The sequence below is a fragment of the Actibacterium atlanticum genome (genome assembly GCF_000671395.1).
Classification (GTDB): domain Bacteria; phylum Pseudomonadota; class Alphaproteobacteria; order Rhodobacterales; family Rhodobacteraceae; genus Actibacterium_D; species Actibacterium_D atlanticum.
The window spans coordinates 54,130-110,427 of sequence record NZ_AQQY01000010.1 but is presented as its reverse complement, the minus strand read 5'-3'; the positions used below and the strand labels follow the sequence as shown (position 1 = coordinate 110,427).

The 56,298-nt window shown below is 59.4% G+C and carries 55 protein-coding genes and 1 other RNA gene (2 of these 56 cut by a window edge); 22 read left to right on the top strand and 34 right to left on the bottom strand.

Translation table 11 applies throughout. The features are described 5' to 3' along the window. The 4 genes from ATO10_RS13770 to ATO10_RS13755 form a co-directional block, all read right to left on the bottom strand. Positions 1–1,382, bottom strand: the 5' portion of a protein-coding gene (locus tag ATO10_RS13770) for a Glu/Leu/Phe/Val family dehydrogenase (protein ID WP_035252551.1). It extends 70 nt beyond the left edge of the window; the window shows 1,382 of its 1,452 coding nt (coding positions 1–1,382); it begins with the start codon at positions 1,380–1,382; the stop codon falls past the left edge of the window. A 103-nt stretch (positions 1,383–1,485) separates the two neighbouring features. Beyond that, on the bottom strand, positions 1,486–2,700 hold the full coding sequence (locus ATO10_RS13765) for an acyl-CoA dehydrogenase (protein ID WP_035252550.1): 1,215 nt from the start codon (positions 2,698–2,700) through the stop codon (positions 1,486–1,488). 114 nt (positions 2,701–2,814) lie between these two features. Next, positions 2,815–3,969, bottom strand: coding sequence for an acetate/propionate family kinase (locus ATO10_RS13760; protein ID WP_035252568.1), 1,155 nt, complete (start codon positions 3,967–3,969; stop codon positions 2,815–2,817). Next, a complete protein-coding gene (locus ATO10_RS13755; protein WP_035252549.1) occupies positions 3,966–5,351 on the bottom strand; it encodes a bifunctional enoyl-CoA hydratase/phosphate acetyltransferase in 1,386 nt (461 codons plus the stop codon). Before ATO10_RS13755 ends, ATO10_RS13760 begins: the two co-directional genes overlap by 4 nt. A 143-nt stretch (positions 5,352–5,494) precedes the next feature. On the opposite strand from ATO10_RS13755, the gene mnmH reads away from it, so the two are divergent. Beyond that, entirely contained in the window at positions 5,495–6,556 is a 1,062-nt protein-coding gene (mnmH, locus tag ATO10_RS13750) for a tRNA 2-selenouridine(34) synthase MnmH (protein ID WP_051598154.1), read from the top strand. Here mnmH and selD read toward each other — a convergent pair. From selD to ATO10_RS13730, 4 genes are all read right to left on the bottom strand, one after another. Next, positions 6,543–8,714 carry a selenide, water dikinase SelD gene (gene selD, locus ATO10_RS13745; RefSeq protein ID WP_035252548.1) on the bottom strand — a complete coding sequence of 724 codons (2,172 nt, stop codon included), beginning with the start codon at positions 8,712–8,714 and terminating at the stop codon, positions 6,543–6,545. The two genes, mnmH and selD, sit on opposite strands and share 14 nt — an antisense overlap. Before the next feature lie 79 nt (positions 8,715–8,793). Further along, the gene (locus ATO10_RS13740) at positions 8,794–9,816 is read right to left on the bottom strand and encodes a lipocalin-like domain-containing protein (RefSeq protein ID WP_035252547.1); all 1,023 of its coding nucleotides are present in this window, start codon (positions 9,814–9,816) and stop codon (positions 8,794–8,796) included. After that, positions 9,806–12,196 (bottom strand): ABC transporter permease, encoded by a 2,391-nt coding sequence (locus ATO10_RS13735; RefSeq protein WP_035252546.1) that lies wholly within the window; start codon positions 12,194–12,196, stop codon positions 9,806–9,808. The genes ATO10_RS13740 and ATO10_RS13735 overlap by 11 nt, the downstream gene beginning before the upstream one ends. Beyond that, complete coding sequence (locus ATO10_RS13730) at positions 12,196–12,852, bottom strand: ABC transporter ATP-binding protein (protein ID WP_035252545.1); 657 nt, start codon at positions 12,850–12,852, stop codon at positions 12,196–12,198. Before ATO10_RS13730 ends, ATO10_RS13735 begins: the two co-directional genes overlap by 1 nt. Positions 12,853–12,988: 136 nt before the next feature. On the opposite strand from ATO10_RS13730, the gene ATO10_RS13725 reads away from it, so the two are divergent. Beyond that, a complete protein-coding gene (locus ATO10_RS13725) occupies positions 12,989–13,450 on the top strand; it encodes a thiol-disulfide oxidoreductase DCC family protein (RefSeq protein WP_035252544.1) in 462 nt (153 codons plus the stop codon). Beyond that, positions 13,447–13,968 (top strand): DUF4166 domain-containing protein, encoded by a 522-nt coding sequence (locus ATO10_RS13720; RefSeq protein ID WP_035252543.1) that lies wholly within the window; start codon positions 13,447–13,449, stop codon positions 13,966–13,968. The genes ATO10_RS13725 and ATO10_RS13720 overlap by 4 nt, the downstream gene beginning before the upstream one ends. Here the strand turns inward: ATO10_RS13720 and ATO10_RS13715 are convergent, their stop codons facing one another. Then, positions 13,969–16,482: an ABC transporter permease gene (locus tag ATO10_RS13715; protein WP_035252542.1), complete on the bottom strand. Its 2,514-nt coding sequence runs from the start codon at positions 16,480–16,482 to the stop codon at positions 13,969–13,971. After that, the gene (locus tag ATO10_RS13710; protein ID WP_035252541.1) at positions 16,479–17,168 is read right to left on the bottom strand and encodes an ABC transporter ATP-binding protein; all 690 of its coding nucleotides are present in this window, start codon (positions 17,166–17,168) and stop codon (positions 16,479–16,481) included. Before ATO10_RS13710 ends, ATO10_RS13715 begins: the two co-directional genes overlap by 4 nt. A gap of 64 nt (positions 17,169–17,232) precedes the next feature. On the opposite strand from ATO10_RS13710, the gene ATO10_RS13705 reads away from it, so the two are divergent. Then, positions 17,233–17,847 carry an arylesterase gene (locus ATO10_RS13705; protein ID WP_081806529.1) on the top strand — a complete coding sequence of 205 codons (615 nt, stop codon included), beginning with the start codon at positions 17,233–17,235 and terminating at the stop codon, positions 17,845–17,847. Here the strand turns inward: ATO10_RS13705 and hemC are convergent. After that, a complete protein-coding gene (hemC, locus tag ATO10_RS13700) occupies positions 17,844–18,797 on the bottom strand; it encodes a hydroxymethylbilane synthase (protein ID WP_035252540.1) in 954 nt (317 codons plus the stop codon). The genes ATO10_RS13705 and hemC overlap by 4 nt on opposite strands. 106 nt (positions 18,798–18,903) lie before the next feature. Between hemC and hemE the strand changes: the two genes are divergently transcribed. From hemE to ATO10_RS13680, 4 genes are all read left to right on the top strand, one after another. Continuing rightward, positions 18,904–19,935 (top strand): uroporphyrinogen decarboxylase, encoded by a 1,032-nt coding sequence (hemE, locus tag ATO10_RS13695; protein WP_035252538.1) that lies wholly within the window; start codon positions 18,904–18,906, stop codon positions 19,933–19,935. 21 nt (positions 19,936–19,956) lie between these two features. Continuing rightward, positions 19,957–20,304 (top strand): hypothetical protein, encoded by a 348-nt coding sequence (locus ATO10_RS13690; RefSeq protein WP_035252537.1) that lies wholly within the window; start codon positions 19,957–19,959, stop codon positions 20,302–20,304. Positions 20,305–20,417: 113 nt separating this feature from the next. Next, positions 20,418–20,744, top strand: a complete 327-nt coding sequence (locus ATO10_RS13685) for a hypothetical protein (RefSeq protein WP_035252536.1) — start codon at positions 20,418–20,420, stop codon at positions 20,742–20,744. Between the two features lie 74 nt (positions 20,745–20,818). Beyond that, positions 20,819–21,004, top strand: a complete 186-nt coding sequence (locus ATO10_RS13680; protein ID WP_035252534.1) for a hypothetical protein — start codon at positions 20,819–20,821, stop codon at positions 21,002–21,004. 36 nt (positions 21,005–21,040) lie between these two features. On the opposite strand, the gene ATO10_RS13675 is transcribed toward ATO10_RS13680, so the two are convergent. The 3 genes from ATO10_RS13675 to hemF form a co-directional block, all read right to left on the bottom strand. Beyond that, a complete protein-coding gene (locus ATO10_RS13675) occupies positions 21,041–22,120 on the bottom strand; it encodes a PLP-dependent cysteine synthase family protein (RefSeq protein ID WP_035252532.1) in 1,080 nt (359 codons plus the stop codon). Positions 22,121–22,197: 77 nt separating this feature from the next. Beyond that, entirely contained in the window at positions 22,198–22,740 is a 543-nt protein-coding gene (locus tag ATO10_RS13670) for an rRNA large subunit pseudouridine synthase E (RefSeq protein ID WP_035252529.1), read from the bottom strand. Positions 22,741–22,754: 14 nt separating this feature from the next. Next, positions 22,755–23,645, bottom strand: a complete 891-nt coding sequence (gene hemF / locus ATO10_RS13665) for an oxygen-dependent coproporphyrinogen oxidase (RefSeq protein ID WP_035252526.1) — start codon at positions 23,643–23,645, stop codon at positions 22,755–22,757. A gap of 129 nt (positions 23,646–23,774) precedes the next feature. Between hemF and ATO10_RS13660 the strand changes: the two genes are divergently transcribed. After that, positions 23,775–24,167 (top strand): hypothetical protein, encoded by a 393-nt coding sequence (locus ATO10_RS13660; RefSeq protein ID WP_035252524.1) that lies wholly within the window; start codon positions 23,775–23,777, stop codon positions 24,165–24,167. On the opposite strand, the gene ATO10_RS13655 is transcribed toward ATO10_RS13660, so the two are convergent. Genes ATO10_RS13655 through clpS form a run of 3 tightly spaced genes read right to left on the bottom strand, consistent with a single transcriptional unit; the run spans position 24,168 to position 26,353 of the window. Then, a complete protein-coding gene (locus ATO10_RS13655) occupies positions 24,168–24,983 on the bottom strand; it encodes an SDR family NAD(P)-dependent oxidoreductase (protein WP_035252522.1) in 816 nt (271 codons plus the stop codon). A 41-nt stretch (positions 24,984–25,024) separates the two neighbouring features. Beyond that, complete coding sequence (locus ATO10_RS13650; protein WP_035252519.1) at positions 25,025–26,023, bottom strand: class I SAM-dependent methyltransferase; 999 nt, start codon at positions 26,021–26,023, stop codon at positions 25,025–25,027. Positions 26,024–26,032: 9 nt separating this feature from the next. After that, positions 26,033–26,353 (bottom strand): ATP-dependent Clp protease adapter ClpS, encoded by a 321-nt coding sequence (gene clpS / locus ATO10_RS13645; RefSeq protein ID WP_035252516.1) that lies wholly within the window; start codon positions 26,351–26,353, stop codon positions 26,033–26,035. A gap of 391 nt (positions 26,354–26,744) precedes the next feature. On the opposite strand from clpS, the gene ATO10_RS13640 reads away from it, so the two are divergent. Together ATO10_RS13640 and ATO10_RS13635 are read left to right on the top strand one after the other, a co-directional pair. Then, positions 26,745–28,214: a D-alanyl-D-alanine carboxypeptidase family protein gene (locus ATO10_RS13640; protein ID WP_051598153.1), complete on the top strand. Its 1,470-nt coding sequence runs from the start codon at positions 26,745–26,747 to the stop codon at positions 28,212–28,214. After that, on the top strand, positions 28,211–28,903 hold the full coding sequence (locus ATO10_RS13635) for a fumarylacetoacetate hydrolase family protein (RefSeq protein ID WP_035252510.1): 693 nt from the start codon (positions 28,211–28,213) through the stop codon (positions 28,901–28,903). Before ATO10_RS13640 ends, ATO10_RS13635 begins: the two co-directional genes overlap by 4 nt. Position 28,904: 1 nt before the next feature. On the opposite strand, the gene ccoS is transcribed toward ATO10_RS13635, so the two are convergent. Genes ccoS through ccoG form a run of 4 tightly spaced genes read right to left on the bottom strand, consistent with a single transcriptional unit; the run spans position 28,905 to position 33,143 of the window. Then, on the bottom strand, positions 28,905–29,063 hold the full coding sequence (gene ccoS, locus ATO10_RS13630; RefSeq protein ID WP_035252509.1) for a cbb3-type cytochrome oxidase assembly protein CcoS: 159 nt from the start codon (positions 29,061–29,063) through the stop codon (positions 28,905–28,907). A gap of 4 nt (positions 29,064–29,067) precedes the next feature. Beyond that, positions 29,068–31,254, bottom strand: coding sequence for a heavy metal translocating P-type ATPase (locus ATO10_RS13625; RefSeq protein WP_155886772.1), 2,187 nt, complete (start codon positions 31,252–31,254; stop codon positions 29,068–29,070). A 3-nt stretch (positions 31,255–31,257) separates the two neighbouring features. Further along, on the bottom strand, positions 31,258–31,716 hold the full coding sequence (locus ATO10_RS13620) for a FixH family protein (RefSeq protein WP_035252507.1): 459 nt from the start codon (positions 31,714–31,716) through the stop codon (positions 31,258–31,260). After that, entirely contained in the window at positions 31,713–33,143 is a 1,431-nt protein-coding gene (gene ccoG / locus ATO10_RS13615; protein WP_035252506.1) for a cytochrome c oxidase accessory protein CcoG, read from the bottom strand. Before ccoG ends, ATO10_RS13620 begins: the two co-directional genes overlap by 4 nt. A gap of 201 nt (positions 33,144–33,344) precedes the next feature. Between ccoG and ATO10_RS13610 the strand changes: the two genes are divergently transcribed. Beyond that, complete coding sequence (locus tag ATO10_RS13610) at positions 33,345–34,040, top strand: DUF2270 domain-containing protein (protein WP_035252504.1); 696 nt, start codon at positions 33,345–33,347, stop codon at positions 34,038–34,040. Between the two features lie 137 nt (positions 34,041–34,177). On the opposite strand, the gene ccoP is transcribed toward ATO10_RS13610, so the two are convergent. From ccoP to ccoN, 4 genes are read right to left on the bottom strand one after another with little or no spacing between them, the layout of a single operon-like run. Further along, complete coding sequence (gene ccoP, locus ATO10_RS13605) at positions 34,178–35,053, bottom strand: cytochrome-c oxidase, cbb3-type subunit III (protein WP_035252502.1); 876 nt, start codon at positions 35,051–35,053, stop codon at positions 34,178–34,180. Next, positions 35,050–35,256 carry a CcoQ/FixQ family Cbb3-type cytochrome c oxidase assembly chaperone gene (locus ATO10_RS13600; RefSeq protein WP_035252500.1) on the bottom strand — a complete coding sequence of 69 codons (207 nt, stop codon included), beginning with the start codon at positions 35,254–35,256 and terminating at the stop codon, positions 35,050–35,052. The genes ccoP and ATO10_RS13600 overlap by 4 nt, the downstream gene beginning before the upstream one ends. An 11-nt stretch (positions 35,257–35,267) precedes the next feature. Next, positions 35,268–35,993: a cytochrome-c oxidase, cbb3-type subunit II gene (gene ccoO / locus ATO10_RS13595; RefSeq protein ID WP_035252497.1), complete on the bottom strand. Its 726-nt coding sequence runs from the start codon at positions 35,991–35,993 to the stop codon at positions 35,268–35,270. A gap of 14 nt (positions 35,994–36,007) precedes the next feature. After that, a complete protein-coding gene (ccoN, locus tag ATO10_RS13590; RefSeq protein WP_035252494.1) occupies positions 36,008–37,606 on the bottom strand; it encodes a cytochrome-c oxidase, cbb3-type subunit I in 1,599 nt (532 codons plus the stop codon). A gap of 205 nt (positions 37,607–37,811) precedes the next feature. Between ccoN and ATO10_RS13585 the strand changes: the two genes are divergently transcribed. Beyond that, positions 37,812–38,651 carry a universal stress protein gene (locus ATO10_RS13585; RefSeq protein ID WP_035252492.1) on the top strand — a complete coding sequence of 280 codons (840 nt, stop codon included), beginning with the start codon at positions 37,812–37,814 and terminating at the stop codon, positions 38,649–38,651. Between the two features lies 1 nt (position 38,652). Here ATO10_RS13585 and fnrL read toward each other — a convergent pair whose 3' ends face one another. Next, a complete protein-coding gene (fnrL, locus tag ATO10_RS13580; RefSeq protein ID WP_035252489.1) occupies positions 38,653–39,396 on the bottom strand; it encodes a transcriptional regulator FnrL in 744 nt (247 codons plus the stop codon). 66 nt (positions 39,397–39,462) lie between these two features. On the opposite strand from fnrL, the gene hemN reads away from it, so the two are divergent. Both hemN and ATO10_RS13570 read left to right on the top strand, forming a co-directional pair. Then, on the top strand, positions 39,463–40,818 hold the full coding sequence (gene hemN / locus ATO10_RS13575; RefSeq protein WP_035252487.1) for an oxygen-independent coproporphyrinogen III oxidase: 1,356 nt from the start codon (positions 39,463–39,465) through the stop codon (positions 40,816–40,818). 168 nt (positions 40,819–40,986) lie between these two features. After that, positions 40,987–41,484 carry a DUF995 domain-containing protein gene (locus ATO10_RS13570; RefSeq protein WP_035252483.1) on the top strand — a complete coding sequence of 166 codons (498 nt, stop codon included), beginning with the start codon at positions 40,987–40,989 and terminating at the stop codon, positions 41,482–41,484. Here ATO10_RS13570 and ATO10_RS13565 read toward each other — a convergent pair. The 5 genes from ATO10_RS13565 to ATO10_RS13545 all read right to left on the bottom strand — a co-directional run bounded on the left by ATO10_RS13565 (position 41,481) and on the right by ATO10_RS13545 (position 47,970). After that, the gene (locus ATO10_RS13565; protein ID WP_035252482.1) at positions 41,481–43,094 is read right to left on the bottom strand and encodes an ABC transporter ATP-binding protein; all 1,614 of its coding nucleotides are present in this window, start codon (positions 43,092–43,094) and stop codon (positions 41,481–41,483) included. The genes ATO10_RS13570 and ATO10_RS13565 overlap by 4 nt on opposite strands. Further along, a complete protein-coding gene (locus ATO10_RS13560; RefSeq protein ID WP_035252480.1) occupies positions 43,091–44,197 on the bottom strand; it encodes an ABC transporter permease in 1,107 nt (368 codons plus the stop codon). The genes ATO10_RS13565 and ATO10_RS13560 overlap by 4 nt, the downstream gene beginning before the upstream one ends. Before the next feature lie 2 nt (positions 44,198–44,199). Further along, on the bottom strand, positions 44,200–45,354 hold the full coding sequence (locus tag ATO10_RS13555) for a microcin C ABC transporter permease YejB (protein WP_035252479.1): 1,155 nt from the start codon (positions 45,352–45,354) through the stop codon (positions 44,200–44,202). A gap of 16 nt (positions 45,355–45,370) precedes the next feature. After that, positions 45,371–47,278, bottom strand: coding sequence for an extracellular solute-binding protein (locus ATO10_RS13550; RefSeq protein ID WP_051598152.1), 1,908 nt, complete (start codon positions 47,276–47,278; stop codon positions 45,371–45,373). A gap of 164 nt (positions 47,279–47,442) precedes the next feature. Further along, entirely contained in the window at positions 47,443–47,970 is a 528-nt protein-coding gene (locus tag ATO10_RS13545; RefSeq protein WP_035252476.1) for a c-type cytochrome, read from the bottom strand. 105 nt (positions 47,971–48,075) lie between these two features. On the opposite strand from ATO10_RS13545, the gene ATO10_RS13540 reads away from it, so the two are divergent. Further along, positions 48,076–48,921, top strand: coding sequence for a prephenate dehydratase (locus ATO10_RS13540; protein ID WP_035252474.1), 846 nt, complete (start codon positions 48,076–48,078; stop codon positions 48,919–48,921). A gap of 12 nt (positions 48,922–48,933) precedes the next feature. Here ATO10_RS13540 and ATO10_RS13535 read toward each other — a convergent pair whose 3' ends face one another. Together ATO10_RS13535 and nudC are read right to left on the bottom strand one after the other, a co-directional pair. Further along, positions 48,934–49,413, bottom strand: a complete 480-nt coding sequence (locus ATO10_RS13535; protein WP_035252473.1) for an SRPBCC family protein — start codon at positions 49,411–49,413, stop codon at positions 48,934–48,936. A 39-nt stretch (positions 49,414–49,452) separates the two neighbouring features. Further along, positions 49,453–50,421 carry an NAD(+) diphosphatase gene (gene nudC / locus ATO10_RS13530; RefSeq protein ID WP_035252470.1) on the bottom strand — a complete coding sequence of 323 codons (969 nt, stop codon included), beginning with the start codon at positions 50,419–50,421 and terminating at the stop codon, positions 49,453–49,455. Between the two features lie 178 nt (positions 50,422–50,599). On the opposite strand from nudC, the gene ATO10_RS13525 reads away from it, so the two are divergent. The 6 genes from ATO10_RS13525 (at position 50,600) to ffs (ending at position 56,243) form a co-directional block, all read left to right on the top strand. After that, positions 50,600–52,582: a bifunctional 2',3'-cyclic-nucleotide 2'-phosphodiesterase/3'-nucleotidase gene (locus tag ATO10_RS13525; protein WP_238323504.1), complete on the top strand. Its 1,983-nt coding sequence runs from the start codon at positions 50,600–50,602 to the stop codon at positions 52,580–52,582. Positions 52,583–52,666: 84 nt separating this feature from the next. After that, complete coding sequence (locus tag ATO10_RS13520; protein ID WP_035252468.1) at positions 52,667–53,314, top strand: HAD family hydrolase; 648 nt, start codon at positions 52,667–52,669, stop codon at positions 53,312–53,314. A 145-nt stretch (positions 53,315–53,459) separates the two neighbouring features. Beyond that, the gene (locus tag ATO10_RS13515; RefSeq protein ID WP_035252465.1) at positions 53,460–54,464 is read left to right on the top strand and encodes an ABC transporter substrate-binding protein; all 1,005 of its coding nucleotides are present in this window, start codon (positions 53,460–53,462) and stop codon (positions 54,462–54,464) included. A gap of 60 nt (positions 54,465–54,524) precedes the next feature. Further along, positions 54,525–55,328, top strand: coding sequence for an ABC transporter ATP-binding protein (locus ATO10_RS13510; protein WP_035252461.1), 804 nt, complete (start codon positions 54,525–54,527; stop codon positions 55,326–55,328). Continuing rightward, the gene (locus ATO10_RS13505; RefSeq protein WP_035252459.1) at positions 55,325–56,092 is read left to right on the top strand and encodes an ABC transporter permease; all 768 of its coding nucleotides are present in this window, start codon (positions 55,325–55,327) and stop codon (positions 56,090–56,092) included. The genes ATO10_RS13510 and ATO10_RS13505 overlap by 4 nt, the downstream gene beginning before the upstream one ends. A gap of 54 nt (positions 56,093–56,146) precedes the next feature. Further along, an RNA gene (ffs, locus tag ATO10_RS16265) (signal recognition particle sRNA small type) lies at positions 56,147–56,243 on the top strand. On the opposite strand, the gene ATO10_RS13500 is transcribed toward ffs, so the two are convergent. Further along, positions 56,244–56,298 carry the 3' end of an ankyrin repeat domain-containing protein gene (locus ATO10_RS13500; protein ID WP_035252457.1) on the bottom strand. The gene runs 1,457 nt beyond the window's last position, so the window shows 55 of its 1,512 coding nt (coding positions 1,458–1,512); its start codon lies beyond the right edge, outside the window; the stop codon is at positions 56,244–56,246.

Genomic DNA, 56,298 nt, shown 5'->3' with positions numbered 1-56,298 from the left:
TCGGTTATCGCCTCATTTTCGTGCCAAAGCGCGCGCATGGATTGATAGGCGCCACGCATCGTGTCATCGAGGCCCGAGCGCACCAGCTCAAGTTCATCCGCGCCGCGCAGGTACTTTTCCTTGAAGTCCGGTGACATGGACCACGCATCCCCCAGCAGTTCTGACAAACGCTCCAGCTCGTCCACGACCAGCTGGTGGCGCGCCTCTTCCTGACGGCGCTGAATGCGGCCAAAGCGGATATGCGACAGGTTTTTCACCCACTCGAAATAGGAAACCGTCACACCGCCGGCGTTGGCATAGAGGTCAGGAATGATCACCGTGCCCCTGTCACGCAAGACCTCGTCGGCGGCGACGGTAACCGGGCCATTCGCAGCTTCGATGATCAGCGGGGCTTTGATGCGATCTGCGTTGGTGCGATTGATCACTCCTTCCACCGCAGCGGGGATCAGAATATCGCAATCGACCTCAAGCAGGTGGTGAGCATCAGCCACGTGTTCAGCATCCGGATAGCCGGTGACCCCGCCATGGTTGCGGATCCAGCTTGAGACCGCTTCGATATCCAGCCCGTCGGCGCTGAACAGCCCACCGTCAAGCTCAATCACCCCGATTACCCGCGCGCCATCTTCGTTGCTCAGGAAACTGGCCGCGTGATAGCCCACGTTGCCCAGCCCCTGAACGACGACGCGCTTGCCATCCAGAGTGCCGCTCATCCCTGCCTTGGCGACGTCTTCCGGATACCGGAAAAACTCCCGCAGGGCATATTGCACGCCGCGCCCGGTGGCCTCGACCCGCCCAGAAATACCGCCCGCATGCACCGGTTTGCCGGTCACACAGGCTTGCGCGTTGATGTCGGTGGTGTTCATCCGCGCATATTGATCGGCAATCCATGCCATTTCGCGTTCGCCGGTGCCCATATCCGGGGCAGGGACGTTTTGGGACGGGTGGATCAAATCGCGTTTGGCCAGCTCATAGGCGAAACGGCGGGTGATCTGTTCAAGTTCGCCTTCGTCCCAGTCTCTTGGGTCGATACACAGCCCACCTTTTGAACCGCCAAACGGCGCCTCGACCAGTGCGCATTTATAGGTCATCAGCGCGGCCAGCGCCTCGACCTCATCCTGGTTCACAGTGGGGGCGTATCGAATACCGCCTTTGACCGGCTCCATATGTTCAGAGTGCACCGACCGATAGCCGGTAAAGGTGTGAATTTGCCCGCGTAGCCGCACGCCAAACCGCACCGTATAGGTCGCATTACAAACCCTGATTTTCTCCTCAAGCCCCGGCGGCAGGTCCATATTGGACACAGCCCGGTTGAACATCATGTCGACAGACTGACGAAAGCTGAGTTCGGGGGTGGTACTGGCCTTGGGAGGGGGATGAAGCATCGCGCGCCCTTTCACATACAGATTTTCCCATGCTCAACATTTGAGCAGAAAATAAACTTTAGCAAGAGGGTTTTAGCGATCTGTTACCGGTTTTTGCCCAAGGTCAGAAAAACGCCTGCAACCCGGTCTGTGCCCGCCCCAGAATCAATGCATGCACATCATGGGTGCCCTCATAGGTATTCACCGTTTCAAGGTTCACCATGTGCCGCATCACGCCGAATTCTTGGCTGATGCCATTGCCGCCATGCATGTCGCGGGCGGCGCGGGCCACCTCTAGCGCTTTGCCGCAGTTGTTGCGCTTAATCATACTGATCATTTCCGGCGCGGCGCGGCCTTCATCCATCAGCCGCCCGACTCGCAAAGCAGCTTGCAGGCCAAGGCTGATTTCCGTCTGCATATTGGCCAGTTTCAACTGGTACAGCTGCGTTTGCGCCAATGGCCGGTTGAACTGTTTACGATCCAACCCGTATTGACGTGCGCCATGCCAGCAAAACTCGGCGGCGCCCATCACGCCCCAGGCAATGCCATACCGCGCGCGATTCAGACAACCGAACGGGCCTTTCAGCCCTTCGACATGGGGCAACAGCGCCTCATCACCCAGTTCGACATTGTCCAACACAATCTCACCGGTGATCGAGGCGCGCAGGCTAAGCTTGCCCTCAATCTTGGGCGCGCTTAGCCCCTTGGTGCCCTTGTCCAACACAAAGCCGCGGATTTTACCGCCATGGGCGTCAGACTTGGCCCACACCACAAACACATCGGCGATGGGGCTGTTTGATATCCACATCTTCGTGCCGTTCAGCACATAGCCCCCATCGACCTTGCGCGCCGTGGTCCGCATCGCAGCGGGGTCCGATCCCGCGTCAGGCTCGGTCAGACCAAAACAGCCGATCCACGTGCCCGAGGCCAGCTTGGGAAGGTACTTGTCCCGCTGTTCATCGCTGCCATAGGCATAGATCGGATACATCACCAAAGAAGACTGAACCGACATCATCGACCGATAGCCGCTGTCCACGCGTTCGACCTCGCGCGCGATCAGGCCATAGCTGACATACCCCGCCCCCAACCCACCGTAGTTTTCCGGGATGGTCACCCCCAGCAGGCCCATTTCCCCCATTTCAGCGAAAATCTCGGGGTCGGTCTGCTCGTTGGCGTAGGCCTGCATGACACGTGGCTGCAGCTTTTCCTGCGCATAGGCGAAAGCGCTGTCGCGGATCATACGCTCGTCTTCGTGCAGCTGGTCGTCCAAAAGAAACGGGTCTTCCCAGTTAAACGCACCCAGATCCGGGCGGCTTTGCGGAGCAAGATCGCGTGTCATGCTTTCTCCTTTGCAGAACGAGTTCCCCGACCCTGCGCCGAACACCTCGGATTGTCCAGCGTGATATAACACGCCAAATGGTTGGGAACAGCGCGGATCCAGATCCCGCGCTATCTAGCCCAAACAGCGATCGACGGCGCGGGCGATCACCTTTTCTTCGTCTGTTGGTATCGCGAAAATGCGGACCTTGCCTGTGCCGATCTCGGGTTGATGCGCCGCATTTGCCGCCTGATCAAGGCCCAGCCCAAGCCAGCCCATCCCTTCACAAATACGCGCTCGGATGACGTCAGAATTTTCACCGACCCCGCCGGTAAACACCAACGCATCCAGCCCGCCTAAATCAGCAGCCATCCCGCCGATTTCATGGCGAATGCGGGTGATGTAATAGGTGATCGCCTGCGCGGCTTCGGGTTTGTCCGAAGCCAAGAGCGTCCGCATATCATGGCTTTCGTCCGATAAGCCCTTCAGTCCCGACTGGCGATAAATCAGCTGCGTGACCTCTTGGGTGCTTAACCCTTCGTGGTCTTGAAGGTACAAGATCACCCCCGGGTCGATCTGTCCGGTGCGCGTGCCCATGGCCAACCCTTCAACAGCGGAAAAACCCATGGTCGAACAATGGCTACGCCCGCCCTTAAGGCCACACATCGACGCGCCGTTGCCCAGATGCGCGATGATCACCCGGCCCTGCGCAAGATCCGGCGCGATCCGGGCCAACTGCCCTGAGACATATTCATAGCTAAGCCCGTGAAACCCATAACGGCGCACCCCCTGATCATAGAACCGGCGCGGCAGGGCATAGGTATCATGTTCCCAAGGGTGGCCCCGGTGAAATGCCGTGTCGAAACACCCCACCTGAACCGCTAGGGGGAAGGCCGACATCGCGGCGCGCACCGCCGACAGGTTATAGGGCTGATGCAACGGCGCCAGAGGCTCATAGCTGGCCAGATGATCCAGAACGGCGTCGTTCAATTGCACCGGCTTGGTGAACTCTGGCCCGCCATGCACGATCCGATGCCCTACGCCGGTCACCTCTCGCCCGTCAAGGAAAGGCGGCAGGTGCTTTAGGATGGCCTGCAGACCGCTGGCATGATCGGTGGCGCCAAGATCTTCGGTCACTTGCTGTGGCGCTTCCAATACGAACCGGGAATTGGGGCCAAGCTTTTCAACCTGCCCCACGGCCAGTTCGTGCAGTTGCTCCCCGTTCTCATAGACCGAAAATTTGATCGAGGACGATCCGGCATTGATCGTCAGAATGGCCTGATCGCTCATGGTTGGGTCTTCTTCCATTCGCGCATCATTACCGCCAACACGCAGGACGCCAACCGCGATTGTTCATCGTCGGCGCGGCTGGTCAGAATGATCGGGCAGCGCGCGCCCAACACGATTCCGCCTGCCATGGCATGGGCCAGAAAGGTCAGCTCTTTGGCCAGCATGTTCGCGGCTTCAAGGTTAGGGGGCACCAGAATTTGCGCATGACCGGCCACGGCTGATCGTATGCCCTTTGTCCGGGCGGCCTCTAGATCAACAGCGTTGTCCATCGCCAAGGGGCCATCCACCAGACCGCCCTTGATCTGCCCACGATCCGACATTTTCGACAACACCGCCGCATCAATCGTTGAGGGCATGCGTGGGTTGACCACCTCTACGGCGCACAGGATGCCGACCTTGGGCTGATCAATCCCCAAAGCTTCAGCCAGATAAATCGCGTTTTGGACGATATCGACCTTGGTTTTCAGATCAGGCGTGATGTTGATGGCCGCATCGGTGACCATTAGCAAATGGTCCAACCCCGGTACATCCATCGCAAAGATATGGGTCAGGCGGCGATTGGTGCGCAGGCCCTTTTCCTTGTCGACCACATGGCGCAGCAGATCATCGGTGTGCAGATGCCCCTTCATCAACGCCTGCGCCCGGCCCTCGTGCACCAGCTGCACGGCCCGCGCTGCCGCCGCGGAATGATCCGGGATGTCGATCAGTTCCAGATGGCTTATGTCCTCGCCCATCTCATCAGCGACAGCTTTGATCTTGGCGGCATTGCCCACCAAAATGGGCGTCAGCAGCGTATGCTGATAGCCCAGTAGCGCCCCGCCCAGCGACGCGTCATCTTCGGGGGCAACCACGGCGGTGATCAATGGGTCCAATGGTTCTGCCAGATGCAACAGGTGATCAAAATGGCGATGGGTCTGAACCGTCAGGCCCGGAACATCATCCAAATCAACCTCGACCGCTTTGTCAGGCGCGATCACCGTAGCGCGACCCTCGGCAATACGGCTGCCGTCTTCGGCTTCGACCCAAGTGTCGAAATGCGCCAGACGCCCCTCTTCCTTTGAGGCCAACCGCACCTTGGCTGTGATCGTATCCCCAGCATGGGCGCGGCTTAGAAACGTCAGCGTCTGATCTTTATACAGCGTCCCCGGCCCGGGCAGATAGGTGCCCAACACCCCTGAAATCAACGCCCCCATCCACATGGACGGCGCGACTGCTTCGGGTTGACCATCTGCATCTCCGTCTTCCTTGGGCAAATGCAACGGGTTCAGATTTCCCGAGGCGTTGGCGAAGACGTAGAAGTCCTCGGCGTTGCACAGATGGGTGACCTCGGCTTCCATGCCGATCTCAAGCGCATCCCACGGAACGTTCTTATGCGTGCTCATACTCGCATCCCTCAAAAAACCTGGACCAATAGTTTCGCCAGCGTATCCCTCCCACATGACAGGTCAAAGACCACTGTCGCGCTCAAGGCCATGACGCAGATCAAAACTTTCGCTTTGTGCCCGCAAAGCCTACAAACACGGATATGCCGGTGACACTTGCCTCTTTAAACGATCTGAACAGCCTGCCGTTTGATGACATCATCGACGTGCGTTCCCCGGCTGAATACGCCGAGGATCATATTCCCGGCGCGATCAGCCTACCGGTGCTCAGCAATGAAGAACGCGCCAAGGTCGGCACGATCTACTCACAGGTAAATCCCTTTGAGGCCCGCAAAGTTGGCGCCGCACTGGTGGCCAAGAACGCTGCGCGCCACATTCAGGAGTCTCTGGCCGACCGCCCACACGGCTATCGCCCGCTGGTCTATTGCTGGCGCGGCGGGCAGCGGTCAGGATCATTCTCTCTGATCCTGCGCCAAATTGGCTGGCGGGCTGATACGGTGGAGGGAGGTTACCGCGCCTATCGCCGTTTGGTCAGTCATGCAATGCAAAGCACACCATGGCCCTGCCCCGTCGTGATGCTGGATGGCAATACAGGCACCGCCAAGACCGCGCTCTTGCACCTCGCCAAATTGAACGGTGTTCAAGTTTTAGACCTGGAAGGGCTCGCCAATCATCGCGGCTCGTTGTTTGGCGCCTGCGCGGGCGGGCAGCCCAGCCAAAAAGCGTTTGAATCAGCGTTGGCACAGCTACAGTCCAACCTTGACCCGGCACGCCCGATGCTGGTCGAGGCTGAGTCCAGCAAAGTCGGTAAAATCAATCTGCCGCCGACAATCTGGGGGGCGATGAAAACAGCGCCCCGGATCGAGGTGTCGGCCAGTCTGGACGCACGCGCCGCCTATCTGACCCGGGCTTATGGCGATGTGGCACAAGACCAAGCGCGGCTGGAAGAAATTATCGACGCTTTGTCGGATCGTCACGCTGCCGACCAAATCGCCGCGTGGAAGCAAATGGCACGCGCTGGCCAGATGCAGATTCTGGCGCAGGAATTGATGCAGAGCCATTACGACCCACGCTATACCCGGCAGCGCGCACGCTATGAGGACCGCACCATTGCGCGGCTATCGCTGCCGGGGCTGGCCCCAGACCACCTGACAGATGCGGCCCAACAGATCACCCGGCTTGTCGAGGGCTTTACGTCAACGTGATCCCCGACTGTGCGGTCACCCAACCTATCCGCGCCGCCTCATCGCCAAGCGCATCCAATACCTGCTCTATGCGGTCTGCGGGCACCGCAGCCAGCAAGCCGCCGCTGGTCTGTGGATCAACCAACAAAGCGTGTTCCGCGCGGGTTGGCGCACCGATCCCCTGCAACAGCTTTTGGTTCTGATCAAACAAAGACGAACGCACGCCTTGTTGCGCCAGCTCGACGGCGCCGGGCGCAAACGGAACGAGGGCCAGCTCTATTTCTGCGCCAACATTGGACGCTGTCAGAATCGTATCAAGATGCCCGATCACCCCATAGCCGGTGACATCCGTCATCGCGTGGGCGATGGGCGCCAGCAAACCCGAGGCCTTGGCCACCGGTTGCCGCATCTGGGCCAAAGCTGCGGCAACATGGCGGCCATTCGCCTTGCCTTGCATCTCGGCTGCAAAGATCGTGCCAACCCCAAGTGGCTTGGTCAAAACCAAAGCGTCACCCGGCTGCGCGCCATTCAATCCCACGGGCGTTTTCACCAATCCCGTCACCGTAAAACCCACTGACAGCTCTGGACCGACAGAACTGTGTCCGCCCACCAAGTCCGCTCCGGCGGCGCGCACGACATGGTGGGCGGCGGTCATGATCTCGCGCAGCATGTGTTCATGCATACGCGGGCGCATGCGCGGTAGGGTTACATGGGCCAGCACTGCCTGAGGCGCCGCGCCCTTGGCCCAGACGTCGCTTAAAGCATGCAAAGCCGCGACTTCGGCCAGGACATAGGGGTCTTCGGTGAAGGGGCGCAGATGGTCGGTTGAAATCACCTGAACCTGATCGCCAAACCGCAGTTGCGCCGCGTCATCCCCTACGCCCAAAATTACATCCGGGCGCGTGGGTGCGGGGATGTGCGCCAGCCCATCGCGCAGCACTTGCGCCCCGGGTTTTGCAGCGCACCCACCGCACAAAGGCGCACCATCCAGAATTTCCTGAACCCCTTCGGCGGCCTCAGAAGGAATGGCCTGAGCAACGTTCATATCTGGCAGATCTCGAAACTGCGCCATGAATTTCTGGTCGATCTGGTTTTTCCAGCGCCAAAGCCAGTCGCCCTCAAGCCGCAGGCCAAGCTTATCAGCGACAGCGCGCTTATGCCCTGTGGTGATCAGCTTTAGGTAATCTTTCTGCGGATGATAGGCCTTGCGTTCCCCCCCCGTCAGATCGGCACGCAGATTGGCCGCCAGAAAAGGTGCTTCGCGCACCGCAAAGACACCGGCCTTGGGGCGCGGCGCGTGGGTCAGATGGGCAATATCCCCCACTGCATAAATGCGCGGATCGCTTAGCGCACACAGGTCCGGTCCGACATCAATAAACCCATCCGTCAGGGTCAGTCCGGTTTCTTGCAACCATGCCTGCGGGAGCGCCCCGGCGACGCCCAAGACCATGCCCCCGTCGATCACCGAGCCATCGGCCAGTTCCACGCCGCGCGCGGTGACCCGCCGGACCCGCACACCCGTTTGCAGATCAACCCCCTGCATCTGCAACTGCGTCAAAAGCGCGGCGCGCGCGCCTTTGCCGATGTCCCGCAGCGGCGCATCGCCAGCCTCAAGCAGCGTAATTTGCCCTTTCAGACCGGCTTGGCGTAATCTGTGCGCGCCTGCCAATGCCAGCTCTACGCCGGCGACACCTGCGCCAATCACCACAACGCGTTCAGCGACAGCCCCAGAACGCGCCTGTTCAATATGCGTTTTCCAGCGTTCAACATAGTCCGCCAGAGGTTTGGCCGGGGTTGCATGTTCGGCAAACCCCTCCAGATCTGGCATGTCAGTGGTAATGCCAATGTCGACCGAGGCGATGTCATAAAACACCGGCGCACGGCCCTCGACATGGATCAGCCGGGCTTCGCGGTCGATCCCGGTTGCCCGCCCCAGAATCAGCCGTGCCCCGGCAAACCGGGCCAGCCGAACCAGATCAATCTCTAGGTCGGATTGTTGGTAATGCCCCGCAATCAATCCGGGCAGCATCCCCGAATAGGGCGCGGTGGGATCGGGGTTGATCAGGGTCAGACGCACCCCGGGCAAAGGCTTCATGCCCCACTGTCGTAACACCAACGCATGGGCGTGCCCTCCCCCAATGAAAACCAGTTCTCGGGTCAGGGGAAGCGGGGCGTGCATTGGCGGCCTTTCATTGCGGGTTCGGCGAACTGTAACCCCGCGCAACAATCAGAGAAAGAGCGGCCCGCCCCACTGCTGATCAATAGCCTGTCATCTCAAGGTAGCCACGCGCATCATGCGTGCCCTCTGCCCGCACCGGCCCCTCCCAATAGCGTACGAAAGTGTCCATCCAACTGTCAGGGTTCAGCGCAGTGACCTTAAGATCGATCCCATGATCCGGCAGACGCAAAGACCAGCGCGAGGGGGCCGGAGTATTTTGCAGCGGCGTCATTACAATTGTTTCGTGGTTCAGCGTGGTGACCTGCCCGTCTTGCGAGATCAAGCTCCCTGAAAGATAGTGCCCCCCACCGTCATGGCGCAGGCGGAACACCATCAGCTTTCGCCCGTCCTCAAGATGCAGCGAAAACCAATCCCATCCAAGCTGATCCGGCGCCAACGGCTGCGAGGACCACTCGCGGTCCAGCCATGCCTGACCATGCACATCGGTTTCCTCTCCGTCGATTATCAGAACCCCATCCACACAGTATCCGGGCTGCGCATAGTAATAGCTCGCCTGACCGCGATCAGATTTCTGCGAATACCCCTGATCGCCGTGGAAAACCAAAGGGCCCTCGGACTTGAGCTTCAAATCATAGGAAAAGTCAGGCGCGTTGGCGCGTACGGACAGATCAGACAGATCCGGGCCAGCCATCTGCCAATCGTCGATGAACGCCTCAAACGGCGCGCCAGAAACCCCGGCCTGCCCGATCCCGCCACGCGCAAGGCGTTCAGCAGACCGATGTGTCTGCGAGGTGGTGACTGCGGCATGGCCCATCCATAGCTGCGGGTCAGACCAACCCGCACCCGTTGTCGGGGCCAGAGCAGTGCGAAAGAGGGTCCATTGCACCCCATAATCCCTGCCCTGCGCGTCTTGCAGATTGGCGGTCAGGTACCACCATTCGATCCGAAATTCGGGATGGGCTGCGTGATCTTTGGGAAAGGTGAACAGGGTGCCGCGCTGGGGCTGTGCAAAGCCTTCGCCACTGGCGCCAAGCCCGGCAAACCCCTGTCCAAAGGCGGGCAGCGACCAGAGCAGAAATATAACCAACAGCTTAGCGTTCATGGGCAAACACCCCCACAAGGCGCGCAGGAGACATCGACGCAAGGCGCCATGCAGGCCACGCGGCGGCGACGGCGGCGGCAAGCAAGGCCAAGCCGCCAAGCCGGACCCAATCTGTGGGAAACACAGTCATCGGCAATTGCCATCCAAACGCCGCAACATTCACAACTGCCAGCAAGACCCAGCCCAGCAACAGCCCAACGGGCAACGCCAAAACGGTCGAAAACCCAGCAAGCGCCAGCGCTCTTAGCAGCTCTAAAACGGCCAGCTGCTGACGCGTCAGACCCACGGCCCAAACCGGTGCCAGTTGGGGCAATCGAATAATCGACAGAGTCAGCAAGCTCAGTAAGATTGCCATCGCTGCAACGCCCAATGTCAGAACGTTCAGCGCCGCCGTGACGCTGAAGGTGCGTTCAAAGACTTCGGTTGAATAGGCTTTGATCTGGTCTTGTTGGCTGACATGGGCCGGGGGCAGACCAAATTCGTTGATCAGGGCGTCCGCGAGGGCCGCCACCCGGTCGGGCGGTACACGCAAAGCGTATCTAAGCCGCGACACCTGTGGATATAGATCGGTCAGCAGATCATTCGCGATGATCATCTGTTGTTGCGGATTGCCATAGTCGGAATAGACCGCAACGATCCGCAGTTGATGCCCTTTGGGCAAAGTCACAGTCTGACCCGGCTCCAACCCGGTGCGGCGCGCGAATTGCTCGTTGATCAGCGTGCTGTCGCCTTTGGCCAGACGGTCCCACAGATCAGCGTCCCCCTTCAGGATCGGCCAATGGTCGCGATAGGTTGCGTGATCCTGCATCCCATAAATCTGGGTCTGTACCCCGTCTAAAGGAACCTCAACGCCCCAGATCGGCAGGGTGGCGTCAACTTTGCCCTGCAACCATGACCGCAGATGCGCGGCCTCTTCTTTGGTTCGGGCACTTATGTACAGCTCGGAGGCAAGGCGCTGGTCCAGCCAGCCGGTAAACACCAGACGGAAACTGCCCACCATCGTGCCCACGCCGATATTGGCCGCCAAGGCCAGTGTTAAAGCCATCAGAGCCAAGGACATACCCGGCAACTGTTGCCGTGTGTCCGCCCAAAACCATTGGGCGCCCACCCCGCGCGACAGGCGTTGTGCGGCCCCTGTGACCGCGTATAAAAATCCCGGCAACACCAGAGCCGCGCCCAACAACAAAGCCGCCAAGGTCATGAACCCGGCGCTCAGCCCCTGCCCCCAAACAGCCAGTCCCAGCGCGGCAACCATCAGCACGCAGGCTGCGCCAAACTGCCACCACAGGGACCGCGCCGATGCCCGTGCCCATGCGCGCGGCTGCGCAGGCGCGAGAACCGGCAGGCGCACCAACCGCCACAGGCTTTGCCCTGCGGCGGCCAAGGCCCCCAGCAACGCCACTGCTATGCCGCCCAGCCACCAGACCGGCGACAGGCTAAGCCCACCCGAGACCGGCGCGCCGTAAAGGCCGCTCAGCGTTGCAGCGACATCCGGCAACAAAACCGCCGCAAGCCCATAGCCCAGAACCACTCCAAATACGCCTGCACACAGGGCGATGACGGCGACTTCGCTAAGCAAGAGAACGACCAAAGCCCGCAGCGGCAGGCCCAGCGCGCGCAAGGTGCGAAACAGCACCCGGCGCTGCTCAAACCCCAGCCCGACGGCGGAGTGCACGATCAAAAGCCCGACAGCAAATGACAGAAATCCGAAAGCCGTCAGGTTCAGGTGAAAACTGTCCGTCAGTCGGGTCAGTTCCGAGTCCTGTGCGGCAGGGCGCATCCGCAACCCTTCTGGCAAGGGCGTCGTGCCCGGGGTGACTACTATCAACCGCGTGATTTGATGCTCGGCCCCAAGCAGGTCCTGGGCGATCCCAATATCGGTCAGAACCAGCCCGCCAACAACATCGGGTGACACCTGCAAAGCAGGCAATCCCGGCACCCCTGCCAACCGCGCAACGGTTTGTGACGCTGCCATGCCCACCCCCGGCGGGGTGATGAATGAGACAAGCTCGGACATCTGGCCCAGCCCGGTCGGCCCCACTGGCGGCGCGGTTACCGGGTCTATTCCCATGACATTTACATAGCTGTCCTGATGGCGCCATCGCCCCTGAAGGATCGGAGACACCTGCCATCCGGCACGTCGCAGCGCGATATATTCCTCCTGCGGAAAATTCTGACCGTCAATTGCGACAATCTGGGCCAGCTGATCCTGCCCCATTAACGATGCCGCCTGCGCATAGCTTTGTCGTGCCTGAGCGTTGATCGCCTGCACGCCGGTCCAGAACGCGGTTGCCAGCATCAGCCCCAAGATCAGCCCGGCCAGCTGAACCTTGTGGCGACGCCAATGGGATATCAGCGCTTTGAACCCGGCCCAATACATCAGGCGACAACTCCGCTTGAAAGGTGTTGCTGCGCCCCCAGTCGGGCCGCCAGACGCTGAGAATGGGTCACCATGAGCAACCCGGCACCGGTGTCACGCACCAGCTCCAGCAGCAGAGCAAGCACCTTGTCACTGGCGTCTTCATCCAGATTTCCAGTGGGCTCGTCCGCCAGGATCAAGGCAGGCCGAGCGGCCAGTGCCCGGCCAATGGCAACGCGCTGTTGCTGCCCGCCAGAAAGCTGCTCGGGGTATTTCTGCAAATGCGCCTCAAGCCCCAGCGTTTGTGCCAAATGCGCTGCCCAATCGGCCTGCCAGCGCCCTGCCAGCCGCGCCTGAAACGCGATGTTATCTGCAACCTTCAGCGACGGTATCAGGTTAAACTGTTGAAACACCAAACCGATCCGGCTTCGGCGCAGCGCCGCACGTGCGCTGTCCTTCAACCCCGCAATCTGCTGCCCTTGGATGCTGATTTGGCCACTATCGGGCTGATCCAACCCGGCGCACAAATGCAGCAAGGTGCTTTTGCCGCTGCCCGACTCACCGGTCAGCGCGATGGCTTGTCCGGCCTCAAGCGACAAATCCACCCCACGCAAAATCTCTGTCCGCTGCGCGCCCTCGGCGTAGCTTTTGGTGACGTTATTTACTGACAACAGCATGTACTTCTCCGAACGACCCCGGCCGCCCCGTTTAATCTGGCGCGCATCGCCGCATTGCCCAGAATTATCTGACACACGCCGGGGTTGAGACCCCCTAACTGGCCCCCTATCTAAGCACTGTTCTTCGGAGTTTCATATGCATCCCGCCCCGCGCCCTGCGTATTCTTACAAAGATGATCCAAACGTCCCCGGTTTTGATGACAGCCGCATGGTTTTGGTCATGGACGGGCACTGCGCCTTATGCAGCGCGGCCGCACGTAGGATTGCGCGACTAGACCGCAACGACACAGTGCGTATCGCCCCGGCGCAATCCGCCCTGGGGCAGGCGTTGCTGGCGCATTACAAGCTTTCCCCCGAAGATCCGGAAACCTGGCTGACCCTGTCAGAGGGGCGGGCGCGCGGCTCTTTGAACGCCATGATCCACCTTTTCACGCGGCTCTCGGCCTGGGCTGCGCCGATCCGCCTGATCAACGTGCTGCCGCGCGGGGTGCAGGACTGGCTTTATGCCCGGATCGCCCGCAACCGGTATCGCCTGTTTGGGCGCAGTGATCTGTGCGCGATGCCCGATCCGGCCCTGCGGGCGAGGCTATTGGAATGACGGCCTATGCCAACCTGCTTGGCACGCAGTTGTCCGAACTGCCTCCCGCCTGTCAGGCCTTGCATCGCAACTATGGAAGCTGGGCTGGCACGATCACAGTTGAAACCACGCGCGCGCCCGTTCTGCGCACCCTTCTGCGCCTGTCGGGCCTGCCAAAAGCGGTGCAAAATGCGCCTTTCAGATTCACCTCGGAGCGCGACAAGGATCACGACATCTGGACGCGCCAGATTGGCGATCATATCACCGTTTCACGATTGTGGGCCGACGACTCTGGGCAACTGTGTGAACAGCTTGGCCCGATGCGAGCCACATCTCAGGTTCAGGCCAATGCAACCGGAATTCAGCTGAAAATACAGCGCATGTGGCTGCTGAGGCTGCCCCTGCCCGCTTGGCTTGCCCCGAAAGTCAGCACCCGGGAAAGTCAGGTTGACGGGCAATACCATTTCGACGTGATGATCCGCGTGCCTATCACAGGCGGGCCGCTGGTCCGCTACCATGGGCATATTGAAACCTTGTGACTATTCGCGCCCACGCAGCACTTGTGCGGGGCGCGCGGCCAAGGGCCGCCAGGCAAAGCCCAGCCCCGACAGCAACGTCGCGATCACGCCACCGACGACGACAACAAACGCCGAACGTGGCTCAAAGCTGTACTCGGTGTCCATCACGAATGTCATCACCGCCCAGCCTGCGACGCCTCCGGCAAATACCGCGATCAATCCGGCTGCCGCGCCCAGAATCCCGGCCCGTAGGGTGAAGTAGGCCAACACCTGCCCCCGCGCCGCGCCCAAGGTTTTCAATACCGCGGCCTCGTATATCCGCGCGCGTTGTCCCGCCGCTGCGGCACCGATCAACACGAACAGCCCGGTGATCAACGTCGCCATGGCGCCGTAGGTAATCGCGGCTGCCATGCCACGCAGCACTTCGGTAACCCGCGAGATCGCATCGCGCACCCGGATCGCGGTGATGTTGGGATATTGCGTCGCAAGATCGCGCAGGATCGCGGCCTCAGCCTCTTCCTGTGCATAGATTGTGGCGATGGATGTATAGGGCGCCCCAGCAAGCGCCGCAGGGTTCATCGACATCACAAAGCCAATTCCGGCGGTCGAAAAGTCTACCACTCGAAAACTGGTGATCTGCGCGTCTATATCGCGGCCTAGAATGTTCACGGTCAACAGGTCACCCAGCTTCAACCCCATCTCGGCGGCTTCTTCGGCGGCAAAACTTACCTGCGGCGGGCCGTCATACGCGGCGGGCCACCATTGGCCTTGGGTTATTTGCGTGCCCTCAGGCGCAATGTCCGAACTTGTCACCCCCCGGTCCGAGCTAAGAACCCAGTGTTCACCAGCCACCTCGCGCGCGGGTTGACCGTTGATCCGGGTGATGACCCCGCGCAGCATGGGCGCGGTTTGAACGCGGCTGACACCGGGGTCATTCTCTACGCGGTCCAGGAAGCCCTGCAATTGCCCCGGCTGAATATCCACGATGAAATAGGACGGCGCGACATCAGGCAGTTCGTCAGAAATCGCCGCGCGCAGGTTGGTATCAATTTGACCGACAGCGGCCAGCACCGTCAGCCCCAGCCCAAGGGACAGAACCACCGACGTGGCTTCTCCGCCGGGGCCAGCCACAGCGCCAAGCGCCAGACGCAGACTGGTGCGCCCACGTACCATGCGCAGGCCCGCCGCCCGACGCGCCAATACCCGAATGCCCCAAGCCGCGCAGACCAATAAGAGCAGCGCCCCCATGACCCCGCCTGCGGCCCACAGGGTCAACCAAACCTCTCCTGAGAACGCCGCCGCTGCCCAAACCAGTGCACCAAGCAGCACGACCAAAGTGATCAACACGCGCCAGCCCGGCCAGCTGCGTACGGGCTCTGCGATGTCGCGAAACAGCGCTGCTGCCCGCACACGACCGCTGCGTGACAAGGGCAACAGGGTAAAGATCAGCGCCGTCAGGGCACCGTAAAGGGCGGCCTCGGCCAAGGGCGCAGCGCGCAGACCCAAGTCGGCGGGCAATGGCAGGCGTGACTCGATCAATGGCGCCAGTAAGATGGGTACCATAGCGCCCAAGGCCAGTCCCAGTGCGATCCCCAGCACGGACAGCACGCCGATCTGCATCAGGTAGGCGGCAAAGATCGTGCGGCTTTCGGCACCAAGCGTTTTCAACGTCGCGATCACCTCGGTCTTGCCATCAAGGTACGCGCGTACCGCAGCTGAGACCCCAACACCCCCCACGGCCAGACCTGCAAGGCCCACAAGCACCAGAAACGCCCCCATGCGCCCTACAAACTCGCTGAGGCCCGGGGCGGCATTCCGTGCATCGCGCCACCGCATCCCACTGTCGCGGAACTGTGCCATCGCCTCTTGTTCAAGCGATTCCACCGCGGCGCCCGCAAACAGTTTCAGCCGGTATTGGCTGTCATAAAGCGTCCCCGGTTCAAGCAATCCTGCGCCTTCCAGAGCCGCCTTGCGCACAAGAGTGGGGGGGCCAAGCCCAAAACCTCCGCCAGCATCATCGGGCAAACGATCCAACACGGCGTTCAGCGTGAAAACCTTGGTCCCCAACTGCACCGTGTCACCGATCTGCAACCCCAAGCGGTCTGCCAAAACCCGCGCCACGGCAACGCCGTTGCCCGCCAGCACCCGTTCCAACGGCCAATCCGGTGTCAACAGCACCTGCCCATACAGCGGATAAAAATCGTCCACCGCTTTCACCTGCGTCAACGCGCGATCCGTCTGGCCGGCGCGCGCCACCACCAGCATGGATCGAAAGTCGATCACCTCGGAAACTGTCTCGGCAGTGTCAGCCATCCAACGGCGCTCCTGCGCGTTGGCTTCGCGATAGGTAAAGGACATCTGGGCATCTCCGCCCAGAATGACGGCCCCATTAGCGCGCAACCCGGCCTCGATCCCATCGCGCACCAAACCGACAGCGGCGATTGCCGCCACCCCCAAAGCCAGACAGATAAGGAATATCCGAAAGCCCGAAAGCCCGCCGCGCAGCTCGCGCCGGGCGATGCGCCAGGCCATCATTGCGCTGCCTCGTTCATGGGGGAGATACGCCCATCGGCCAACCGAACAACGCGGTCGCAGCGCGCGGCCAACTCGGGCGCGTGGGTAACCAAAACCAGCGTCGCCCCATGCCGGTCCCTGAGGCCAAACAGCAGATCCATGATCGCGGCACCATTGGCCCCGTCAAGATTGCCCGTTGGCTCGTCTGCCAGCAAAATATCCGGGCGCGGCGCGGCGGCGCGAGCCAGGGCCACGCGCTGTTGCTCGCCCCCTGACATCTGCGCGGGGTAGTGATCCAAACGGTCTTCCAGTCCGACAGCACACAGTTCTTCGGCAGCCCGATCAAAAGCATCCCTGTCACCTGCCAGTTCCAGCGGTGTTGCAACGTTTTCCAAGGCCGTCATGGTCGGGATCAGGTGAAAAGACTGAAACACCACCCCCATGTGATGGCGGCGAAATCGGGCTAACGCATCTTCGTTCATCGCGCTCAGGTCATGCCCCAAGGCCTGTACACTGCCCGACGTGGCGCGCTCCAACCCGCCCATTAGCATCAAGAGCGAGGACTTGCCCGAACCCGAGGGCCCGATCAGGCCCAAAGTCTCTTGGGCGGCGACCTGCAGATCAATCCCGTGCAAAATTTCCACCACCCCGGCATTGCCTTTCAGGGCCAGCGACACTTCATTTAAGGAAAGCACAGGAGAGGTCATCGTGGTCTCACATTTGAAAAGACATATAGGGCGATATGGGTGGCACAGGGTTGCGGGCAAGGGATTGGCCGCAATTGCGACGATTTTTGCGCTGATCCAGCCGGCTTTTGCGCAAACCAAAACCATCGCCGCCTTGGGCGACAGCCTGACCCAAGGCTATGGCTTGATCCAGCAAGAAGGGTTCGTGGACCAGCTTCAGGCATGGCTGCGCGCACGCGGGCATGACGTGATCATCGCGAACGCGGGCGTGTCGGGCGATACCACTGCCGGGGGGCTTTCGCGGGTGGAATGGACATTGGGGCCCAACATCGACGGCATGATCGTCGCGCTTGGGGGCAATGACGTGCTGCGCGGCATCGCGCCCGAAACCGCCCGCACCAATCTGGATGGCATCCTGCAATCAGCGCGGGCCAAAGAGGTGCCTGTATTGCTGGTCGGCATCAGCGCACCGGGCAACTACGGCCCTGATTACAAATCAGATTTTGAGAACATCTATCCCGACCTGTCGACCAAATACGACACGCTACTGCACCCCAACTTCTTATCGGCGCTCATGGGGCGGGAAGACCTGTCAGGGCTAATGCAACAAGACGGTATTCACCCAAACGCCCAAGGTGTGGCTTTGGTGGTCGAAGAGATCGGCCCACAAGTCGAGGCCTTGCTGGAACGTCTGGATTAAAGGTTAAAGAACCCTTCACCCGCCTGCGCGCGCAGGCCTTCGGCCATCACGCGGCCCAGTTCGGCCCCGTCCGCGATGGGGCCTGTAGTTTCATCCGCCAAGCTTTCGCTGCCATCCGGGCGCAAAATCTCGCCGCGCAGACGCAGTTTATCGCCTGAAAGTTCTGCCAAAGCTGCAATCGGGGTCTCGCACGAGCCATCCAGTGCCGCCAGAAACGCCCGTTCTGCAGCCAAGCGTTGGCCAGTGGGCGTGTTGTGGATCGCCGCCAGCATCTCGGCGGTGCGGGCGTCGTCCGAACGGCGTTCAATACCGATTGCGCCTTGGGCGACGGCGGGCAGCATCTCTTCGGGCTCAATGGCGCAGCTTGCTACATCCGACTTGCCCAGACGGTTCAGACCGGCCATGGCCAAAAAGGTCGCTGTGGCCACGCCATCTTCGAGCTTTTTCAGGCGGGTTTGTACGTTGCCGCGGAACTCTACCACCTGCAAATCCTTGCGGTAGTTCAACAATTGCGCTTTGCGCCGCAGGCTGGAGGTGCCCACAACCGCCCCTTCGGGCAGATCGGCCAGCGCGGCATATCCCGGCGACACAAACGCATCACGGGTGTCTTCGCGCGGCAGGTAGCAATCCAGGATCAGGCCCTCGGGCTGCTCGACCGGCATGTCCTTCATCGAGTGCACCGCAATGTCGATATCGCCGCGCAGCATGGCCTCTTCGATCTCTTTGGTGAACAGGCCCTTGTTGCCGATTTCCTTGAGCGGGCGATCCGCATTGATCAGCGTCATGTCATCGCCAGTGGTTTTGATCACCACGATCTCGAACGCCTCTTCCGGCAGATCAAAAGCCGCGCCCAGACGGCGGCGGGTCTCATAGGCCTGGGCCAGCGCCAGAGGCGAGCCACGGGTGCCGATTTTCAAGGGCGAAGCGGGATTTGGCATCGAAATGGTCATCCCCCTCCTTTACGCGTGTCACTTCGTCCTGACAATGGCCCCAGCCCTTGACATGACGCCGCGCGCGGGCGACCACGCTTGGGCACTGAAACGAAGGGCGGACAGAATGGCGGAACAGAAGACGATCTTGCGGGCTTTGGCGGGCGAAACACTGGATGTGCCGCCGATCTGGATGATGCGTCAGGCGGGCCGTTACCTGCCTGAATATCGCGCCACCCGAGCCCAGGCCGGGGATTTTCTGTCGCTGTGCTATAACCCGGAACTGGCCGCCGAGGTCACCTTGCAGCCAATCCGCCGCTACGGCTTTGACGCGGCGATCCTGTTTGCCGACATCTTGTTGCTGCCGCAGGCTTTGGGGGCGGATTTGTGGTTTGTCACCGGCGAGGGGCCGCGCCTGTCGACCGTGACTTCGATAAATGATTTCAATGCCTTGAAGGGTGTTGAAGATATTCATGAAGTGCTGAACCCAATCTATGAGACCGTGCGTATCCTGTCGCGTGAGTTGCCCTCCGAGACCACACTGATCGGCTTTGCCGGCGCGCCGTGGACCGTCGCAACCTATATGATCGCGGGTCGTGGCACCAAGGACCAAGGCCCTGCCCACGCCTTGATGCAAGAAAACCCCGAAGTGTTCGACGCGCTGATTGATCGCCTGACCCTTGGCACGATCGAATACCTATCGTGCCAGATCGAGGCCGGGGCCGAGGTCGTGAAACTGTTCGACAGCTGGGCCGGGTCGCTGAAAGGCGAGGCTTTCGCCCGCTACGCGCTGGAACCCGCGAAGAAAATCATCGCCGCGCTGAAAGCACGCCACCCCGACACCCCGATCATCGCTTTCCCGCGCGAAGCCGGTGAAAACTATATCGGATTCGCCAAGGCAACCGGCGCCGATTGCGTCGCGCTGGATAACTCAGTCTCGGCTGAATGGGCTGCGGCGAATGTGCAGGTTGATGGCTGCGTACAGGGCAATCTGGCCTCCAGCCATATGGTCACCGGCGGTCAGGAGCTGATCGACGAGACCAAACGCATCGTCAAAGCCTTCTCAGGCGGGCCGCATATCTTTAACCTTGGCCACGGCATCACCCCCGACGCCAACCCCGATCACGTGCAAATGATGATCGACGCGGTGCGCGGTTAAACCTAATTATTGAGCCGTTTAATGATCGTTATTTTAACCATCTCTTTCGCTTGCGCCTCGATGATTGCTCTGAGCGCCTATCTGCAAGTAGACGCGTCGTGGTGGAAGGGGATAGCGGCAACAATTGCGCTTTTCATTGGTGGGATCGCCGTGATTTGGCTCCTTCAATCCTCTGACGGCTTCGATGCCACCAGCCCCGCAGCCTTCTTAGGATTTGGCCTTTGGCTTTGTGCTTTGATGGTTGGCTTGGGCGTGCTTGCGGCACTATTGCTACGTCGTTGGGTCAAACCTGCCAAAGTCGTGACCATGACGTTTGGGATAAGTTTTGTTCTTTGCTCAGGCGGACTAATCCTGGCATCGTTTACCTGATTGCCGCGCGTTTTTAGCGCCCGCAAATCGCGCGCTCACGTTGAACACAGACACGTGACCCCGCCTTGCCCGGTAGGACCGGGCAAGCTAGGCTGCCCGGGAAAGGAGCACCCATGGCAGTTTTCAACATCACCCGCTGGCCAGTTTTCTGGGTGTTCTGCCTTGCCGGAGGCTCGGTCGCGGTCTTCGCCTTTGTCACTGTGAACTTGTTTTCTCATGCCATGGCGAACCTGACGTTCATCAAAGAGTTCGGCCTGATGGCGATCCAGCATGGGGCGTTACTGCAGGTGGCCGAGCTTATGGCGTGGGGTGCACTTTCGCTAGGTTGCTGGCTGACGTTCAAAGCCTGCGAACAGGTCCTGGTGAACCGCTACTTTGGCTGGGCGAAACAGTGCACGCCCGCCGAACCCGACACAAACGCCGCACCGAAAAAAGGCTGACACACAGCGCCTGTCGCATCATTGTTTGATTTGTCGCCTAAGTGTCATCCGGACAGCAAAGAAAGCAATGCGCCATGAAACACGTTCCCAAGCCGACTACCGACGACGCCCTGATACAGGAGTTCCTGAACAAAGGCGGCAAAGTTACCGTTGGCAAGACCAAAGAGATGCCGATGGAACTGGGCATCAGCAAGAACCAGTGGAACAACAAGCTGACCAAAGAAGAAAAGGCCGAGCGCAATAAGAAGCCCGACTCCTAGTGAACAGCGGCCCGGTTTCCCGGGCCGCCTGTTGGCTCATCCCATCTGATAGCCCGGTGTGGATTTGCTGATCTCAATCTCCTCCTCCGACATGTCTTCGGGGATGCCTTCGAACAGCGGGGTGGAAAGATAGCGCTCGCCGGTGTCGGGCAGCATCACAAGGATGTTTGAACCGGGTTCAGCCTTGTCGGCCAGTTGCATGCCGATGGCAAAGGTCGACCCGCCCGAGATACCGGTCAGAATGCCCTCTTGCGCGGCCAGTTTGCGGGCCCATTCGATGCCTTCGGGGCCAGGCACCGGGATCAGTTGGTCATAGTACCCTTGATCAATCGCCTCTTGCAGGACCAGCGGGATGAAATCCGGGGTCCAGCCCTGAATGGGGTGGGGTTCAAACGCGGGGTGGCTGGCAGCGGCATCGCCGGTTTCGGTGCGTTCTTGGGCATGACCCGAGCCAACCAGCTGTGCGTTGGCGGGTTCTGAGAGGATGATTTTGGTCTCGGGGCGCTCTTTGCGCAGCACCCGGCCAAGGCCGGTGACAGTACCGCCGGTACCGTAGCCGCTGACGACGTAATCCAGACGCTCGCCTTCGAAATCGGCCATGATTTCGCGGGCGGTGGTGGATTCGTGGATGTCAGCGTTGGCTTCGGTTTCGAACTGATGCGCAAGGAACCAGCCGTTGGCCTCGGCCAGCTCTACGGCCTTGCGATACATGCCAAAGCCTTTTTCGGCGCGCGGGGTCAGTACGACCTTGGCACCCAGCATCCGCATCAGGCGGCGGCGTTCAATCGAGAAGCTATCGGCCATGGTGATGACAAGCGGATAGCCCTTTTGGGCGCAGACCATGGCAAGGCCGATGCCGGTGTTTCCCGAGGTGGCCTCGACCACGGTTTGGCCGGGTTTGAGCGCGCCTGAACGTTCCGCAGCCTCGATGATGTTTACGGCAAGCCGGTCCTTGACCGAAGCACCGGGGTTGAAGGCTTCGAACTTGACGAAGATATTCACACCCTCGGGCGCAAGGTTGTTGATACGAATGGTCGGGGTGTCGCCAATGGTGTCGAGCACCGAGTCAAACAAGCGACCCCGCCCGGATGTGCGGCGAATTTCAGAGTTGGCCATGGAATGCAGGTCCTGAATAGGGAAATAAGATCAACAACCTAGCATAGGATTCTTTCGCATGGCGCCTAAAGTGGGGCTTATTCGCTGCGGTATGTTCCGGTTTCCAGCCCGTCGATGGACCATTTTCCCACGCTATAGCGGATCAGACGCAGAGTGGGGTGACCGACCGCTGCGGTCATCCTGCGCACCTGCCGGTTGCGCCCTTCGGTGATGGTCAGCTCGAGCCAACTGTCGGGCACGGATTTGCGGAACCGCACCGGCGGTGTACGCGGCCAAAGCCCGGCGGGTTCCTCCATGCGGCGGGCTTTGGCGGGGCGGGTTTTGCCGTCTTTCAACGTCACGCCCGCACCCAAAGCGTTCAGAGCCGCATCATCCGGGATGCCTTCGACCTGCACCCAATAGGTTTTGGGCATCTTGTTTTTCGGACTGGCGATCCGGTTTTGCAGCTTGCCGTCATCGGTCAGCAGCAACAGGCCTTCGCTGTCACGATCCAACCGCCCGGCGGCATAAACGCGCGGCACGTCGATATAGTCCGACAGGGTCTGACGATCAGAGCCCTCATTACCCTTGTCGGTGAACTGCGACAGGACATTGAAGGGCTTGTTGAACAGGATCAGCATCAGCGACGCTCAGCTTAGACCCATTTCGCCAACGGTGGGAGGCTCATCAGCACCGCGTTGGCATCGTGGCCAGTTTGCAGGCCAAACTTGGTGCCCCGGTCATAGACCAGATTGTATTCGGCATAGAGCCCGCGATGGACAAGCTGGGTGTCTTTGTCGGCCTCGGACCATTCGGTATCGCGCCGCTTTTGCGTCAACGGCACAAAGGCAGGCAGGAAGGCGCGACCGATGTCTTGGATCAAGGCGAAGTCTGCGTCCCAGTCACCGGTGTTGTGGTCATCCAGAAAGATGCCGCCAACCCCGCGTGCACGGCCCCGGTGTGGAACAAAGAAATATTCGTCCGCCCATTCTTTCAGACGCGGGTAATAGGCTTCATCGTGCTTGTCGCAATGGGTTTTCTGAACGGCGTGAAAATGCGCCGTGTCCTCGGCGTATTCGATGCAGGGGTTCAGGTCAGAGCCGCCGCCAAACCACCATGCGTTCGGGGTCCAGAACATGCGGGTGTTCATATGCACCGCCGGGCAATGCGGGTTTTGCATATGCGCCACCAGACTGATGCCCGAGGCCCAGAAACGCGGGTCATCGGCCATGCCCGGCACGCCGCGCGCGGCCATGGATTTCTGCGCCGCTTCGCCCAGCTCTCCATAGACGGTCGAGACATTCACCCCGACCTTTTCAAACACCCGGCCACCGCGCATCACGCTCATCAAACCACCGCCCGCATCGCCACCATCCGCGGCGTCCCGTTTGGTTTCGGTTACCTCAAAGCGGCCCGGAGCATCGCCCGCAAAGGGGCCGGTTGTCTGACTGTCTTCCAGCGCTTCAAACGCGGCGACGATTTCGTCACGCAACTGCCGGAACCAGGCCGAGGCGCGGGCCTTGCGATCATCGAACGGGTCGCTCATCGGGGTCTCCCTGTTTGGTTTGACGAATTGCTAACAGCTTTGCGGCAGGCTCGCCAGAGGCCGCGGGAAGTGATTTGGTCACGCACGCATCTGCCCCTATATTAAGCACGTCACAGTGGAGAGTACCCCATGCGCCTTTATGTTCTGGCCCTATTGATCCCGCTTGCAGCCTGCGCCACCCCACGCGAAAAATGCGAGCAAGACGCCACGCAGGACCTAAAGGTCGTGTCCGCCCTGATCGTCGAGACACGACAGAACATTGAACGCGGGTATGCCGTGAAAACCGAGGTCCGCGCGCGCAGCAGTATTACCTGGTGTGTCGGAGATACTTTGGGATCTGACAACAATGTCGCGCTTAGCTGGTGCAGCCATAATGAACCCTATGAGGTGGACACGCCCGTCGCGATTGATGTCTCGACCGAAACCGCCAAGCTGAAATCGTTGCTGAAGAAACGCGATGCGCTGGAAGTGCGGGCAAAGCAGGATTTACAAAACTGCGCGTCCGCCTATCCCGAAGCGTGATCAGTGCGCTGGCGCGGTGACCGGGTCCAGCAGGGTCCGCCCGCCGTCAATGGTCATGATCTGACCGGTCATGAAACGGGAACTATCTGACGCCAGAAATTGCACCGCCTCGGCGACTTCATCGGGTTCGGCGATACGCGACAGGGGGGTGTGATCCTTGATGTCGCTGCGATAGCCCGAATGTTCCTTAAGCGTTTCTTTCAGGCTGGATGACAGCACAGAGCCAAACGCCACCGCATTCACACGGATCTTATGGGGGGCCAGCGCCACAGCGAGCGAGCGTGTCATCTGGTCAAGCGCTGCGCAGCTGACGGAATAGCCCAGCAGATCAGGGTGAGTCCGCCGGGCGGCAATCGACGAAAGGTTCACGATTGCACCGACCACCGCACCGTTTTCATCAGTGCCTTCAGATTCGGCCTGCTTGATCATCCGGCGCGCCACGCATTGCGACAGGCGCAGCGAGGTCATCATATTCTGATCCAACAATTCGCGAACGGCATCGTCATCAGGGTTCAACGGATCCGACGCCACCAACTGGCGGCTTGCATTGACCAGCACATCAACGCGGTCGAACGCATCCAGCGTGGCCGACAGCAGATTGGCAATCGTCAGTTTTTCCCGCAGATCCCCGGCAAAGTATCGAATGTTTTCTTCCTGATCGGCGGCCTCGCCCACTTCTTCGATCAGCTTGGACTCGTCCATATCGGCGAACATCACGTTGGCGCCTTTGTCGGCGAAGTGGCGGGCGATGGCCAACCCCACACCATTGGCAGCGCCGGTGACGATCGCGGTTTTACCAGCGACGGAAAAGCTCATGGGTTCGAACTCCTGATTCCTTCGGGACACGTTAGCCGGATTCACCGACCCGTGCGAGATGAAGCGATGGGCGACGTGGCGTGCAGCACTTTGAACCCCGGACCGCCATCAGCTTGGGATACATTTCTGAACAGTTCGGCCAGCAAACGCTCATACGGCAGATGGCGGTTGGCGACGACCCAAAACTGCCCGGCGGGGGCCAGCGCTTTGGCCGCAGCCCGCAAGAAGGCCTGCCCCAAGGCAGGGTCCGCCGCGCGCCCGGTGTGAAACGGCGGGTTAGAGATGATCACGTCCAACTTGGCGGGCGGTGTCCAGCGGGTAACGTCAGCCCAATGGAACTGGGCACGGGGATCCTGAACGTTCTGGCGGGCGCACTCCAGCGCACTGTGATCAGCCTCAACCAGATGCAACTCCGTGATGGCGGCGCGGTCCAGAATCTGGGCACTTAGATAGCCCCAACCGGCGCCAAAATCCGCCACGCGGCCCTTCAGGTTTTCGGGCAAGGCCTGCGCCAATACGGCCGAGCCCCGATCAACCCCATCCGCGGAAAACACGCCCGGCGCGGTCTGGTATCCGTCGGCAGAGGTCGCAGCACCGCGCCAATCGGCAAAGGCGCTGGCATCCCCGGTGACGGTGAAAATCTTGCCATGGGCTTTGGACAGCGGGGCCGAGGTCTGCGCGCGTTTGCGGCAGTCTTTCAGCATTGAATCGATACCGTCGGTCTTTTGCCCATCAACGATCACCACGCCCCCCTGCGTCAGGCCAAGCGCCTGAACAAGGTGCAACCGGGCCAAGGGGCGCGCCCGTGGCATGAACAGGACCGCCGCGACGAAATCACCCCGAGGCGCAACAGCACAGTCATAGCCCTGTTGCGCGAAATGGTCATGAAACGGTTTAAAGCCTTGAATGACCAGCACCCGATCCTTGGGCAATACCGACAAATCGTGGTCGGGCGTGGGTTCAAAGACGGCAATACGCCCGACATCGGGCAGCGCCACGACGCCCATGTCCAGGGCAAGGGATAGCCTGCTGTCAGCCATATGGTGGCGTTACTCTTTTTCCATGGTGCATTGCAGCGGGTGCTGGTGGCGACGGGCGAAATCCATCACCTGCGCAACCTTGGTTTCCGCCACTTCGTGCGAGAAGACACCAACAACCGCAACGCCTTTTTTGTGGACGGTCAGCATCAGTTCAAAGGCCTGCGCATGGCTTAGGCCAAAGAACCGTTCCAACACATGCACGACAAATTCCATCGGCGTGTAGTCGTCATTCAGGATCAGAACCTTATAGAGCGGCGGGCGCGCCGTTTTGGCACGCGTTTTGTAGATGACGCTTGTTTCGTCATCATTGCCGTCATCGTCACCGGCCATATGCAATGGGTGAAATGCAGCCACGTTCCGCCTCAAAGTCCAAAAATCCTGTCTCAGAGCTTCTCTATATAAGCCGGTTGCGCGTGCTGCAAAGAACAATTGCGGCATTAAGCACCGTCCGATGGGCCGGGGGGCGCCTGCTTGGTGGCGATATAACCACACCCCACCACAGAGATGTTGTGGCCTAAGCCTGCGCGCAAACCATATCTGCCCAATTCCGCGCATCCTTGGCTAAATATCCAAAAACGATAGCATTTTCGCAGTTTCCAACGTATTGTTGAAGCAAGAGTAAAAATAAGCTGACCTGAAAACAGGCGGCAAGAGGCAGAACAAGGCAAACGTCGTGCAAATCTCGCGGCTATGCGTCCTATTTAGGGCGGTGATTCTCGTTATGGGTGCTTGCGCAGCCATAGTCCCCACGTACGCAGTGGCCGCGCCTTATGCGGCCATGGTGATTGATGCGCGGAGTGGTGAGGTGCTGCATTCTCGCAACGCCGACACCCGGCTGCACCCGGCATCCCTGACCAAAATGATGACGCTCTATGTGGCGTTCGAAGCCGTTGAAAACGGTGAAATCAGCTTGGACACAGTTGTTAAAATCTCGACCAAGTCGGCCAGCGAGCCGCCTTCGGAACTGGGATTACGGGCCGGTCAAAAAATCAAGTTTCGTTACTTGATCCGCGCCGCCGCCGTGAAATCGGCAAATGACGCGGCAACCGCGATTGGTGAGGCGATTGAAGGCTCTGAAGCAGCCTTTGCGCGCCGTATGAACCGCACTGCTAAGGCTCTGGGCATGACGCGGACGACGTTTAAGAACGCCCATGGCCTGACCGAGAACGGGCACCTGTCGACAGCGCGCGATATGACCACACTGGGGCGTCATCTGTTTTATGACTATCCCGACTATTACAATCTGTTCAGCCGGATCAGCACCGATGCCGGGATCAAAAGCGTGAACAACACCAACCGGCGCTTCCTTGGCGCTTATAAAGGCGCGGACGGGATCAAAACGGGCTATACGCGCGCGGCGGGCTTTAACCTTGTGGCATCCGCCGAACGCGGCAAAGAGCGCATCATCACCACGGTTTTCGGCGGTCGCTCAACCGAAACACGCAATGCCAAAGTGGCAGAGCTGATGGACCTGGGCTTCAAGCGCGCGCCGACCCGTGTGGCAACTCGCGCGCCGCAACGCCCTGCATATCAAGGGAAAATTGCTGACAACCGCCCGGCAGCAGGCAAGACCATCCGTGTGTCTAAGGTCATCAAGAAGTCCCCCATACCGCGCCCACGTCCGACCAAACAGGCCGCGCCGGAACTGCTGCTGGCACTGCAGGACGGTATCGCGGAAGCGATGAAAGAGGTTCAGGCCGAACCAAAAGCCGAAGAGGTCGCCAAGGTCGCGCCCTCCGCTGAAAAGCCTAAAGACGATGCCATCACCAAGGCACTGGAACTGGCCCGCGCTGCCCCTGACGAAGACCCCAAACCGGCCGCGCCGGAAACCGCGCCGGCGCCCGTCATGAAGGTTGCCGCCGCGCGTCCTGTCCCACGGCCAGAGCTGACCACGTTCCAACCCTTGCCTGACGAAGGCCAAGAGGTTGTCGCGCGTGTTTCCACCTCGGGTGGGCGCAACTTTGGCATCAACATTGGCCTTTATGGCAGCCGGTTCGAGGCCGAACGCATGCTGCTGCAAACCGCGTTGAAGGAACTTGGCACGCTGGACGACGCCCTGCGCAAAGTCAGCCAAAGCAGCCGCGGGTTCGAGGCCAATTTCGTGGGGCTCAGCGAAAACGAGGCCGATCTGACCTGCGCCCGCCTGCAAGCGCGCGGCAGCAGCTGCTCGACCTTCGGTCCACGCGGATGACACCCAATTTCGTGATCCCTGCCCCGCCGGTACCGTCCGTCGCGGTGCGGGGCACGGATGCGCGGTTCCCGGTGCGGCGTATTTTCTGCGTTGGCCGCAACTACGCCGAACACGCCCGCGAAATGGGCCATGACCCGAACCGCGAGCCGCCGTTTTTCTTTACCAAACCCGCAGATGCATTGGTCGAGGACGGCGCGCAGCTGCCCTTTCCGCCGGCCACCGACAACCTGCACTTCGAAGGCGAGATGGTGGTGGCCATCGGGCTGGCGGGGCGAGACATCACGCCCGGCACGGCGCTGACCCACGTCTGGGGCTATGGCCCCGGCAACGACCTGACCCGCCGCGACATACAGGCCCAGGCCAAGGAAATGCGCCGCCCCTGGGATATGGCGAAAGGGTTTGATCATTCTGCGGTGTGCGGTGCTTTGGTGCCCGTGGCACACTGTGGCCACCCCGAAACCGGGCGTCTGACCACTCATGTTGACGGCGAGCTGCGGCAAGAAACCGACCTGTCACAAATGATCTGGCCGGTGGCGGATGTGATCTCGCATCTGTCGGGATTGGTGGCTCTTGAACCGGGCGATCTTATCTATTCCGGCACGCCTGCGGGCGTTGGCGCGCTACGCGCTGGTCAGACCTGCACTGTCAGCATCGATCAGCTGGGCAGTGCAAGCGTAACCTTTGCATAGTTTACGGTTTGGGGTGTTCATCCCAGTCGTCTGTCAGGAAGCGTTGGCCATCGCCATCCGGGTCCTCGAACTGTTTGGATTTCAGCGCCCAAAAGAATCCGCCGAGCCCCAGAGCGCCCAGAAAGAGCGAGATCGGGATCAGGTAAACGAGCATTTCCATGGGGTCACTTCAACCTAAGTGCGTTGATCGACACTGTAATCGATGACAGAGACATCGCCAAGGCGGCGGCCAGCGGGGTTGCAAAACCCAACAACGCAATCGGCACTGCAACGGCATTGTAGGCCGCGGCGATGCCGAAGTTTTCACGGATGCGACGCGTGGCTTTGCGTGCCGTGGTGACGGCCCCCGACATGGGCGCGATGTCTGCCCCCAGCAACACGATATCCGATGCCACACGGGCCGCATCCAACGCGGTGGCAGGCGAGACAGAAGCATGCGCGGCAGCCAGAGCGGCAGTGTCATTCAACCCGTCCCCAACCATCAACACGCGATGGCCCTGATCTGAAAGCGCCTGCACCAGTTGGGCTTTGTCATCCGGCAGGGCCTCGGCCCGCCATTTTGTGATCCCAAGGCGGCTGGCCAGATCGGCAACCGGCCCCGGCGCATCGCCCGAGATCAGCTGCACCGTCATGCCCTGTTTCAACAGGCCTTGAATGGCGGCTTGCGCACCGGGGCGCAGGCTGTCGGCAAAGGTGAACTCGACCGGGGCATTCTTTCCAATACGCAGCCAGGCGGCAGTTTGCGCGCCAGCGTCGGCCCCGACCCATGCAGCGCGGCCAAAGCGAATTTGTTGGTCGGCCAAGGTGGCTTGGATGCCATGGCCGGGCACTTCGGTGACGTCATGCACCTTGGCCGGTTTGATGCCGGCCTCCCGCGCGGCCTTGCTGAGCGCATCGGCCAGAGGGTGCGCCGAAGCCGAGGCCAGCGCCAAGGCGATTTCTAGCACGCGGCGGGGGTGATCGCCCAGATTTGTCGGCTGCGGGGCGCCAAGGGTCAGGGTGCCGGTTTTGTCGAACACGACGGTGTCAACCTCGGCCAGACGCTCAAGTGCGGTGGGGTGCTTGATCAGCATCCCCTTCTTGAAAAGCCGCCCCGAGGCTGCCGTGGTCACCGCCGGAACCGCCAGACCCAGCGCACAGGGGCAGGTTATGATCAGCACAGCAACGGCAATGTTCAGCGCAAGGCGCAGATCGCCCGCATACCAAAGCCAGCCGATGAAGGCGAACAGCGCCAGAAGATGTACGCCGGGCGCATAGATCTGCGCGGCACGATCAGCAAGAGAGGTATAGCGGTTTTTCGAGGTCTCGGCGACGGCCACCAGTTCAGCCATTCGGTGCAGCGAGCTGTCTTCGCCCGCGGCGGTTACCTGCAGTTCCAGCGGACCGGTCAGGTTGACCTCGCCGGTGGACAAAACCGCGCCCTCGCCGGCAAAAACCGGCAGGCTTTCGCCCGTCAGCATGGAGCGGTCAATTTCTGACTGACCGTGCGTGACAACGCCATCAACAGGCACCCTTGCGCCTGGTTTGACGTGAACAATGTCACCCACGGTCAGCTCGGCGATGGCGACGGTCTCCTCTCCGTGCTCGCCTATTCTGATTGCGCGCGGGACTTCCAGCGCGGCCAATTCCTCGGCTGCTGAACGGGCCACGGCGCGGGTACGGTGATCCAGATAGCGGCCCATCAGCAGGAAGAAGGTCAGGGATAGGGCCGCGTCAAAGTAGGCATGATGCCCGCTTTGAGTGGTTTCATAAAGCGACATCGCGCCAGCCAGCAAAATAGCCAGAGAGATCGGCACATCCATGTTTAACCGCCCGACCCGCAGCGCCTGCATGGCGTGTCGGAAGAAGGGTTGGGCAGAAAAGACGATCGTCGGCAGGGCAATCGCCGCTGAAATCCAGTGAAACAGGTCTCGCGTCGCATCTGCAGCACCCGACCAGACGGCGACAGACAACAGCATGACGTTCATCATGGCAAAGCCCGCGACGGCCATACGCATCAGGATATCACGTCCGGCACGGTCGGTTGCCGTGGCCGACAGGGTGGCCGCATCCAACTCGTGCGCCTCATAGCCGATACCGTTCAACACATTGATCAGCGTATCGGGCGCGATATTGGGGTCAGCGTCCACGGCCACACGTTTGAGGGTTAGGTTGACGCGCGCTTCGTGCACGCCCGGCTGGGTGTTCAGGGCGCGCTCAACGGCAGAGATACAGGCGGCGCAATGGGCGGTGGGCAGAGACAACAGAAAACGCGCTTCGGTGGGCGCGGACTGCGCAGCCAGATCCTCGGCACTGCCAGCAACCGAACAGGCCGGGCAGGCAGCAGGACGGGATATCTCGGCCATCGTCATTGATCAGCCCCGCACGTAGATTTCCAACCGCTGCAGGAACGGCGTGCCATCCGCAGAGGTCGCTTCAACCAGCATCATCCACTTGCCACGCTGCAAGTTGACATCGGCTGAATAGGTGCCCGCATAGCCGGTGAATTCAGGGCGAATGTCATCCCGCGCTTCCGTGGTACGGCCGATCAGCACCTTAAAGTCCTGCGGCGTGACCGAGGCCCCATTTGCGCCCTTAAAGCTAAGCTTCAGTTCGCCATCCTCATAGCCGTGATCAATCATCCAGCCCAGTTTTTGCTGGGCCAGACGTTTTTCATTGAACGTCTGGCTGGCCACGTAAGAGTTCTTGACCTCGAGCCCCGGAAAAGTGCCCACGGCCAAATAGGCCATGGTCAGGTTCACCGAGATAATCACCGCAAAGGCCGAAACCGTGATGATCAGAACTTTGTGTCCAGTCAGGGGTTTGTCGCTCATTGTGCTTTTCCATTGAATACTGTGTCTTCAAAGGCGCGATCGCCGTTCGAGTTGTCTTCGACCCAAATCCGCATTTGGGTGCGTTCCAATTGTGCCGGATCAGACCCACGTGGCGCAATGACATAGACACGTTGGATTTTCATGCTGTCGGCGGGCACGGTGACGGTGGGATAAGGCGAGCCTTCCACTTCAAGCCGCAGGGTTGGGTCACCAACGACTGAAATACGAAATGGTCGGTCGTCGCCATGTTTGTTGCGCAGGCGGATTTCATATGTGTTGCGGATAGAGCCATCCGACAGCACGACGTAAACCGGGTTGCGTTCAGGGCGCACGGTCAGATCAATGTCAGAGCGCATGAACAGTGCCACGACCAAGCCAATCCCCACCAGCGACCAGAGAGTCGTATACATGATGGTGCGCAGACGGAAGATGTGTTTCCAGATCGACTTGGGTGTTTCGCCGGCACGTTCACGCGGTTCATCCGTCAGCGCCATGTAGTCAATCAGCCCGCGCGGTTTTCCCACTTTCGCCATGATGTCATCACAGGCGTCGATGCACAGGGCGCAGGTAATACAGGCGAGCTGCTGACCGTCACGGATATCGATACCCATCGGGCAAACATTGACGCAGGCGTTGCAGTCGATGCAATCGCCCAGCTGATCAGCGCCCTCTTTCTTACGGTGCTTGCCGCGCGGTTCACCGCGCCAGTCGCGATAGGCCACGGTCAGGGTGTCTTCGTCCATCATCGCGGCCTGAATACGCGGCCAAGGGCACATGTAGATACAAATCTGTTCACGTGCGAACCCGCCAAACAACATGGTTACCGCCGCCATCACAAAGATCGTGGTATAAGAGATCGGGTGGGCGTTCAGGGTGAACAGGTCAACCAGAAGGGTCGGCGCATCGGTGAAATAGAACACCCAAGCACCGCCCGTCGCCAGCGCGATCAGCGCCCAGACGATGTATTTTGTCAGCCGCAACCGGACCTTCTTGACGCTCCAGTCCTGCTTCCACAGGCGGATGCGTTTGTTGCGATCCCCTTCGATCCAGCGTTCCACCAGTATGAACAAATCTGTCCAGACGGTTTGTGGGCAGGCATAGCCGCACCACACGCGCCCCAGCGCCGAGGTAAACAGGAAAAGCCCAAGCCCCGCCATGATCAAAAGGCCGGCGACAAAGTAAAACTCGTGCGGCCAGATCTCGATCCAGAACATGAAAAAGCGACGGTTTGCCAGATCAACCAGCACGGCCTGATCCGGCATGGCGGGCCCACGGTCCCAACGAATCCAAGGGGTTAGATAGTATATCCCCAAGGTAAAGATCATCAGCCCCCATTTCAGCGAGCGGAATTTTCCGCTGACGCGTTTGGGGAAGATCGGCTCTCGTGCAGCATAGAGCTGTTCGGTGGGTTGTTCTGTAGAGCTCAAGGAATCACTCCGGCATCCTTTTGGCGGTTTGCCCCTTTTCGCAGCGCTGACCCATGGCTGCTTTGACGTGGATCAAAGATGCATCCCACATGTGGCAATTCCTGCGCGGCGGTTTTTGCAAATCAGGGGCTTTGCCCAGCACGGACGATTGTGCCAAGGTGGGGAAAACAAGGCTGCAAACCAGCCGGTAAGGGAGGAAAAATGGCGAAGCTGGCGGAGGTGCCCAAGGCATCAGCGACGCAAAAACGTGAATTTACACCTGCAGAAATTGGCGCTTTGGCGCACTTATACCGGGGCGAGGTTTATCGCAGCACGATCTGGCGCACCCGGCTGGATACCACGACAAACTGGTCTGTTGTCACGCTGGGCGTGGCATTGTCGATCTCATTCGCCTCGCCCGAGGCCTCTTCGATCCCGCTGTTGGTGGTGGGGGTGCTGATCTGGTTGTTTATGGTTCTGGAAGCCCGCAGGTATCGGTATTTCAACGTCTGGCGTGCCCGGGCGCGGTATCTTGAAACCCATTTCTACGCGCCGATGCTGGATGACGGCGATCTGCACACAGAAGAAAACTGGCAGAAAACGCTGGCGCATGACTACTGGAGACCCGACTACCACATCAGCTTTGCCACCGCGATGGGGCGGCGGATCAGACGCAACTATCTGTGGATTTTGACGATCCAGTTTCTGGCCTTCATTGGCAAACTGGCCGTGCACCCAACGCCCATCAAGAGCTGGAATGATCTGGTCACGCGTGCCGAACTTGGCGCTATCCCTGGCGAACTTATTTTGCTCATGGGATGCAGCTATCTGGGGCTTTGGGCGGTGTTTGCCTTTCTCACCAGCAGTCGAGACGCCAAACGTGCAGCAGAACGCGGCGGCAGTCAGGCACTTGGCTAAGCAGAGATTTGACGAAGGGGCTGGGTTTTAACCCAAGGCGCGCTAAGTAAAAATGCACCGGCCCCTTGGAAACGCGCGAACAGGATAGGGACCGGTGCTTTCAACCGGGACGCCGGAGCGCCCCGGAAGCTCTGTGTTTATTCGCCGCCACCCAGCTGGTGAACGTAGGCTGCGACGGCGCGGATATCGGCTTCGGACAAACGACCTTTCCACGACGGCATCACGCCATAACGCGACTGGGCGATGGTTTCGGTCAGCGTTTCCGCATCCCCGCCATAGAGCCAAACCGCATCGGTCAGGTTCGGAGCACCCTGATAGATATCGCCGGTGCCGTCTTCCATGTGGCAGGACGAGCAATTATCCAGGAACAGGGTCTCGCCCGCGGTTGCGGCCGCCATGTCATGATCCTGACCCGACAGTTTCATCACGTATTGAACCGTCTGACCGATTTCCTCGTCGCTGAGAATTTCGTCACGCCCGAATGCCGGCATTTCAGAATAACGCGCATCTGCGTCTTCTTCGTTGCGGATACCGTGCGAGATGGTCAGGTGGATGTCCTCAATCGTGCCGCCCCACAGCCAGTCATCGTCCAGCAGGTTGGGATAGCCCAGCGATGCGAAACCCGAGGCACCCGAACCGTGGCACTGTGCGCACCAAGTCTGGAATACGGCCGAACCAGCATTGTTGGTATAGTTCGACAGTTCCGGATCCGCAGCGATGGCGGTCAGGTCCGCCGCGACCAGCTTGCTTTCGACCGGCGCGTTCATGGAGTCGAACTTTTCGATCTCGGCAGCCACATTGGCGCGGGTCGAGAAACCCAGAACGCCGGGGGTGGCTTCCTTCAACAAGGGCCATGCCGGATAGGCGATGGTGTAGACGATCGCGTAAAGGATACAGGCATAGAAGCTGTAGAGCCACCAACGCGGCAGGGGGTTGTTATACTCTTCGATACCATCCCAGCTGTGGCCGGTTGTTTCGACCTCACCAGGCTTGTTTTTGTCGGTTTGGCTCATGACCGCACCTCCTCGTAGCGCGCGACTGTGTCATCGTCGGCGGCTGGTTTGTTTTCGTGCCGGAACGGGATGTCAGCCGTGTCCTTGTATTGGCGGGTGCTGCCCGGGCGCATGACCCAGACAAACACTCCGACAAAGAACAAGGTCAGGAACAGCAGCATCCAGCTGTCGGCGAACTCGCGCAGTATGGAATACAGGTCCATTGGCTCGCTCCTTAACGACTTGCGACCGGCTCGAAGGTCGAGAAGTCAACCAACGTGCCAAGCATCTGGAGATAAGCAACCAGAGCGTCCATCTCGGAGATACCGGGCTGGCCGTCGAAGTTGCGCACCTGTGCCCCCGGATAGCGTTCCAGAAGGCCATCGGTGTCACCCCATGGGTCAATTTGCGCATCAAAGTCGGCCTTGGCGTTCTCCAGCATCTCTTCGGTGTAAGGCACACCGACCAGAGCATTCGTGCGCAGGACGTCTTCGATGTACTTGCCGTCGACCATGCGGTTCACCAGGTAGCCATACTTCGGCATCACCGATTCAGGCACAACCGACTGCGGGTCGATCAGGTGGTCCACATGCCACTCGTCCGAGTAGCGGCCGCCGACACGGGCCAGGTCAGGACCTGTCCGCTTGGAGCCCCATTGGAACGGGTGGTCGTACATGGATTCTGCCGCAAGGCTATAGTGGCCATAGCGTTCCACTTCGTCGCGCATCGGTCGGATCATCTGCGAGTGGCAGACATAGCAGCCTTCGCGGATATAGATGTTGCGACCTTCCATCTCGAGCGGCGAGTAGGGGCGCACGCCGTCCACTTCCTCGATGGTATTTTCGAGGTAGAAGAGGGGGGCGATCTCTACGATGCCGCCGATGGTGACGACGAGGAAACTAAACACCAAAAGCAGCGTTGCGTTTTTCTCGAGGATCTTATGTTTGTCGAGGATAGCCATCTGTGATGTCTCCCTTATTCAGCGGGTGCCGGGACGGCGGCGGGGGATTTACCCTCGACGCTTGTCACGGTTTTCCACAGGTTGATGCACATGATGACTGCGCCTGCCAGGAACAGGACCCCACCCAGACCACGTACAACGTACATCGGGAACTTGGCGGCCACGGTGTCAGCGAAGGAGTTCACCAAGAAGCCCTGCGCATCGACTTCGCGCCACATCAGACCTTCCATGATGCCGGTGACCCACATGGCCGAGGCGTAAAGGACGATCCCGATTGTTGCCAGCCAGAAGTGCCAGGACACCATCGACAGGCTGTACAGGCGTTCCTTGTTCCACAGTTTGGGAACCAGGAAGTACAGCGCACCAAAGGTGATCATGCCGTTCCAGCCCAACGCACCCGAGTGCACGTGACCAATGGTCCAGTCAGTGTAGTGGCTCAGGCTGTTCACAGCCTTGATCGACATCATCGGACCTTCGAAGGTGGACATGCCGTAAAAGCCAACCGAGATCACCATCATGCGGATCACAGGGTCGGTGCGCAGCTTGTCCCAAGCCCCCGACAGCGTCATCAGGCCGTTGATCATGCCACCCCAGCTGGGCATCCACAGCATGATCGAGAAGACCATACCAAGGGTCGAAGCCCAATCCGGCAATGCGGTGTAATGCAAGTGGTGCGGACCAGCCCAGATATACAGGAAGATCAGCGCCCAGAAGTGAATGATCGACAGTTTATAGCTGTAGACCGGGCGTTCAGCCTGTTTCGGCACGAAGTAGTACATCATGCCCAGGAAGCCTGCGGTCAGGAAGAAGCCCACAGCGTTGTGGCCGTACCACCACTGGGTCATCGCGTCTTGCACACCTGCGAACACCTGCACCGATTTCGAGCCGAAGATCGACACGGGGATCGACAGGTTGTTGACCAGATGCAGCATCGCGACGGTCACGATGAACGACAGGTAGAACCAGTTGGCCACATAGATGTGCGGCTCTTTACGTTTGATGATGGTGCCTAGGAAGACCGCCAGATAGGCCACCCAGACGATGGTCAGCCACCAGTCGACGTACCATTCAGGTTCTGCGTATTCCTTGCCCTGCGTTGCGCCCAGCAGATAGCCGGTTGCGGCCAGCACGATCACCAGCTGGAAGCCCCAGAATACGAACCATGCAAGGTTCCCACCCCAAAGGCGCGCCGCCGAGGTGCGCTGTACCACATAGAACGACGAAGCCAGCAACGCGTTGCCACCAAAGGCGAAAATCACTGCCGAGGTGTGCAAGGGACGCAGGCGGCCAAAGTTGGCATAGCCTTGGGCCCATTCGAAATTCAGTGCCGGAAACGCCAGCTGAAACGCGATGAACGTCCCTGCGGCAAAACCGACAACGCCCCAAAAGGCGGTTGCGATCACACCGGCACGGACGACTCCGTCCATATATTCCGACGTGTCGATTGATTTGTCTTCATCCATACCCCGCAGCACCACAACGAAAGTGATGGCGGCAGCCGCCATCACGGTGAGCGCGTTTACAAGGTAGGCGACATCTCGGGCATAGTTGGCAGCAATCGCGGCAAGCACCGCGATAACACCAAGAATGACCAGCTTAAGATAGTCCCACATTTTGCGTCCCTTTGTCCTTTCAGCCCCGATTCGAATTGGGGGCAGAACCGTTTTCCACGTCGTGAGATATGCGAGCGCCCGGCTTCAATCGCCTTGATCCATGTCAATGCCGACGTCTGAGGGCGGGGTAGTTTCAAGTAACCAAGACGGTTTGTCGCAGCCGGGGGCGCGGTTTAGCGCCAACGGCCCATCCAAGGAGGACCCCGTGGCCTTTAAAACGCTGCTGACCATCGTGAATAATCCGGATTTGCAGAAATCCGCGCTGGAACAAGCCATCGCGATGGCGATCCGTGAAGATGCGCATCTGGACATCCTTTGCCTTGGTCTGGATCGCACCCAGACCGGCTATTACTATGCCGGCGTAAATGCGACGGTCATGCAAGAGACGCTTAAACGTGCCCAGGAAGATGCGGAAGCAGCTGAAGCCGCCGTTAAGGCCCGCATGGCGCCCGAGACAGTGCGCTGGAGCAGCGAAGCCTGCATGGCGCAGGTCGCGGGCTTGTCTCAGGTCGTGGCACGGCGGGCGATGTTTTCTGACATGGTAATCCTGCCTAAACCCTATGGCGACAACCGCGGCATCGAAGATGAAGCCGCGATTGAAGCGGCCTTGTTCAACGGAAAAACCCCGGTGTTGGTGATGCCTGAAAAGGCTAAGATCGAAGGGATCGGCAAGCGCATTGTGATCGGCTGGAACCAAAGCGCCGAGGCCCTGGCCGCATTGCGCGCCGCTTTGCCGCTGCTTCAGCAGGCTGAAATGGTGAACATCGCTGTCGTCGACCCGCCCCAGCATGGACCGGACAGGTCTGACCCCGGCGGGTTGGTGTCGCAATGGTTGGGACGGCATGGGGTGCGCACAGAAATCTCGGTTCTGGCCAAGACCATGCCCCGGATTTCAGATGTGTTGGCACGCCACGTGAACGATATGGCGGCTGACAGCCTGATCATGGGCGCCTATGGCCATTCGCGTCTGCGCGAAGCCATTCTGGGGGGCGCGACCAGAAATATGATGGAAAACTGCCCGGTTCCCGTGCTGATGGCGCACTAGATCAGACGAAAATGCCGCCGTCGGTATCGTCGCCGGTTTCGTCCATCAGGCGATCCATGTCGGGCACCGTGACGTGACGTTTGCCCTCCAGCTGGATCACCCCATCCTTTTTGAGCGCCGAAATCTGACGGCTGACGGTTTCCAGTGTCAAACCAAGATAATCGGCCATGGCCTCGCGCGTGAGAGGCAGATCAAAGACCACCCGCCCTGCTTCGGTGCCGATGCTGATCGACGCATCGCGGCGGGCGATAATGGCCAGCAGGCTGGAGATCTTTTCGCGCGCGGTTTTACGGCCCAGCAACAACATCCATTCGCGCGCTGCGTCCAGTTCATCCAGTGTCATTTCCAACAGCCGCTGCCCCACATGCGGGGTCCGCAGCATCAGTTCCTCGAACGGCTTTTTCCGGAAACAGCACATGACCAGCGGCGTTGTGGCGATCACGTCATAGGCCGCCGTATCGCGCCCGGGACGCCCGACAAAATCTGAAGGCAACAACAGACCAACCATCTGCGTGCGCCCGTCTTCCATGGTTTGGCTGAGAGTGGCGATGCCTTCAACAACAGACGCCACAAAATCCATCTTATCGCCCGACCAGATGATGGTCTGACCGGCTTCAAAGCTGCGATAATATTTCATCTCTTCCAGCTCATCCAACTCATCCGCATCACATCGCGCGCACACGGCTCGGTGGCGGATTGGGCAGGATTCACAATCTACTTTGGTAGATGGGACATCTTTGAGCATGATTTGGCGCTTTGCTTTTGATTTCGATCAAAGAGAGAGATCGGGCATATTCATAAACCTAGGGTAATGAACACTGAATCGCAACTTACTCGGCTCGGTCTGTTTGACGCGCGGGTGCCCCGGTACACAAGTTACCCCACGGCCCCCCATTTTTCCGCGTCAGTCGGCACAGAGCAATTCACCAGCTGGGTCGATTCGATTCGGCCCGGTGACCGTATCTCTCTGTATCTGCACGTCCCTTTTTGCAGCCGTCTGTGCTGGTTTTGCGCTTGCCGCACTCAAGGCACGCGCTCGGACAAGCCAATACGCGCCTATCTGGATACGTTGAAAACCGAAATAACCATGCTGGGACGCGCCCTGCCCGAGGGCGTCACACTGTCGCGCCTGCATTGGGGCGGGGGCACGCCAACACTTATGGCCGCCGACATGATGACCGAGCTGGCAGAGGCCGTGTTCGCCATCACCCCTTTGGGCGAAGACGCCGAATTTTCCGTCGAGATCGACCCAAACGAGATCGACGAGGCCCGGCTGGATGCATTGGCTGCGGCCGGGATGAACCGCGCCTCAATCGGGGTGCAGGATTTCGATCCCGAGATTCAAAAGGTCATCGGACGCGATCAAAGCTATGACGTAACAAAACGCGCCGCCGACATGATTCGGGCGCGCGGGATCGACAGCCTGAACGCGGATATTCTGTTTGGCCTGCCCCATCAGACCACCGAGAAAATCTCGGAGTCCGTGCAAAAGCTGCTGTCGCTGTCACCGGATCGGGTGGCGCTCTATGGCTATGCCCATGTGCCATGGATGGCGAAGCGGCAACAGATGATCCCATCTGATGCCCTGCCCACCCCACAAGAGCGCCTGAAGCTGTTTGAAACTGCCGCCGATCTGTTCCGATGGGATGGTTATCGCGACATCGGGATTGATCATTTCGCGCGCCCCGAGGATGGCCTGACCCGTGCTCTGGATGCGGGAACGTTGCGCCGCAATTTCCAGGGCTATACGGATGATACGGCCGAAGTGCTGATCGGGCTTGGGGCTTCGTCCATTTCGAAGTTTCCGCAAGGTTTTGCGCAAAACAAGGCTTCGACGTCTGAATATACCGCGCGTATCCGCGAGGGGCAGTTCGCCACCGGGCGCGGCCATGTATTCAGTGACGATGACAAACTACGGTCCCGAATGATCGAAGCCTTGATGTGTGACTTTCGCATCGACGCCGCCGAGATCAAACAGACATTCAACATCGAAGACGCGGCGCTTAACGCCATGTTTGGCGACGTTGCAAAGGAATTTCCCGACATGGTCGTGGTAAGTTCGGCAGGGTTTGAGGTTCCACCCCATGCGCGGGCACTGACCCGGATGATTGCGCGGGGCTTTGATGCTTATGACCTGTCCAAAGCCGGGCACAGCTCGGCCATCTAAGCGCTGCTCATGCCAACAATTTGATTCAACCCGCGTTTTTTTGTATAGTTCTTCTACACTTAACGACATATGGCAGTTCGAGCACGGCCTCTTTTACCCCCTGGGGTGAAGGCTATGTGTGCTGTGCCCGTTCGCCTGATCATAATAGGAGGGGGAGCGTTAAGTCTTATGCGTAACTATTCAAACCTGTTGAAAGCCGCCCTTGCGGCGTTAGTGCTGTCGCCGGGCATAGCCTCGGCGCAGATGTTGTTGTTCTTTGCCCTGCCCGATGATGCGACGCTTCTGACGGCCGAAGAAATTTATGAAATCTATGGCAACCGAACGGAAAACTGGGGGGAAGGATCCTTTGCCTTTCGCGGCTCGGATGGCACATATCGTGCGGTAAACTCGGGCGAAAGATCGGTTGCTTCTGGACGGTGGTACATCACGACCGATGGCAAGAAATGCGATCAGGCCCGCTGGCATTGGCCGCAGGACTTCAAAGTCAAAAGCAAGAAACAGCTAAGCTGTGAACGCTTTGCGCGTGACGCTAACGGACGTATCTGGTCAAAAAACGTCACCACGAACAGTGCATGGAGCCGCGTGAACCGCGATGACATGAGCCGTGGGGATTACTCGTTGGGCATCTACAACGAAGTTGTACGCGAGCTTGAGCTGGACGGCTAAGCCCCGATAACGCTTTCGTCGGCCTCAAGGTCAAACGCTGCGGCCATCAGGGCGCGGGTATAGTCCGTTTGCGGCGCATCAAAGATTTGCGCGGCAGGGCCAGCTTCGACAATGTCGCCCTGCTTCATCACGATCACCTTGTGCGACAAAGCACGCACGACTTTCAGGTCGTGGCTGATAAACAGATAGGCCAGCTTGTGGCGTTGTTGCAGATCGCGCAGCAGATCAACGATCTGTACCTGCACTGTCATATCCAGCGCCGAGGTCGGTTCATCCAGAACCAACAGACGCGGGTTCAGGATCATGGCGCGGGCAATCGCGATGCGCTGGCGCTGTCCGCCAGAAAATTCGTGCGGATAGCGGTGCATGGTGTCCGGGTCCAGCCCGACCTCTTGCATGATGTCGGCGACCATTTCATGACGGTCACGGCCTGGCTCCAGACCGTGCACACCCAGACCTTCGGCGATGACCTGCTCAATCGTCATGCGCGGGCTAAGCGAGCCATATGGGTCTTGGAACACGATCTGCATGTCACGGCGCAACGGGCGTAACTGTTTGGATTTCCAGCCCTGAATGTCCTGACCGTCAAAGCCGATCCCGCCTTGCGATGAAATCAACCGCATGATGGCCAAGGCCAACGTGGTCTTGCCGGAACCGGATTCGCCCACAATGCCCAGCGTTTCACCTGCGCGCACACTGATCGAGGCCTCGTTGACCGCTTTGACATAGCCTGCTGTGCGCCCGAAAAATCCGCGCTTGATCGGGAACCAGACGCGCAAGGCATCGGTTTCAACCAGCTGCGGCGCATCCTGTGGAACCGGACCCGGCTGACCCGAAGGTTCAGCCCCCAACAGCATCTGGGTATAGGGGTGTTGGGGGGCGTCGAAGATTTCAGCCGTGGGGCCGGTTTCGACGATCTCACCGTCTTTCATCACACAGACCCGATCCGCGAAACGGCGCACGATGCCCAGATCGTGGGTGATGAACAGAAGGCTCATGCCTTCGGCCTCTTTCAGCTCGGCCAGCAGTTCCAGAATTTGTGCCTGAATGGTCACGTCCAACGCCGTGGTCGGCTCATCCGCGATCAGCAGATCGGGGCCGTTGGCCAGCGCCATGGCGATCATCACACGCTGACGCTGCCCGCCCGACAGCTGATGCGGATAGGCGCCCAGCCGGGTTTCGGGATCACGGATGCCCACCTTATGCAGCAGCTCGATGATCCGGTCGCGCACGGCGTCGCCGCGCAGACCCTGATGCAGCTCGATACTTTCGCGCAGCTGGCGTTCCAGCGTGTGCAGCGGGTTCAGCGAAGTCATGGGCTCTTGAAAGATAAAGCTGATGTCGTTGCCGCGCACTTTTTGCAGCCGGGCCTTGTCAGCCCCGACCATCTGCTGACCATCATAGGTGATCGAGCCTTTGACCGTGGCGCTGTCGGGCAAAAGCGACACGGTCGACAGGGCCGAAACCGATTTGCCCGAGCCGGACTCGCCCACCAAAGCCACGGTTTCCCCGCGGTTCACCGCAAAGGACACGCCTTTAACCGCAAGGCTGTCCTTACCATCCTGCCGGAAGCTGACTGACAGGTTCTGCACATCCAAAAGCGCGCTCATTGGAAGGTCTTTCTTGGGTCAAACGCGTCGCGGACGCCTTCGAAAATGAACACCAGAAGCGACAGCATGATCGCGAAGACGCTGAATGCGGTGAATCCCAGCCATGGTGCTTGGATGTTCTGTTTCGCTTGCAGCGCCATTTCACCCAGCGACGGGGCCGAGGACGGCAGGCCAAACCCAAGGAAATCCAGCGACGCAAGCGTGCTGATCGTGCCGGTGATGATGAAGGGCAGCATGGTCAGCGTGGCGACCATCGCATTGGGCAGCATATGGCGGAACATGATGGTCATGTTGCTAACGCCCAGCGCCTTGGCCGCGCGCACATACTCAAGGTTGCGGGCGCGCAGGAACTCGGCCCTGACCACGCCCACCAAAGCGGGCCAGCCAAACAAGATGGTCAGGAACACCAACAGCCAGAAACTGCGCCCTAAGATCGCGAACAGGATGATGATGATGTATAGCTGCGGCGTGGAGGTCCAGATTTCGATCACCCTTTGGAAGATCAAGTCGGTCCAGCCGCCAAAATACCCCTGCACTGCCCCGGCCACGATGCCAATCACCGTGGCACAAGAGGTCACGATCAGCGTGAAAAAGATCGACAGGCGGAAGCCATAGATCACCCGCGCCAGCACATCGCGCGCCGTGTCATCCGTGCCCAGCCAGTGCTTGGCATCGGGCGCCGAGGGCGCGGTGCCATCGATATCGTTGATCGTGGAATAGCTGTAGGGGATCAACGGCCAGAGGATGCGGCCCTTTTCGATGACCTCCCCAGCTATCTCGCCGTCTTGGGCATCCGCGATAATCCCTTCGGGGTCATCCCAGCAATCCAGCTCTCCGCCCGAGATAATCAGGCACTGAATTTCGATGTCGCGATAAACCGCCTCGGTCCGCAGATCGCCGCCAAAGGCGGTTTCGGGGTAGAAGTTGTAGATCGGGAAATGGCTTTCGCCGCGATAGCTGACATAGATCGGTTTGTCATTGGCCAGCACCTCGGCGAACAACGACAGGCCAAACAGCACGCTGAAGATGATCAGCGACCAGAACGCCCGGCGATTGCGTTTGAAGTTCTGCCAACGGCGTTGGTTCAGCGGAGACAGCTTCATGATCACGTCTCCCGGCTTTCAAAGTCGATCCGCGGATCAACCAGCACATACATCAGGTCTGACAGGATACCCACCAGCAGGCCGATCAACCCGAACACATAGAGCGTGCCAAATACCACCGGGTAATCGCGCGCCACGGCTGCCTCAAACCCCAAGCGGCCCAAACCATCGAGCGAGAACAGGGTTTCGATGATGATCGAAGAGCCAAAGAACACCCCGATGAACAGCGCCGGGAAACCGGCGATCACGATCAGCATGGCGTTGCGGAAGACGTGGCCATACAGGACCTTGCTCTCACCCAGCCCTTTGGCGCGGGCGGTCATGACGTATTGCTTTTTGATCTCGTCCAGAAAGCTGTTTTTGGTCAGCAGGGTCAGGGTGGCAAAACCCGAAATGGTCGAGGCCAGCACCGGCAGGGCGATGTGCCAGAAGTAATCCAGCACCTTGCCGATCAGAGAAAGGTCTTCGAACCCGTCCGATGTCAGCCCCCTGAGCGGGAACCATTTGAAATACGACCCCCCCGCGAATACCACCAACAACAGCAACGCGAACAGAAAGCCGGGGATGGCATAGCCAACGATAATCGCGCCCGAGGTCCATGTATCGAACGCCGAGCCATCCTTGACCGCCTTGCGAATGCCCAGCGGGATCGAGATGATATAGGCGATCAGCGTAGACCACAGGCCCAGCGTGATCGAGACAGGCATTTTTTCAATGACCAGATCAATCACCCCGGTTGATCGAAAGTAACTGTCGCCAAAATCAAAGGTCAGATAGTTGCCCATCATGATGCCGAAGCGTTCAACGATGCCAATGTCTTCCTTGGCGCATTCAGGTGCCTTCAGATCAGGTTCCCCGTCGAACCCGGGGGCACAGACGATACGGGCGAAACCCAGTTCGACCTCTAGCTCGGCCAGAAACTCGGGCGGCAAGCCGCGCGCGCCAAGATAGCGTTCATCGTTGCCCTGCCCGCTTTCAGCGCCCGCATCCCCGCCACCGGCGATGCCTTCGAACACGTCGCCTTCGCCCTGGCTTTGGGCGATGATCTGTTCAATCGGGCCGCCGGGCACGAATTGCGTAAGGGCAAAGTTGATCAGCATGATCCCAAGAAGTGTCGGGATGATCAGAGCCAATCGCCTGAGGATATAGGCGCCCATGGAATTACCTGCCTGCTCAGAAGGCGCCTTCGGCCTTCAGTTTTTCTGCTTTTTCAGCGTTGTACCACCAGAAATCCAGATTTCCCAGAGAATAGGGGGGAAGCGGATCGGGGTGCTCGAAGATGTCGTAATAGGCCACCGTGTGGGCATTCTTATACCACTGCGGGATCCAGAAGCTTTCCGCGCGCAAGACCCGGTCAAGCGCCCGTACGGCGGTTTTCATTTCGGCTTCGCTCTCGGCAGCCAGCACCACATCGATCAGCTTGTCGACAGCCTCGGAACGCAGCCCCATCTTGTTGAAGGTCGAGGTATCGGCGGTTTGGGACCCGAAATACTGGCGCAATTCGGAACCCGGGATGTAACCGGTGCTCAGAAAGCCGGTGACCAGATCAAAATCATACTCGGGAGGGCGTTCGCGATTGGTGGCCTGCGCGTTGTCGACCCGCTCGTGCACCGCATCTACGCCCAATCGGCGCAGGTTTTCCACATAGGGGTTGATGACACGATCAAAGGTTTGACTGTCATTCAGAAACTCAACCCGCAGGGTTTCACCGATGTCATTGCGGCGCATACCGTCGTCGCCAACAATCCAGCCGGCCTCGTCCAGCAACGCTGCGGCGGCGCGCAGGTTCTTGCGATCCAACTGACGTGCGCCTGACGTCGGCGCATCCAGCGGCGGCTGATCCAGCACGCCGGGGGGCAGGATATCGGCCAAAGGTTCCAGAATTGCCAGTTCTTCGGGCGACGGCAGGCCCTCGGCGGCCATGTCGGTGTTTTCCCAGAACGAGTTCACCCGCGCATATAGGCCATAAAACAGTTTCTCGTTGGACCATTCAAAGTTGAACATCAAGCCCAGCGCCTGACGCACGCGGCGGTCCTGTAGATGCGGGTTGCGCGTGTTCAGAATAAAAGCCTGATTGGTCGCTTTGTTCCCGTCGGGCAGTTCGACTTTCTTGACCTGACCGTTTTCAACCGCAGGGAAGTCGTAAGACGTGGCCCATGTTTTCGAGGAAGCTTCGTTGCGGAACGTATAGGTGCCGCCTTTGAACCCCTCGAACGCCGAGTTGTAATCGGCGTAGTATTCGAGCCGCAGGGTCGCAAAGTTGTTGCGACCGATGTTGATCGGCAGGTCGGCACCCCAGTAATCTTCGTTGTAGCCGTAGACAGAGGTCTTCCCCACATCCAGCTCTTTAACAACGTAAGGGCCCGAGCCAAGCAAAGGCTCCAGAGAGGTCTCTTCAAAGTCGCGGTCATTGGCAATGTAATGCGCCTTGGAGAAAATCGGTATGCTGCCTACGTCTTGCGGCAGATCGCGTTTGGGGGCATCCGTCTTAAAGGTGAACTTCACCTGATGCGGGCCCAGAGCCTCGGCGGTTTCAACCTTTTGCGTCAGCTGCGCGCGATAGCTGGGCAGGCCTTTGTCGCGAAAAGTTTCATATGAAAACACGACGTCTTCGGCGGTCAGCGGGCTGCCATCAGAGAATTTGGCCTCGGGGCGCAGGTTAAAGATCACCCAGCTCCGGTCCTTAGGGTATTCCAGCGTTTCACACAGCAGACAGTAGCCCGAGCCGATCTCATCAGCCGTTCCAGCCAAAAGGGACTCGAAAAACACGGACGACAGGCGTTCCGCACTGCCTTTGATCGTATAGGCGTGCATGTTGTCATACGAGCCAAACGCCCAGATCGAAATCTCGCCCCCCTTAGGGGCATCGGGGTTTACGTAATCCAGATGCGGAAAATCAGCGGGGTACTTAAGTTCAGCGAAGGTCGATATCCCATGGGCTTTGATCACCTCTTCGGCCCGCGCCATCGGCGCCGCTGCCAGCAAAGCAATAAGCCCGGCACCCAACGCCCAGCCCGCCCAGTTTGGCGTGGATTGTGCCTTGGAAATGGCGACGGCCTTCGCCCTACGGTGATCGTGCATGAAATCCTCCTGTTTATCGAGACGTGGTCCCGAATGCGTCAGGGTCAAGTAAAGGCGGGGCTGCGCCAGTGTTCAAGTTGAGATTGCGTGAACAGACGTGATCGCACAAGAAAAAGGCCGCCCCGGATGGGACGGCCTTAGACATTTCGATAGTCGCGGGAGGCTTAGCCGCCCAGAGACTGAAGGTAAGCTACCAGATTGGCGCGGTCTTCAACCTTGTTCAGACCTTTGAACGACATCTTGTTGCCCGGTGCGTAACCTTTGGGGTTCTCGAGGAAACCGTTCAGGTGCTCCGGGGTCCAGTTGTCGACAACCGCAACCAGTGCGCCCGAGTAACCAAAGCCATCAGCCGAACCTGCAGCGCGGCCAACAACCCCATTCAGGTAAGGGCCTGTGCCGTTGTTGCCATCCACTTTGTGGCAGGCTTTACATTTCTTGAAAACTTTCTCGCCGCTGGCAGCATCAGCTGCGGCCAGATACTCAGCGAAGGGAACTTGCACTTCTTCTTCCGCGGCTTCTTCAGCCTCATCGGCGCCCGTGTCGATGACATAGGCTTGCTGGTGATCATCACCATGACCATGACCGCCGCCCGTGTGATACAGCGATTCTGCCGCCCAACTTCCCAACAGGAAAATCAGAAGCGAGCCGCAAACGGCGCCGATAACCTTAGTAATCGTCATTGTGTCAAACATGACGCTCTCCCGTAGTCTCTGCTTTGCGGCACATCTACGCGCTTCCCCTTGGGTGATGCAAGGTGTAGTTACCGCGAACACCCGGAAGAAAGCGAAGAAAGTGCGATGAACAGCATCAAGACTGGGCGGATTGCCTTCCAAGGAGAGCCTGGAGCCTACTCGCATCAGGCCTGCCACGAGGCTTACCCTGAATTAGAGGCCCTTCCCTGCAAAACCTTTGAGGGCGTTATCGAATCTGTCCGCGAAGGGCGTGCCGATCTGGCAATGCTGCCGGTCGAGAACTCGACCTATGGCCGGGTCGCCGATATTCATCGCCTTTTGCCTGAATCCGGGCTGCACATTATCAACGAGGCCTTCGTGCGGGTGCACATTAACCTTTTGGGTGTCAAAGGGTCGCAGTTGGACAAGGTCAAAACCGCACAAAGCCACACAGTTTTGCTGGGCCAGTGTCGCGCCTTTTTGCGCCAGCATGGAATCGATCCGCTGACCGGGGCTGATACCGCGGGCTCGGCAATGCATGTGGCAGAACTGGGCGATCCTACGCAGGCGGCGCTGGCCTCGGAACTGGCGGGCGAGATCTACGGCCTTGAGGTTCTGGCCCGCCACATTGAGGACCATGACCGCAACACCACCCGCTTTTTGGTTATGGCGCGCGCACCTGACCTGTCGCGGCGTGGCCCTTCTGGCATGATGACCAGCTTTGTGTTCCGCGTGCGCAACATCCCGGCAGCGCTGTATAAAGCGATGGGTGGTTTCGCGACCAACGGCGTCAACATGACCAAGCTGGAAAGCTATATGGTGGACGGGTCTTTCTCGGCAACGCAATTCTATGCCGATATCGAAGGCCACCCGGATGACAAAAACGTGCAGTTGGCCTTGGAAGAACTGGCCTATTTCACCAGTCAGATGGACATCCTGGGCGTGTATCCCGCCGATCCGCGCCGCAAATAAGCGGCGCGCGATTTAGGCAAAGCCGACGGTATTGCCGCCCAATCGGGCTTCCAATTCTTCGGCATAGTCGTGAACGCTTTTCTTGAATTTGCGGGTCAGGCCACTCTTGGCCAGCCGCAGAGACTGCAGGAAAAGGCGCGCGGTCAGGGTGTTGGGTTTCATCTCCATGACGACGCTAAGGCGGGTATGGCGCTGAGACAGCTTCAGCAGTTCGATCTGAAACATGCCGTCGATACCGTTGCTGTGGGTTTTCAGCTTAATCACTTCGTCAGGGTCGAATTCAACCAGATCAGCGGTGAGCGTCCGAAAACGACCACGATACTTGAACTTGCACAGCCAGCGCATGCCTACGCCCGGCGCGGTCAGGTCATCAATACGGTTCAAATCCGCGCCCCGGCGCAGGATCGCACGTTCATAGGATTCGAAATCCGACAACACAGCAAAGACCTGATCGATCGGGGCTTCGATGTCTTCTTTAGTGGTGAATTTCATATGTTGCCGCGCCGTTTTGAATGCCGCTCTTTTCTGGCGTTAATCCAGACGATCCGCAAGCCAGTTTTCAAGTAAAAACCGCGCAATCGCGCCGGAACGCGCCGGAGCGATTTCAGAATGCTCACCTGCAAAGGAAAGCAGCATTTCTTCGCGGCTGACCCAAAGGGCATCTTCGATCTCTTCGGGATCAATCTTGATGTCATCCGTGACCGCCTGCCCGCGACACCCCATCATCAAAGACGCCGGAAACGGCCAGGGTTGTGACGCCAGATAGCTGACACCTCCGACACGAATTCCTGCTTCTTCAAAGGTTTCTCGGCGCACGGCGGCCTCGATCGTCTCGCCCGGCTCAACAAACCCGGCCAGCAGTGAATACATCCCTTCGGGCCATCCCGGCGAGCGCCCCATCAAAACTGAATTGCCCCGGGTAATCAGCATGATCACTACCGGATCAGTGCGCGGAAAGTGATGCCGCCCACAGCTGGAGCATGTGGCCTGCCACCCCGCAAAGCTTCGGGTATTTGGGGCGCCACAGTTTGAACAGAACCCATGACTGCGGTGCCATTCGAACAGCCCACGCGCCATCGCGGCATACTCTGCATCGCGCGCTGACAGACGCGCCATAACACGTCGCAACTCGGCAAAACCGACGGTTTCAGGCAAATCCGGGTGATGCTGCAAAGACAGGTCGACAAACGCATTCAGATCTTCGGGCAGAACATCGGGCTGCCAGTCGGACAAATCCGCGGCAAACCTTGCCTGCCCGTCCTCATCAAGCCCAAGGAACACCGCATCGCATTGTCTGGCCGAAACCAGCGGGTCTTGCGCGCGCAGCCAGTGCAACTGATCCAAACTCTCGGCGAGAACCAACGGCTTACCACGCCAGAGCGGCACAACCTGCGTGTCAGGCTTTTGCCAGAGCTGCGCCATCTGCTGCGCATCCCCGCGCAGATGAGCCGCGCGATCCAGCGCTGAACCGCCAAAGGTAACTGTCTCTGCGTGTTGCATGTTCGCCTCACTCTGTGTCGGCGCATTGGTGCCACGGAGGCCCAACGTTAGCAATATTATAAAAACTCGCCTTAAGCGCGATTTCCATCTCGCCCCCGCAGAAAATTCATCCTAGTGTCACGGCAACGAAACGCACCGCGCGAACAATGCCGTCGCTGTTTAATCGCAGGGGCGCAAAGTGGTACGTACTGATACAACTGATCTGAACCGCCGGGCATTCTTGTCTGGCAGTATTGCGGGGGCGTCCTTGATCGCACTGCATCCATTCTCGGCCCGGGCGGCGGGCAACCAGGCGCATCTGCGCATCATGGAGACAACCGATCTCCATGTGCATGTGTACCCCTATGACTATTACGGGGATCGCCCGGTGGACACCGTGGGCCTTGCCCGTACTGCGACCCATATCAGGGCGATCCGGCAAGAGGCCACGAACTCGATCTTATTGGACAACGGGGACTTCCTGCAGGGCAACCCGATGGGTGATTACATCGCCTATGAACGCGGCATGAAAGAAGGGGACATGCACCCGGTGATCACCGCGATGAACACCGTTGGTTTCGACGCCACAACACTGGGCAATCATGAGTTCAACTATGGTCTGGATTTCCTGGTGAAATCGCTTGCCGGGGCAGATTTCCCGGTAGTGTCGGCAAATGTAATCAAGGAAAAAGGCAGTAGCGCCCTGCGCGATACCACGTTGGTCAAACCTTATGTCATCCTGAAACGACACGTCACCGATGGCGCGGGCCAGCGTCATCAGATCAACATCGGCCTGATCGGCTTTGTGCCGCCGCAAATCATGAACTGGGATCGCCGTCATCTGGAAGGCAACGTGCAGGTACGCGACATTATTGAAAGCGCCGCCGCCTATGTGCCGCAAATGAAGGAAGAGGGCGCGGACCTGATCGTCGCCCTGTCGCATTCAGGTATCGGGCGCGCCGACCATTTTGACGGCATGGAAAACGCCAGTGTCCCGCTGGCTGCGATTGATGGCATAGACGCCGTGCTGACCGGGCACAGCCACTTGGTTTTCCCGTCCTCAACCTACGAAGGCATGGCCGCCGTCGATGCCAAGGCTGGCACGATACACGGCAAACCCGCCGCGATGGGTGGGTTCTGGGGCTCGCATCTGGGGTTGATCGACTTGATGATCGAACGCTCGGGCAATGAATGGCGCGTGATAGGTCATGCGACCGAGGCCCGGCCAATTTTCAAGCGCAGCGAAGACCGCAAAGTGCAGCCTTTGGTCGACAGCCAGCAATACGTGCTGGAGGCGCTGGCCAAGGACCACGAAGAAACACTGGCCTATGTCCGCCGAGCTGTGGGCAAAACCACTACACCGCTCCATTCCTACTTCGCTCTGGTTGCGGATGATCCTTCGGTTCAGATCGTGGCGGACGCCCAACAATGGTACGTGCGCGAAATGATGAAAGGCACGCCGCATGAGGGGCTGCCTATCCTTTCCGCGGCAGCGCCATTCAAGGCCGGAGGGCGGGGCGGGCCCGAGTATTATACCGACGTACCAGTGGGCGATGTCGCGATCAAGAATGTCGCCGATCTGTACCTTTATCCCAACACCCTGCGCGCCGTTCGGATCAGTGGCGCCCAGTTGCGCGACTGGCTGGAACGCTCGGCTGGCATGTTCAACCAGATCACACCGGGGCAGCCGGATCAGTTGCTGTTGAACCCGGATTTCCCCAGCTACAATTTCGACGTCATCGAAGGGGTCGACTATGAAATCGACCTGAGCCAGCCTTCGAAATACGCCGAACGTTCGGGCGAGGTTATCAACCCGGGTGCGCGCCGGATCATCAACCTGACCTATCAGGGCAAACAGGTCGCGCCGAACGATGAATTCATCGTCGCAACAAACAACTATCGCGCAGGCGGTGGCGGGCACTTCCCCGGCAATGACGGCACAACGGTGGTGTTCGAGGCCCCTGATACCAACCGCGATGTCGTTGTGCGCTATATCGTTGAACAAGGCACCGTCAGCCTGCAGGCCGACGCCAATTGGCGCTTTGCCGCCCTGCCGGGGACCAGCGTGTTGTTCGACACCGGCCCTAAGGCCGCGCAATATGCTGACAAGGTGCCGGGCATGTCGATTTCTCCGGCGGGCGAGGCCCCCGGCGGGTTTACCCGGTTCCGCATCGACTTGTAACGAACCGACATAAATCTTGCGTCAGGCTCTCTCGACTTATCGGGGGGCTTGCTTATCTCTGGCATTGAAACAGGAGGGCGCGAGATGCGGTTCAAAGCGGTTATTTTCGACATGGACGGCCTGTTGCTGGATACCGAGCGTGTCGCGCAAGAGGCCGGTGTCGAAGCCTGCGCGCAGATGGGGCTGGACGTGCCGTATCAGTTCTTTGTGGATCAGCTGATGGGCAAAGATCACGAAACCGGCGCACAGCTGCTGCGCGATTTTCTGGGCCATGATCTGGATATGGACCGGCTGAACACCTTGTGGACCATCGCGTGTGACCGTCGGTTCGAAAACGGTGTGCCCTTGCGACCACGCGCGGTCGAGATGCTGGATCTGGTCGATGCGCTGCCTCTGCCCAAAGCCATCGCCACCTCGACCCAAACCAAACGTGCGTGGGAAAAACTGGGCCAAGCCGGGCTGGACCACCGCTTTGACACGCTTGTTGGATTCAACTGTATTGCCAACCCCAAACCCGCGCCTGACCCCTACCTAGAGGCCGCCAGCCGTTTGGGCCACGCCCCGTCCGATTGCATCGCCTTTGAAGACAGCGAAACCGGCGTGCGCGCCGCGCTTGCAGCTGGCATGACAGTTGTCCAAGTGCCCGATATGAAACCGGCCCCCCTTGGGCTTGCCCATTTTATAGCGGATGATTTGATCGCGGGGGCGCAGGCGGCTGGCCTCGCGCCCTGAGCGGCCCGATTTTTGTGCATTCGGTAAAAGTTTGCCCAATCGGTCAACAAATGCATATTCTGCAATGCAGTTGACCTTGCCACCCCCTCGTCGCTGATACGCGGTACGGCCATGGTCGACGCGATTTAAGTGCGAGGAAGAAAAGATGCTTATGAAATCTCTGGCCATCGCCGCCGCCGCTGCGATCAGCGCCACGGCTGCTCTGGCTGAAACCAAGACCCCGTTTACACTGGACTGGAAATTCGAAGGCCCCTCGGCCGCCTATTTCGCCGCGGCCGATAATGGCCACTTTGCCGCTGCTGGGCTGGATGTTGAAATCAGCGCCGGGAAAGGCTCGCTGGATGCGATCCCCAAGGTTGCCACCGGCGCGTTTCCCTTTGGCTTTGCCGATATCAACTCTTTGGTGAAATTTCTGGATCAAAACCCCGGCGCGCCTGTCACAGCCGTGATGATGATCTACGACAAACCGCCCTTCGCTGTGGTGGGCCGCAAGTCGCTGGGCGTTGAAACGCCGAAAGACCTTGAAGGTAAAGTCCTGGGCGCCCCGCCGCCCGATGGCGCATGGGCCCAGTTCCCGCCGTTTGCGTCTGCCAACGATCTGGACGTCAGCGCGATCACGGTTGAACCCGTAGGATTCCCAACCCGCGAACCGATGCTGGCCGAAGGCAAAGTCGCCGCCGTCACCGGGTTCTCGTTCTCGTCTTTCCTGAACCTTGTGCGTCTGGGCGTGCCTGAAGACGATATTTCCACCATCTTGATGGCGGATTATGGCCTATCGCTTTACGGCAACGCGATCATTGTGAACACAGAATTTGCCGAGGCCAACCCAGATCTGGTCAAAGGCTTCCTGGGCGCCGTTGCCGCCGGTTGGAAAGACGTCATTGCGGACCCCGCGGCCGGTGCCGCCATGGTTGCCAAGCGAAACCCGGCCGCAGATGTCGACCTTGAGGCCTGGCGTCTGAAACTGGCGATCGACGACAACGTTGCCACCGATTACGTCATGGAAAACGGCATGGGTGGGATCGACGCCGAACGTATGGAGGCCGCCTTGGCCCAGATCGGCGAAACATACGAGTTCAAGTCAGCGCCTGACGCGTCCCTGTACTTCACCGACGCCTATCTGCCCGAAGGCAACTTCGCGCTGAAATAAGGCCCTAGCGCGCGGGCGATGGTTCTTTGCCCGCGCGCGCTTCTTTCTGGACAATCTGCCATGACCGAACCCGCTCTCATCGAGATCAAGGGCGTGACCCACGCCTATCAAACCGCAACGGGCCCCCTGCCGGTGCTGGACAATCTGAACGTATCGGTGCCCGAGGGCACGTTCACGGCCGTCGTCGGCCCATCGGGCTGCGGCAAGTCCACCCTGACCAAGTTGATCGCAGGGCTGTTGCGCCCTGACCGCGGTGAGGTTTGGTTACATGGTGAACGGGTCAAATCCCCGCGCAAAACCGTGGGCATGGCGTTTCAGAACCCAGTGCTGCTGGAATGGCGAACCATTTTGGACAATGTCATTTTGCCGCTGGAAATCGTCGCGCCGCGGATGCCCAAGAAAGACAGGATCAAACGGGCCGAGGAACTGTTGGCACTGGTTGGCCTTGAGGGTTTTGAAGACAAGCGCCCCTCGGAACTGTCGGGCGGGATGCGGCAACGGGCCTCTTTGTGTCGGTCCTTGGTACATAAACCCGATGTGCTGATCCTTGATGAACCCTTCGGCGCGCTGGATGCATTTACCCGCGAAGACCTGTGGCAAACCATGCATGAACTGCGCCGCCAGGAACCCTTCACCTCGCTGCTGATCACCCATGATCTGCGTGAAAGCGTCTATCTGGCCGACGAGGTCATCGTGCTGTCGGGCCGCCCTGCCACCACCCAGTTCGTGCTGGATGTCGACCTGCCGGGCGAACGCGCTTTGGATGTGCTCTATCAACCCAAAGCTGTCGATTATCTGGCCACCCTGCGCCATCAAATCCAGATCGCCCAAGGCCGCGCAACCCAAGAGGAGGCCGCCCAATGAACAGCACGCTTTACAAAGTTGGTGTCCCCTTGGCCGCAGCCATCCTGTTCTTGTTGTTCTGGGAATGGCTGGTCTGGGTCAACGGTTGGCCGAACTATAAAATGGCGTCGCCCAGCGATCTTGTTCCGGCCTTCTGGAAATATCGTCTACTGTTTATCGAGAACGGCTGGCAGACCCTTTGGCGCACAGTTGTCGGACTGTTGCTGGCGGTGATCGCGGGTACGGCTTTGGGTATGGTCATGGGGTTCTCAAAACTGATGCGCGATGCGCTCTATCCGCTTTTGGTCGGCTTCAACGCCATCCCCAAGGCCACCGTTGTGCCGATCCTGGCGCTGATGTTTGTAGGTGAGCACAACCTGAACACCATTCTGATCGCTTTCATGATCTCGTTCTTTCCGATTGCCGTGTCGGTGTCGATCGGGCTTAGCACGCTTGAACCTGAATATCGTGATATCCTACGATCCCTGGGGGCCTCGCGTGTGACGATCTTCTGGAAGATCGCCCTGCCCAAAACTCTGCCCGAGTTCTTTGGCGCGCTGAAGGTGGCAGTGACGCTGGCCTTCATCGGCACCAACCTGATGGAAATCGTCAGCCCCCACGGCCGCGGCCTTGGCTCGCTGTTTGACAGTGGCAAAATCAGCGCCGACTACCCGCTGATGTTTGCCGTGCTGCTGGCTTTGGCCTTCTTGGGGATCGTGCTGTACTACATCGTAGTGCTGCTGGAAAAAATCTTTGCAGGCTGGGCTGAACGCGCGCCAGGATAAGCTGGCACACCCCCGGGCTTGCGAATCCCGGGGGTGAAGCTTATGTAAACCCTCGAGAGGTTGGCGCGGGCAGGCACCTCGCCAACCCGGTCAGGTCCGGAAGGAAGCAGCCGTAACGAGCCCCGCTTGGGTCGTTGTCCAGCCTCTCACCTTATTCCCCCTTCGGCTGAAGACGCGCGCGCAGATACTCAGATAATTCGGGGTCA

Excerpts from the sequence above, each read along its gene's own strand:
- ATO10_RS13765 (WP_035252550.1), bottom strand. The coding sequence starts at position 2,700 with ATGACACGCGATCTTGCTCCGCAAAGCCGCCCGGATCTGGGTGCGTTT.
- ATO10_RS13760 (WP_035252568.1), bottom strand. The coding sequence starts at position 3,969 with ATGAGCGATCAGGCCATTCTGACGATCAATGCCGGATCGTCCTCGATC.
- ATO10_RS13755 (WP_035252549.1), bottom strand. The coding sequence starts at position 5,351 with ATGAGCACGCATAAGAACGTTCCGTGGGATGCGCTTGAGATCGGCATG.
- mnmH (WP_051598154.1), top strand. The coding sequence starts at position 5,495 with ATGCCGGTGACACTTGCCTCTTTAAACGATCTGAACAGCCTGCCGTTT.
- selD (WP_035252548.1), bottom strand. The coding sequence starts at position 8,714 with ATGCACGCCCCGCTTCCCCTGACCCGAGAACTGGTTTTCATTGGGGGA.
- ATO10_RS13740 (WP_035252547.1), bottom strand. The coding sequence starts at position 9,816 with ATGAACGCTAAGCTGTTGGTTATATTTCTGCTCTGGTCGCTGCCCGCC.
- ATO10_RS13735 (WP_035252546.1), bottom strand. The coding sequence starts at position 12,196 with ATGTATTGGGCCGGGTTCAAAGCGCTGATATCCCATTGGCGTCGCCAC.
- ATO10_RS13730 (WP_035252545.1), bottom strand. The coding sequence starts at position 12,852 with ATGCTGTTGTCAGTAAATAACGTCACCAAAAGCTACGCCGAGGGCGCG.
- ATO10_RS13725 (WP_035252544.1), top strand. The coding sequence starts at position 12,989 with ATGCATCCCGCCCCGCGCCCTGCGTATTCTTACAAAGATGATCCAAAC.
- ATO10_RS13720 (WP_035252543.1), top strand. The coding sequence starts at position 13,447 with ATGACGGCCTATGCCAACCTGCTTGGCACGCAGTTGTCCGAACTGCCT.
- ATO10_RS13715 (WP_035252542.1), bottom strand. The coding sequence starts at position 16,482 with ATGATGGCCTGGCGCATCGCCCGGCGCGAGCTGCGCGGCGGGCTTTCG.
- ATO10_RS13710 (WP_035252541.1), bottom strand. The coding sequence starts at position 17,168 with ATGACCTCTCCTGTGCTTTCCTTAAATGAAGTGTCGCTGGCCCTGAAA.
- hemC (WP_035252540.1), bottom strand. The coding sequence starts at position 18,797 with ATGACCATTTCGATGCCAAATCCCGCTTCGCCCTTGAAAATCGGCACC.
- hemE (WP_035252538.1), top strand. The coding sequence starts at position 18,904 with ATGGCGGAACAGAAGACGATCTTGCGGGCTTTGGCGGGCGAAACACTG.
- ATO10_RS13690 (WP_035252537.1), top strand. The coding sequence starts at position 19,957 with ATGATCGTTATTTTAACCATCTCTTTCGCTTGCGCCTCGATGATTGCT.
- ATO10_RS13685 (WP_035252536.1), top strand. The coding sequence starts at position 20,418 with ATGGCAGTTTTCAACATCACCCGCTGGCCAGTTTTCTGGGTGTTCTGC.
- ATO10_RS13680 (WP_035252534.1), top strand. The coding sequence starts at position 20,819 with ATGAAACACGTTCCCAAGCCGACTACCGACGACGCCCTGATACAGGAG.
- ATO10_RS13675 (WP_035252532.1), bottom strand. The coding sequence starts at position 22,120 with ATGGCCAACTCTGAAATTCGCCGCACATCCGGGCGGGGTCGCTTGTTT.
- ATO10_RS13670 (WP_035252529.1), bottom strand. The coding sequence starts at position 22,740 with ATGCTGATCCTGTTCAACAAGCCCTTCAATGTCCTGTCGCAGTTCACC.
- hemF (WP_035252526.1), bottom strand. The coding sequence starts at position 23,645 with ATGAGCGACCCGTTCGATGATCGCAAGGCCCGCGCCTCGGCCTGGTTC.
- ATO10_RS13660 (WP_035252524.1), top strand. The coding sequence starts at position 23,775 with ATGCGCCTTTATGTTCTGGCCCTATTGATCCCGCTTGCAGCCTGCGCC.
- ATO10_RS13655 (WP_035252522.1), bottom strand. The coding sequence starts at position 24,983 with ATGAGCTTTTCCGTCGCTGGTAAAACCGCGATCGTCACCGGCGCTGCC.
- ATO10_RS13650 (WP_035252519.1), bottom strand. The coding sequence starts at position 26,023 with ATGGCTGACAGCAGGCTATCCCTTGCCCTGGACATGGGCGTCGTGGCG.
- clpS (WP_035252516.1), bottom strand. The coding sequence starts at position 26,353 with ATGGCCGGTGACGATGACGGCAATGATGACGAAACAAGCGTCATCTAC.
- ATO10_RS13640 (WP_051598153.1), top strand. The coding sequence starts at position 26,745 with ATGGGTGCTTGCGCAGCCATAGTCCCCACGTACGCAGTGGCCGCGCCT.
- ATO10_RS13635 (WP_035252510.1), top strand. The coding sequence starts at position 28,211 with ATGACACCCAATTTCGTGATCCCTGCCCCGCCGGTACCGTCCGTCGCG.
- ccoS (WP_035252509.1), bottom strand. The coding sequence starts at position 29,063 with ATGGAAATGCTCGTTTACCTGATCCCGATCTCGCTCTTTCTGGGCGCT.
- ATO10_RS13625 (WP_155886772.1), bottom strand. The coding sequence starts at position 31,254 with ATGACGATGGCCGAGATATCCCGTCCTGCTGCCTGCCCGGCCTGTTCG.
- ATO10_RS13620 (WP_035252507.1), bottom strand. The coding sequence starts at position 31,716 with ATGAGCGACAAACCCCTGACTGGACACAAAGTTCTGATCATCACGGTT.
- ATO10_RS13610 (WP_035252504.1), top strand. The coding sequence starts at position 33,345 with ATGGCGAAGCTGGCGGAGGTGCCCAAGGCATCAGCGACGCAAAAACGT.
- ccoP (WP_035252502.1), bottom strand. The coding sequence starts at position 35,053 with ATGAGCCAAACCGACAAAAACAAGCCTGGTGAGGTCGAAACAACCGGC.
- ATO10_RS13600 (WP_035252500.1), bottom strand. The coding sequence starts at position 35,256 with ATGGACCTGTATTCCATACTGCGCGAGTTCGCCGACAGCTGGATGCTG.
- ccoO (WP_035252497.1), bottom strand. The coding sequence starts at position 35,993 with ATGGCTATCCTCGACAAACATAAGATCCTCGAGAAAAACGCAACGCTG.
- ccoN (WP_035252494.1), bottom strand. The coding sequence starts at position 37,606 with ATGTGGGACTATCTTAAGCTGGTCATTCTTGGTGTTATCGCGGTGCTT.
- fnrL (WP_035252489.1), bottom strand. The coding sequence starts at position 39,396 with ATGCTCAAAGATGTCCCATCTACCAAAGTAGATTGTGAATCCTGCCCA.
- hemN (WP_035252487.1), top strand. The coding sequence starts at position 39,463 with ATGAACACTGAATCGCAACTTACTCGGCTCGGTCTGTTTGACGCGCGG.
- ATO10_RS13570 (WP_035252483.1), top strand. The coding sequence starts at position 40,987 with ATGCGTAACTATTCAAACCTGTTGAAAGCCGCCCTTGCGGCGTTAGTG.
- ATO10_RS13565 (WP_035252482.1), bottom strand. The coding sequence starts at position 43,094 with ATGAGCGCGCTTTTGGATGTGCAGAACCTGTCAGTCAGCTTCCGGCAG.
- ATO10_RS13560 (WP_035252480.1), bottom strand. The coding sequence starts at position 44,197 with ATGAAGCTGTCTCCGCTGAACCAACGCCGTTGGCAGAACTTCAAACGC.
- ATO10_RS13555 (WP_035252479.1), bottom strand. The coding sequence starts at position 45,354 with ATGGGCGCCTATATCCTCAGGCGATTGGCTCTGATCATCCCGACACTT.
- ATO10_RS13550 (WP_051598152.1), bottom strand. The coding sequence starts at position 47,278 with ATGCACGATCACCGTAGGGCGAAGGCCGTCGCCATTTCCAAGGCACAA.
- ATO10_RS13545 (WP_035252476.1), bottom strand. The coding sequence starts at position 47,970 with ATGTTTGACACAATGACGATTACTAAGGTTATCGGCGCCGTTTGCGGC.
- ATO10_RS13540 (WP_035252474.1), top strand. The coding sequence starts at position 48,076 with ATGAACAGCATCAAGACTGGGCGGATTGCCTTCCAAGGAGAGCCTGGA.
- ATO10_RS13535 (WP_035252473.1), bottom strand. The coding sequence starts at position 49,413 with ATGAAATTCACCACTAAAGAAGACATCGAAGCCCCGATCGATCAGGTC.
- nudC (WP_035252470.1), bottom strand. The coding sequence starts at position 50,421 with ATGCAACACGCAGAGACAGTTACCTTTGGCGGTTCAGCGCTGGATCGC.
- ATO10_RS13520 (WP_035252468.1), top strand. The coding sequence starts at position 52,667 with ATGCGGTTCAAAGCGGTTATTTTCGACATGGACGGCCTGTTGCTGGAT.
- ATO10_RS13515 (WP_035252465.1), top strand. The coding sequence starts at position 53,460 with ATGCTTATGAAATCTCTGGCCATCGCCGCCGCCGCTGCGATCAGCGCC.
- ATO10_RS13510 (WP_035252461.1), top strand. The coding sequence starts at position 54,525 with ATGACCGAACCCGCTCTCATCGAGATCAAGGGCGTGACCCACGCCTAT.
- ATO10_RS13505 (WP_035252459.1), top strand. The coding sequence starts at position 55,325 with ATGAACAGCACGCTTTACAAAGTTGGTGTCCCCTTGGCCGCAGCCATC.